General features: G+C 64.0%; 56 protein-coding genes and 1 riboswitch (1 of these 57 cut by a window edge). Of the genes, 37 read left to right on the forward strand and 19 right to left on the reverse strand.

What is annotated here, in order from left to right:
• Nucleotides 1-45 precede the first annotated feature (45 nt).
• Together H146_RS18835 and H146_RS0107640 are read right to left on the reverse strand one after the other, a co-directional pair.
• A complete protein-coding gene (locus H146_RS18835; protein ID WP_019951288.1) occupies nt 46-567 on the reverse strand; it encodes a hypothetical protein in 522 nt (173 codons plus the stop codon).
• 158 nt (nt 568-725) lie between these two features.
• On the reverse strand, nt 726-1,784 hold the full coding sequence (locus H146_RS0107640; protein ID WP_019951289.1) for a YihY/virulence factor BrkB family protein: 1,059 nt from the start codon (nt 1,782-1,784) through the stop codon (nt 726-728).
• A 353-nt stretch (nt 1,785-2,137) separates the two neighbouring features.
• Between H146_RS0107640 and H146_RS0107645 the strand changes: the two genes are divergently transcribed.
• The 3 genes from H146_RS0107645 (at nt 2,138) to H146_RS0107655 (ending at nt 3,870) form a co-directional block, all read left to right on the forward strand.
• Entirely contained in the window at nt 2,138-2,455 is a 318-nt protein-coding gene (locus tag H146_RS0107645) for a glutaredoxin family protein (RefSeq protein ID WP_019951290.1), read from the forward strand.
• A gap of 143 nt (nt 2,456-2,598) precedes the next feature.
• Nucleotides 2,599-2,781 (forward strand): CsbD family protein, encoded by a 183-nt coding sequence (locus H146_RS0107650; protein ID WP_026351831.1) that lies wholly within the window; start codon nt 2,599-2,601, stop codon nt 2,779-2,781.
• Nucleotides 2,782-2,877: 96 nt separating this feature from the next.
• Nucleotides 2,878-3,870, forward strand: coding sequence for an adenosine deaminase (locus tag H146_RS0107655; protein ID WP_019951292.1), 993 nt, complete (start codon nt 2,878-2,880; stop codon nt 3,868-3,870).
• On the opposite strand, the gene H146_RS0107660 is transcribed toward H146_RS0107655, so the two are convergent.
• On the reverse strand, nt 3,871-4,806 hold the full coding sequence (locus tag H146_RS0107660; RefSeq protein WP_033195555.1) for an AEC family transporter: 936 nt from the start codon (nt 4,804-4,806) through the stop codon (nt 3,871-3,873).
• A 137-nt stretch (nt 4,807-4,943) separates the two neighbouring features.
• Between H146_RS0107660 and H146_RS0107665 the strand changes: the two genes are divergently transcribed.
• Nucleotides 4,944-5,987, forward strand: a complete 1,044-nt coding sequence (locus H146_RS0107665) for a hypothetical protein (RefSeq protein WP_019951294.1) — start codon at nt 4,944-4,946, stop codon at nt 5,985-5,987.
• Nucleotides 5,988-6,029: 42 nt separating this feature from the next.
• On the forward strand, nt 6,030-6,431 hold the full coding sequence (locus tag H146_RS0107670; RefSeq protein WP_019951295.1) for a glutaredoxin family protein: 402 nt from the start codon (nt 6,030-6,032) through the stop codon (nt 6,429-6,431).
• Between the two features lie 31 nt (nt 6,432-6,462).
• On the opposite strand, the gene H146_RS0107675 is transcribed toward H146_RS0107670, so the two are convergent.
• The 5 genes from H146_RS0107675 to H146_RS0107695 all read right to left on the reverse strand — a co-directional run bounded on the left by H146_RS0107675 (nt 6,463) and on the right by H146_RS0107695 (nt 11,347).
• The gene (locus tag H146_RS0107675; RefSeq protein ID WP_019951296.1) at nt 6,463-6,717 is read right to left on the reverse strand and encodes a Txe/YoeB family addiction module toxin; all 255 of its coding nucleotides are present in this window, start codon (nt 6,715-6,717) and stop codon (nt 6,463-6,465) included.
• On the reverse strand, nt 6,714-6,965 hold the full coding sequence (locus H146_RS0107680) for a type II toxin-antitoxin system Phd/YefM family antitoxin (RefSeq protein WP_019951297.1): 252 nt from the start codon (nt 6,963-6,965) through the stop codon (nt 6,714-6,716). The genes H146_RS0107675 and H146_RS0107680 overlap by 4 nt, the downstream gene beginning before the upstream one ends.
• A gap of 188 nt (nt 6,966-7,153) precedes the next feature.
• On the reverse strand, nt 7,154-9,061 hold the full coding sequence (thiC, locus tag H146_RS0107685) for a phosphomethylpyrimidine synthase ThiC (RefSeq protein ID WP_019951298.1): 1,908 nt from the start codon (nt 9,059-9,061) through the stop codon (nt 7,154-7,156).
• Nucleotides 9,062-9,161: 100 nt separating this feature from the next.
• Nucleotides 9,162-9,287: riboswitch (TPP riboswitch) on the reverse strand.
• Between the two features lie 51 nt (nt 9,288-9,338).
• On the reverse strand, nt 9,339-9,863 hold the full coding sequence (locus H146_RS0107690) for a methylated-DNA--[protein]-cysteine S-methyltransferase (RefSeq protein WP_019951299.1): 525 nt from the start codon (nt 9,861-9,863) through the stop codon (nt 9,339-9,341).
• Entirely contained in the window at nt 9,860-11,347 is a 1,488-nt protein-coding gene (locus tag H146_RS0107695) for a DNA-3-methyladenine glycosylase 2 family protein (protein WP_019951300.1), read from the reverse strand. The genes H146_RS0107690 and H146_RS0107695 overlap by 4 nt, the downstream gene beginning before the upstream one ends.
• 205 nt (nt 11,348-11,552) lie before the next feature.
• On the opposite strand from H146_RS0107695, the gene H146_RS0107700 reads away from it, so the two are divergent.
• Nucleotides 11,553-12,797 carry an MFS transporter gene (locus H146_RS0107700; protein ID WP_019951301.1) on the forward strand — a complete coding sequence of 415 codons (1,245 nt, stop codon included), beginning with the start codon at nt 11,553-11,555 and terminating at the stop codon, nt 12,795-12,797.
• Nucleotides 12,798-12,896: 99 nt separating this feature from the next.
• On the opposite strand, the gene H146_RS0107705 is transcribed toward H146_RS0107700, so the two are convergent.
• Nucleotides 12,897-13,283, reverse strand: coding sequence for a DUF4870 family protein (locus H146_RS0107705; protein WP_019951302.1), 387 nt, complete (start codon nt 13,281-13,283; stop codon nt 12,897-12,899).
• Between the two features lie 349 nt (nt 13,284-13,632).
• Here H146_RS0107705 and H146_RS0107710 point away from each other — a divergent pair, with 349 nt between their 5' ends.
• Nucleotides 13,633-14,118, forward strand: coding sequence for a YajQ family cyclic di-GMP-binding protein (locus tag H146_RS0107710; protein ID WP_019951303.1), 486 nt, complete (start codon nt 13,633-13,635; stop codon nt 14,116-14,118).
• A gap of 39 nt (nt 14,119-14,157) precedes the next feature.
• Here the strand turns inward: H146_RS0107710 and H146_RS0107715 are convergent, their stop codons facing one another.
• Nucleotides 14,158-15,099, reverse strand: coding sequence for a lysophospholipid acyltransferase family protein (locus tag H146_RS0107715; RefSeq protein WP_019951304.1), 942 nt, complete (start codon nt 15,097-15,099; stop codon nt 14,158-14,160).
• Between the two features lie 177 nt (nt 15,100-15,276).
• Here H146_RS0107715 and H146_RS18840 point away from each other — a divergent pair, with 177 nt between their 5' ends.
• A complete protein-coding gene (locus H146_RS18840) occupies nt 15,277-16,629 on the forward strand; it encodes an MFS transporter (protein WP_033195557.1) in 1,353 nt (450 codons plus the stop codon).
• 5 nt (nt 16,630-16,634) lie between these two features.
• On the opposite strand, the gene H146_RS0107725 is transcribed toward H146_RS18840, so the two are convergent.
• Complete coding sequence (locus tag H146_RS0107725) at nt 16,635-17,360, reverse strand: 2OG-Fe(II) oxygenase (RefSeq protein ID WP_019951306.1); 726 nt, start codon at nt 17,358-17,360, stop codon at nt 16,635-16,637.
• Nucleotides 17,361-17,365: 5 nt separating this feature from the next.
• On the reverse strand, nt 17,366-17,998 hold the full coding sequence (locus tag H146_RS0107730; protein ID WP_019951307.1) for a CoA pyrophosphatase: 633 nt from the start codon (nt 17,996-17,998) through the stop codon (nt 17,366-17,368).
• 154 nt (nt 17,999-18,152) lie between these two features.
• Here H146_RS0107730 and H146_RS0107735 point away from each other — a divergent pair, with 154 nt between their 5' ends.
• The 15 genes from H146_RS0107735 to H146_RS0107800 all read left to right on the forward strand — a co-directional run bounded on the left by H146_RS0107735 (nt 18,153) and on the right by H146_RS0107800 (nt 31,456).
• On the forward strand, nt 18,153-18,722 hold the full coding sequence (locus H146_RS0107735) for an NUDIX hydrolase (protein WP_019951308.1): 570 nt from the start codon (nt 18,153-18,155) through the stop codon (nt 18,720-18,722).
• A gap of 154 nt (nt 18,723-18,876) precedes the next feature.
• The gene (gene ftsB, locus H146_RS18845) at nt 18,877-19,257 is read left to right on the forward strand and encodes a cell division protein FtsB (RefSeq protein WP_019951309.1); all 381 of its coding nucleotides are present in this window, start codon (nt 18,877-18,879) and stop codon (nt 19,255-19,257) included.
• Nucleotides 19,254-19,979 (forward strand): 2-C-methyl-D-erythritol 4-phosphate cytidylyltransferase, encoded by a 726-nt coding sequence (ispD, locus tag H146_RS0107745; protein WP_019951310.1) that lies wholly within the window; start codon nt 19,254-19,256, stop codon nt 19,977-19,979. Before ftsB ends, ispD begins: the two co-directional genes overlap by 4 nt.
• A gap of 20 nt (nt 19,980-19,999) precedes the next feature.
• Nucleotides 20,000-20,476: a 2-C-methyl-D-erythritol 2,4-cyclodiphosphate synthase gene (gene ispF / locus H146_RS0107750; protein ID WP_026351835.1), complete on the forward strand. Its 477-nt coding sequence runs from the start codon at nt 20,000-20,002 to the stop codon at nt 20,474-20,476.
• Between the two features lie 2 nt (nt 20,477-20,478).
• On the forward strand, nt 20,479-21,015 hold the full coding sequence (gene truD / locus H146_RS22110; RefSeq protein ID WP_245558700.1) for a tRNA pseudouridine(13) synthase TruD: 537 nt from the start codon (nt 20,479-20,481) through the stop codon (nt 21,013-21,015).
• Nucleotides 20,913-21,521 carry a tRNA pseudouridine(13) synthase TruD gene (gene truD, locus H146_RS22115; protein WP_245558701.1) on the forward strand — a complete coding sequence of 203 codons (609 nt, stop codon included), beginning with the start codon at nt 20,913-20,915 and terminating at the stop codon, nt 21,519-21,521. Before truD (H146_RS22110) ends, truD (H146_RS22115) begins: the two co-directional genes overlap by 103 nt.
• 81 nt (nt 21,522-21,602) lie before the next feature.
• A complete protein-coding gene (surE, locus tag H146_RS0107760; RefSeq protein ID WP_019951312.1) occupies nt 21,603-22,367 on the forward strand; it encodes a 5'/3'-nucleotidase SurE in 765 nt (254 codons plus the stop codon).
• Between the two features lie 63 nt (nt 22,368-22,430).
• Complete coding sequence (locus tag H146_RS0107765; protein WP_019951313.1) at nt 22,431-23,069, forward strand: protein-L-isoaspartate(D-aspartate) O-methyltransferase; 639 nt, start codon at nt 22,431-22,433, stop codon at nt 23,067-23,069.
• The gene (locus H146_RS0107770; RefSeq protein WP_019951314.1) at nt 23,070-24,029 is read left to right on the forward strand and encodes a DUF368 domain-containing protein; all 960 of its coding nucleotides are present in this window, start codon (nt 23,070-23,072) and stop codon (nt 24,027-24,029) included.
• Nucleotides 24,030-24,072: 43 nt separating this feature from the next.
• On the forward strand, nt 24,073-25,293 hold the full coding sequence (locus H146_RS0107775; RefSeq protein WP_245558702.1) for a peptidoglycan DD-metalloendopeptidase family protein: 1,221 nt from the start codon (nt 24,073-24,075) through the stop codon (nt 25,291-25,293).
• A gap of 103 nt (nt 25,294-25,396) precedes the next feature.
• Nucleotides 25,397-26,371 (forward strand): RNA polymerase sigma factor RpoS, encoded by a 975-nt coding sequence (rpoS, locus tag H146_RS0107780; RefSeq protein ID WP_019951316.1) that lies wholly within the window; start codon nt 25,397-25,399, stop codon nt 26,369-26,371.
• A 315-nt stretch (nt 26,372-26,686) separates the two neighbouring features.
• A complete protein-coding gene (locus H146_RS18855) occupies nt 26,687-28,294 on the forward strand; it encodes a TolC family outer membrane protein (RefSeq protein WP_019951317.1) in 1,608 nt (535 codons plus the stop codon).
• A gap of 18 nt (nt 28,295-28,312) precedes the next feature.
• A complete protein-coding gene (gene alr / locus H146_RS0107790) occupies nt 28,313-29,470 on the forward strand; it encodes an alanine racemase (protein ID WP_019951318.1) in 1,158 nt (385 codons plus the stop codon).
• 3 nt (nt 29,471-29,473) lie between these two features.
• Nucleotides 29,474-30,415, forward strand: coding sequence for an LpxL/LpxP family Kdo(2)-lipid IV(A) lauroyl/palmitoleoyl acyltransferase (gene lpxL, locus H146_RS0107795; protein ID WP_019951319.1), 942 nt, complete (start codon nt 29,474-29,476; stop codon nt 30,413-30,415).
• A 114-nt stretch (nt 30,416-30,529) separates the two neighbouring features.
• Entirely contained in the window at nt 30,530-31,456 is a 927-nt protein-coding gene (locus H146_RS0107800) for a CysB family HTH-type transcriptional regulator (RefSeq protein WP_019951320.1), read from the forward strand.
• A gap of 106 nt (nt 31,457-31,562) precedes the next feature.
• Here the strand turns inward: H146_RS0107800 and ettA are convergent, their stop codons facing one another.
• From ettA to H146_RS0107815, 3 genes are all read right to left on the reverse strand, one after another.
• On the reverse strand, nt 31,563-33,224 hold the full coding sequence (gene ettA / locus H146_RS0107805; RefSeq protein WP_026351837.1) for an energy-dependent translational throttle protein EttA: 1,662 nt from the start codon (nt 33,222-33,224) through the stop codon (nt 31,563-31,565).
• A gap of 184 nt (nt 33,225-33,408) precedes the next feature.
• Nucleotides 33,409-33,597 (reverse strand): PA3496 family putative envelope integrity protein, encoded by a 189-nt coding sequence (locus tag H146_RS0107810; protein WP_019951322.1) that lies wholly within the window; start codon nt 33,595-33,597, stop codon nt 33,409-33,411.
• A 62-nt stretch (nt 33,598-33,659) separates the two neighbouring features.
• Nucleotides 33,660-34,097, reverse strand: coding sequence for a PAS sensor domain-containing protein (locus H146_RS0107815; RefSeq protein WP_033195558.1), 438 nt, complete (start codon nt 34,095-34,097; stop codon nt 33,660-33,662).
• 434 nt (nt 34,098-34,531) lie between these two features.
• Between H146_RS0107815 and H146_RS0107820 the strand changes: the two genes are divergently transcribed.
• Complete coding sequence (locus H146_RS0107820) at nt 34,532-34,819, forward strand: Rdx family protein (RefSeq protein WP_019951324.1); 288 nt, start codon at nt 34,532-34,534, stop codon at nt 34,817-34,819.
• Nucleotides 34,820-34,837: 18 nt separating this feature from the next.
• On the opposite strand, the gene H146_RS0107825 is transcribed toward H146_RS0107820, so the two are convergent.
• Together H146_RS0107825 and H146_RS0107830 are read right to left on the reverse strand one after the other, a co-directional pair.
• Nucleotides 34,838-35,821 (reverse strand): CorA family divalent cation transporter, encoded by a 984-nt coding sequence (locus tag H146_RS0107825; RefSeq protein ID WP_019951325.1) that lies wholly within the window; start codon nt 35,819-35,821, stop codon nt 34,838-34,840.
• Nucleotides 35,822-36,028: 207 nt separating this feature from the next.
• On the reverse strand, nt 36,029-36,724 hold the full coding sequence (locus H146_RS0107830) for an arylesterase (protein WP_019951326.1): 696 nt from the start codon (nt 36,722-36,724) through the stop codon (nt 36,029-36,031).
• Nucleotide 36,725: 1 nt separating this feature from the next.
• Between H146_RS0107830 and H146_RS18860 the strand changes: the two genes are divergently transcribed.
• The 5 genes from H146_RS18860 to H146_RS0107860 all read left to right on the forward strand — a co-directional run bounded on the left by H146_RS18860 (nt 36,726) and on the right by H146_RS0107860 (nt 42,634).
• A complete protein-coding gene (locus H146_RS18860) occupies nt 36,726-37,496 on the forward strand; it encodes an ABC transporter ATP-binding protein (RefSeq protein ID WP_019951327.1) in 771 nt (256 codons plus the stop codon).
• Entirely contained in the window at nt 37,493-40,027 is a 2,535-nt protein-coding gene (locus tag H146_RS0107840) for an ABC transporter permease (protein WP_019951328.1), read from the forward strand. Before H146_RS18860 ends, H146_RS0107840 begins: the two co-directional genes overlap by 4 nt.
• 104 nt (nt 40,028-40,131) lie before the next feature.
• Entirely contained in the window at nt 40,132-41,484 is a 1,353-nt protein-coding gene (locus H146_RS0107845) for a magnesium transporter (protein WP_019951329.1), read from the forward strand.
• A gap of 206 nt (nt 41,485-41,690) precedes the next feature.
• Entirely contained in the window at nt 41,691-42,119 is a 429-nt protein-coding gene (locus H146_RS0107855; protein WP_019951331.1) for a hypothetical protein, read from the forward strand.
• Nucleotides 42,120-42,124: 5 nt separating this feature from the next.
• A complete protein-coding gene (locus H146_RS0107860; protein WP_245558704.1) occupies nt 42,125-42,634 on the forward strand; it encodes an RES family NAD+ phosphorylase in 510 nt (169 codons plus the stop codon).
• Nucleotides 42,635-42,688: 54 nt separating this feature from the next.
• Here H146_RS0107860 and H146_RS0107865 read toward each other — a convergent pair whose 3' ends face one another.
• Nucleotides 42,689-44,086, reverse strand: coding sequence for an O-antigen ligase family protein (locus H146_RS0107865; RefSeq protein WP_019951333.1), 1,398 nt, complete (start codon nt 44,084-44,086; stop codon nt 42,689-42,691).
• A gap of 227 nt (nt 44,087-44,313) precedes the next feature.
• Here H146_RS0107865 and glyA point away from each other — a divergent pair, with 227 nt between their 5' ends.
• The 5 genes from glyA to H146_RS0107890 all read left to right on the forward strand — a co-directional run bounded on the left by glyA (nt 44,314) and on the right by H146_RS0107890 (nt 52,244).
• Complete coding sequence (gene glyA / locus H146_RS0107870) at nt 44,314-45,582, forward strand: serine hydroxymethyltransferase (protein ID WP_019951334.1); 1,269 nt, start codon at nt 44,314-44,316, stop codon at nt 45,580-45,582.
• A 217-nt stretch (nt 45,583-45,799) separates the two neighbouring features.
• Nucleotides 45,800-47,182: an undecaprenyl-phosphate glucose phosphotransferase gene (locus H146_RS0107875; protein ID WP_019951335.1), complete on the forward strand. Its 1,383-nt coding sequence runs from the start codon at nt 45,800-45,802 to the stop codon at nt 47,180-47,182.
• Between the two features lie 212 nt (nt 47,183-47,394).
• Nucleotides 47,395-49,065, forward strand: coding sequence for a type I secretion system permease/ATPase (locus H146_RS18865; RefSeq protein ID WP_019951336.1), 1,671 nt, complete (start codon nt 47,395-47,397; stop codon nt 49,063-49,065).
• Nucleotides 49,066-49,136: 71 nt separating this feature from the next.
• Nucleotides 49,137-50,522, forward strand: coding sequence for an HlyD family type I secretion periplasmic adaptor subunit (locus H146_RS0107885; RefSeq protein WP_019951337.1), 1,386 nt, complete (start codon nt 49,137-49,139; stop codon nt 50,520-50,522).
• 9 nt (nt 50,523-50,531) lie between these two features.
• Complete coding sequence (locus H146_RS0107890; RefSeq protein ID WP_019951338.1) at nt 50,532-52,244, forward strand: TolC family protein; 1,713 nt, start codon at nt 50,532-50,534, stop codon at nt 52,242-52,244.
• Between the two features lie 15 nt (nt 52,245-52,259).
• Here H146_RS0107890 and H146_RS0107895 read toward each other — a convergent pair whose 3' ends face one another.
• On the reverse strand, nt 52,260-53,234 hold the full coding sequence (locus H146_RS0107895; protein ID WP_425411318.1) for a glycosyltransferase family 2 protein: 975 nt from the start codon (nt 53,232-53,234) through the stop codon (nt 52,260-52,262).
• A gap of 60 nt (nt 53,235-53,294) precedes the next feature.
• On the opposite strand from H146_RS0107895, the gene H146_RS18870 reads away from it, so the two are divergent.
• From H146_RS18870 to H146_RS0107910, 3 genes are all read left to right on the forward strand, one after another.
• Nucleotides 53,295-54,245 carry a glycosyltransferase family 2 protein gene (locus tag H146_RS18870; RefSeq protein WP_019951340.1) on the forward strand — a complete coding sequence of 317 codons (951 nt, stop codon included), beginning with the start codon at nt 53,295-53,297 and terminating at the stop codon, nt 54,243-54,245.
• A gap of 82 nt (nt 54,246-54,327) precedes the next feature.
• On the forward strand, nt 54,328-55,155 hold the full coding sequence (locus H146_RS0107905; RefSeq protein ID WP_019951341.1) for an ABC transporter permease: 828 nt from the start codon (nt 54,328-54,330) through the stop codon (nt 55,153-55,155).
• Nucleotides 55,145-56,016 carry the 5' portion of an ABC transporter ATP-binding protein gene (locus H146_RS0107910; protein WP_019951342.1) on the forward strand. 529 nt of this gene lie beyond the right edge of the window, so the window shows 872 of its 1,401 coding nt (coding positions 1-872); the start codon lies at nt 55,145-55,147; the stop codon falls past the right edge of the window. The genes H146_RS0107905 and H146_RS0107910 overlap by 11 nt, the downstream gene beginning before the upstream one ends.

Raw genomic sequence — 56,016 nt, forward strand, 5'->3', positions numbered from 1 at the left:
CAAAAAAGCCCGCGACGTATCGCGGGCTTGTGTCGATGGTGAGGCTTATTGCCCGATCGCCTCGCCGGCCTGCTGCAGCAGGTTTGAAGTTGCCTGACGGGTATCCTGCCAGGCGCTGCTGGCGGCATCGGTCGTCTCCTGCCAGGCCTGCGATGCCTGCTGACGGGCGTTCTGCCACCAGTCGTTGTCCCATTCGGGCTGCGCGGCCAGCTCGTCGCGGTCGAGATTGATGATGACGTTGTATTCGAGATCGCCGAGATCGGTATCGTTGCTGGTCTCGACGGTGAAATCGCCGCGCTGGATAACGTAGCCACGACCGTCGAGATCGAAGCCGTCATCATCGATTTCGATCACCATCGCCTGCAGCGTCATGTCGTCGCCAAAAAGCAGATCCTCGACCTCGCCGATGGTGCGACTCTCGTGGAGCAGATGGACGTCGGCGTCGAGCAGGCGGTTGGCCGAGTAGAGGCCTTCGGTGGCCTGCGGCGTCTGCTCGGCGTGAGCGCTGGCCAGCCCCGTCATTGCAGTGGCGGCAGCCGTGGCGAGTGCGATAGCGCGAAATGTCATGGTCGTTTTTCCTGTGCCGAATTGACGCCTTACAGCATGGCATGGAGTCGATTGTATCGCCTGCTGCGCAGCGCTGAATTCAGCTCTGTTCAAGAGGGTCGTGGCCCCGGTTCGGCTGTACACAGAACCGTCCCGGCCGGCCCGGGCCTCGCCCATGCTCAATCGTGTCGTTGCTTCTGTGAAGCGCTGTCCTGTCCGCTCGGTGCCGGTGTGTCGTTGAAGCCGCTGGTGCTGATGTCGTGTGCGTTTTTCGCTACCGTATCGGCCGCCCAGGCGCCGCGGCTGCCCATCGGCCTGGGGCGTCCGGTGGTAGTATCACGGCTGGTCTGACGTTCCAGCTCGCAGTTGAGCGCTGCTCCCAGCAGCACAATGAAGGCCGAGATCCAGAACCACAGCAGCAGTACCATCACGGCGCCGATAGTGCCGTAGGTCTGGTTGTAGTTGGCGAAATTGCGCACATAGATCGAAAAGCCGATCGATGCCAGCGCCCACAGCAGGGTGGCCATCACGGCACCGACGCTCAGCCAGTTGGCGCGTGGCGGCGCACGGTCGGGTCCAAAACGATAGAGGATGGTGATGGCAGCAATTACCAGCAGCAGCAGTACCGGCCAGCGGATATAGATCAAAAGCGCCGACAGGGCGTCACCGAAGGGCAGGCGAGCGAGCAGCGGCGGCAGTACCGCGATGGTGGCGAGTGTCAGGATGGTCATCACGATCAGACCGCCGGTCAGCACCCAGATGGTCAGGGTACGCTTGATCAGGCCACGCTTTTCGCGCTCGCCGTACATGATATTGAGCCCTGCCATGAAGCCGCGCATACCCTTGGAGGCGCTATAGACGGTGAACATCAGGCCGGCGATGGCGGTAATGCTCATACTGGTGGAGGCGCTGCTGCTGACCGCCAGTGCCTGGTCGCGGATGATGCTGGCGGACTCCGCAGGCAGCACGCTGCTGAGCATGGCGATCTGCGCCTGCACCTGCTGCGGATCGAAGGCCAGCCCCCAGATGGAGATGAAAGCGGCGATGGCAGGAAAGATACCCAGAAAGCCGTAAAAGGCGATGCTGGCGGCGATCAGGTTGGCGTGATTGGCTTCCAGCTGATGCCTGACGCGCAGGCAGGTCTCCCACCAGCCACGACCGGGGATGGCCAGCGGAGTATCGGCGTCGCGGCCGCGACGATACGGGTCGGAAGAGGGAGGCTGTCTACTCTGCTGCATGGTGATTATCCTGAAAAAAAGCGGTATCCAAAAACCGGCGCATCCTGCTGGTTCAGTGTAGGTCCTGCCGCGCCATTCGGCACCCGCGCCACAGGCAACCCGGTGCGCTGCTGTAGCGTTCGAGATTAAAAATTAAATGAATGCACAAATCGGTCGATATATATCTTGTGGGCTTCCTTCGTCGGCGTTTTGCATGTCTGAAGAACGAAGATGGCAGCATGGAGACCCGGCCCGCTGCGCAGGCTCGGGCGCAGATCGGTTGGGGGCCGTTCGAAATACCACCGTTCCCCTGAGTTTGTTCTGATGGCGAAAAGGAAATCTACAGGCGATGCTGGCGTTCATGGAGGTTCTTCATGAGTAACGAAATCCTGTTGGTGGAGCGCACCCTCGAACGCCAGGCAGAGGTTGATCTGGCTTGTCGAGCCCTGAGGCTTTATGAGTCGGATACCTGCACCTTCTGCCACTTCGTGGAGATGGAGGTCGAGCGTCTCAATCTCAGTATCGAGCTGTTCAATATCGATGCCGAACCCGCTGCGCGGCAGGAGCTTGTCGAAGGTGGCGGACGGGCGCGGGTGCCCTGTTTGCGCATCGAGCACAGTGGTGGCGACATCCAGTGGCTGTATCAGGCCGCCGAGATCATCAAGTGGCTGGACCATCACTTCGGATCCTGAGCTTTCATCCTGCTGGCGGCATTTTGTGCCCTGGAAATTCTTGTATCGACTTGAAAATGCCGTAAAACAGCTAAAATGAGAGAGCGACGTCGAGATGGAATGCGCCAATAATGACGCTATCTCGACGAACGGAGGATATGACCATGACGAAAGATGCCAAAACCGACAAGGCCGAAGGTTTTATCGACAAGGTGGCCGGCAAGGCAAAGGAGATGATGGGCAAGGCGACCGACAGCTCGTCTACCGAAGCCGAAGGACGTGCCCAGCAATCCAAAGGCCATGTCGAATCCGCCAGGGGTGAAGCAAAGGAGTCACTCAAGAAGTAATATTGCGACACCCTGTGTCATATCGGGAGCCGCCTGCGGGTGGCTCCTTCTGTTTCAGGGTTATGCGCCGGTCGTCCCCCATTCCCAGGAGCGCCCATGAAAGAGTGGCTGAGAACGCTGCCCAAGGCCGAACTGCATCTGCACATCGAGGGCACCCTCGAACCCGAGCTGATGTTCGAACTGGCGGCGCGCAACGGTATACGTCTCGCCTGGCAGAGCGTCGAGGCCCTGCGTGCGGCCTATGATTTCGACAGCCTGCAGTCCTTTCTCGACCTTTACTACCGGGGCATGAGCGTGCTCTGCACCCAACAGGACTTCTTCGAGCTGGCGATGGCCTACTTCGAGCGCGCCCATGACGATGGCGTGGTTCATGTCGAACTCTCCTTCGACCCGCAGCCGCACCTCGAGCGTGGCGTGACGCTGCAGACGATCCTTGCCGGACTGGAAAGTGCATGCGATGAGGCGCGCCGGCGTTTCGACATCTCCAGCGCGCTGATCATGAGCTTTCTGCGTGATCGTCCGGCACAGGAGGCGATGGCGGTGCTGGAGCAGGCCGCGCCCTGGTACGATCGGCTGGCAGCGGTGGGGCTGGACAGTGCCGAAGTGGGCAACCCGCCGGAGAAGTTCACGGCCGTTTTCGAACGCGCCCGAGCGCTGGGGCTGGCGCGTATCGCCCATGCCGGCGAAGAGGGGCCGGCGGACTACATCAGTGGCGCGCTGGATGCCCTCGATGTCTGCCGCATCGACCACGGCGTGCGCTGTCTGGAAGACGAGGCGCTGGTGGCACGGCTGCACAGCGAGCAGATTCCCCTGACCGTTTGCCCGCTCTCCAACGTCTATCTGAAGGTGTTCGAGCGGCTGGAGTCGCACTGCCTGCCGGCACTGCTCGACAACGGCCTGTGCGTCACCCTCAACTCCGATGACCCGGCCTACTTCGGCGGCGGCATGCTGGCCAATTTCATGGCCTGCCACGAGGCGTTCGGCTGGGACGAGGACGCCTTCCGCGAACTCTCGCGCAACGCCCTGGAGGCCGCCTTTATCGACGATCAGCGTCGCGAGCGGCTGCTTGCCGCGATTGCGGCGCACTGATCAGGACGCCGCACCGAGCAGCCACAGCGCCACGCTGAGGGTGAAAAACGACGCCACCGTGGCGGTCAGCAGAGCGGCGGCACACAGGCCATCCATCGCAAAGCGCGCGCCGAAGATAGGGTAGATGCTCAACATGGGCGCACCGGCGATCAGCAGTGCGCCGGTCATCAGCGCGGTGTCCTCGAGCGGGAAGAGCTGGAAAAAGAGCAGCACCATGAGCGGATGCAGGATCAGTTTGGCCAGTGCGATCTGCCCCACCCGGCGGTACATGCCGCGCACCTTCAGGCCGTAGAGGGTACCGCCGATGACGAAAAGGGCGACCGGTGCTGAAGCGCTGGCCAGCATATCGACCGCCTGTGACAGCCAGCCGGGCAGGCGGATACCGGAAAGCGACAGCAGGGCTCCGCCGATAATGGCGATGAATACCGGGGTACGCCCCAGCCGCGAGAAGGTGGCCGTCAGGGTACGTATCAGCGAGCCCTGCTGCTGACGGCCGGACTCGGCCAGGGTCAGGCAGATGGGCAGCATCAGCATATTTTCGACCAGCATGCACAGCGCCAGAGCGATACCGGCGCTCTGCCCGATCACCATGGCGGCGACCGGATAGCCGATAAAGCCGCTGTTGGCGGTTGCCATGCCCAGCGCTTCGATAGCGGCGTGATCGAGCCGGCGACGCTGGAGTCCGAACGTCAGCGCCAGCCCCAGTGCCAGCGTCGCCAGCGAACCCAGCCCGTAGGCGAGCAGATAATGGCCGTTAAACATCTCGTCCAGTGGCTGCTCGCTCAGGGCGTGAATGATCAGTGCCGGCAGGGCGAAGTTGATCACGAAACGCCCCATGCCGCGGATGTGTTCGGCCTGCACGATCGCGCCTCTGGCGGCCAGCCAGCCCAGCGCCATCAGCAGAAAGATGGGAGCGGTAATAGCAAGTACGGCCAGGGCGAATCACTCCGTAGGTAGACAGGAAATAGAAGAGTTTGTACGCACGAGCGGTGCCACGGCAAAAACTGCCGGGGTTGTATTACAGCGCTGGCGCCGTCATACAGTTCCCATATTCTCGATCAGAGGTGATGGCTATGCGCGCACGTCCGATATCACACGGCACCCTCGAGTGTTTCCCGGCGGGCCTTGTCGACGACAGCGGCGAGCCGGTCCATGCCGAGGTGTCGGCGGTGGTGTATGACGGCAAGCGGCTGATTCTGGGCAGCGACAAGCCGATACCGGGCGAAGGACGCTCCTCGGTATTCTCCGTCGATATCGACGACGAAGGCCGGCCGCACCCGGAGACGCTGGGTTATTATACCCAACCGCTGATCCGCAGTGCGATCAAGTACGAGGATTTCGCTCTCACCGCCGATGGCCGCCACGTGCTGGCGACCACCGGCTTCGATCGTATCAGCGATCGGGACCATTCGCTCAACGCCTACAACCACCTGCTGATCTGGCCGCTGGGCGATCCCGACCGGGTGCAGGTGGTCGACCCTGACCCGCGCGACAACGTCGAGGGATCGCTGGAGCTGCGCCAGCGGCTGACGGCCGCCATTGGCGTGCCCTACTACAAGATCGAGGGGCTGGCGGCGATCCCGGGCGAGCGCGACGACGGCATGCTGCTGTTCGGCGTGCGCGAACAGGGCCAGCATTTCGATGACTTCGAATACGTCTGCCGCGTGGTAGGCGCGCATTACCGCGTCAACGACAGCGGCGCACTGATATTTACCGACGATCTGCGCGAGGTCTATCGTTTCGACCCGGGCGAATTCGACGCGGTCGAGCACGTCTGCGGGCTCTCCAGCCTCGAATATGACCCCTATAATCATCGTCTCTATCTGATGACCAGTTTCGAAAACGAGAGCGAAGGGCTCGACAGCATTGGCGGCTATCTATGGCTTTTAAGCCTCGAGGCGTTCGCTCGCGGCGAGGCGCCGGCGCTGGTCGAGGATGACGAGGGCAATACCCTGGTGTTCGAGCACAAGTCGGAGGGACTGGCGGTGCTCGATCGTGATCGGCTGTTCGTCGCCTACGACAACGACCGCGAGCTGGCGCTGGGGTCGGTCGACGGCGATCGCGACGAGAAGCACGCCTGCGAAGCCCCCTGGACGCTGTTGAAAATGGTCGAGTAGGGCGTCGCCCCTCGGCAGTTTCGAGAATTGTGGAGTTTGATTATGGGTACAGTCACACGAACCTTTTTCCGCGGCGTGCGCAGCGCGTTGACGCCCGCCATGCTGGCTTTTGACCGCTTCGGCAAGCCGACACCAGTGGAGCGCTCCGCCGAGGCGCAGGCGGAAGTCGACCGCGCCTGTCAGGATCTGACGCTCTATCAGTTTCGTACCTGCCCCTTCTGCGTGAAGGTGCGCCACGAAATCCATCGCCTGGCGCTGCCGATCGCGCTGCGCGATACCCGCGAGGATCCGGCTGCCAAAGAGGCGTTGCAGGCCGGTGGCGGGCGCACCATGGTGCCCTGTTTGGCGATCGCCGGTGAGGGCAGCGAAACCCGCTGGCTCTACGAGTCGGAGGAGATCAAGCGCTACCTGCGCCATCGCTTCGAGCCGGCGTCGACGGGATAAGGCAGGTCCGGTCAGAGGGTTTCTCGGGGCCTCAGTAGTGGTATCGCAGCTGCGCGATAAGCAGAGCATCATCCGTGACCTTGTAGACCATGCGATGCTCTTCGTTGATGCGACGCGACCAGTAGCCGGCAAGGCTGTGTTTGAGAGGCTCGGGCTTGCCGACACCTTCGAAGGGTTCCCGACGGATCTCCTTGAGCAGTTTGTTGATCCGCTCGAGGAGTTTTCTGTCGTTTTTTTGCCAGTATAAGTAGTCTTCCCACGCGTTTTCGGAGAAGACCAGCTTCATTCGGGAAATTCCCTTTCCTGCCCACCACCGGCCTCCAGTTCGGCTACGGATTGCATTAGACGACGGGCGTTCTCCGGGGCGCGCAAGAGATAGCTGGTCTCCTGAAGCGCTTCATAATCTTCCAGAGAGATCATGACCACGGATTGCGCCCTGCTACGAGTGATGATTACGGGCGCGTGATCTTCACACACCTGCGCCATGGTTTTGGACAGGTGGGTTCTGGCGGCGGTATAGCTGATAGCGTCCATGTTCTTTCCTGTACATAAAATTGTTCATGTACAGGATATGGTACGTTGGTGGTTTTGACAACGCTATACCGGGCCCGGGGTTAAAAATGGGCCGGATACAAGCGTGCCGGTCAGCCTTGACTGACCGGCACGCCTTTCGCTTCGGGATTGGCTTTATTAGCGGCGAGTGCTGCTATCGCATCACCGGGTTACAGCTCCCGGTACAGCTCGCCGCCTTCCTCCCTGAAGCGTTCCGCCTGCTCGCTCATACCGCGTTTGAGCGTCTCCTCGTCGGTGGTGCCCAGCAGCCCGCGCTGGCGGGCGTGGTCGCGCACCTCATGGCTGATCTTCATCGAGCAGAACTTCGGCCCGCACATCGAGCAGAAGTGCGCCACCTTGGCGGAATCCTTCGGCAGCGTTTCGTCGTGGTACTCGCGGGCGGTGTCCGGATCAAGGCCGAGGTTGAACTGATCCTCCCAGCGGAACTCGAAGCGCGCCTTGGAAAGGGCATTGTCGCGGCGCTGTGAGGCGGGGTGGCCCTTGGCCAGATCCGCGGCGTGGGCCGCAATCTTGTAGGTGATGATGCCGGTCTTGACGTCGTCGCGATCGGGCAGCCCGAGGTGCTCCTTGGGCGTGACGTAGCAGAGCATGGCGCAGCCGTACCAGCCGATCATCGCCGCGCCAATGCCGGAGGTGATGTGATCGTAGCCCGGGGCGATGTCGGTGGTCAGCGGCCCGAGGGTATAGAAGGGCGCCTCGTCGCAGCATTCGAGCTGCTTGTCCATGTTCTCCTTGATGAGATGCATCGGCACATGCCCCGGCCCCTCGATCATCACCTGCACATCGTGGCGCCAGGCGATCTGCGTCAGCTCGCCCAGCGTCTCCAGCTCGGCAAACTGGGCGGCGTCGTTGGCGTCACTGATCGAGCCGGGGCGCAGACCGTCGCCCAGCGAGAAGGCCACGTCATAGGCCTTCATGATCGCGCAGATCTCCTCGAAGCGGGTGTAGAGAAAGCTCTCCTCGTGATGCGCCAGGCACCACTTGGCCATGATCGAGCCGCCGCGCGAGACGATACCGGTGGTGCGGTTGGCGGTCATCGGCACGTGATGCAGCCTGACGCCGGCGTGGATGGTGAAGTAGTCCACGCCCTGTTCGGCCTGCTCGATCAGGGTGTCGCGAAAGATCTCCCAGGTGAGGTTCTCGGCCACCCCCTTGACCTTCTCCAGCGCCTGATAGAGCGGTACCGTGCCGATCGGCACCGGCGAATTGCGAATGATCCACTCGCGGGTTTCGTGAATGTTCTCACCCGTCGACAGATCCATGATGGTGTCGGCGCCCCAGCGGATGCCCCAGGTCATCTTGTCGACCTCCTCCTCGATGGAGGAGGTGACCGCCGAATTGCCCAGATTGCCGTTGATCTTCACCAGGAAGTTGCGCCCGATGATCATCGGCTCGCTCTCCGGGTGGTTGATGTTGTTGGGGATGATGGCGCGCCCCGCGGCGACTTCGCGGCGCACGAACTCGGCGGTGATCTCCTCCGGCAGGCGGGCGCCGAAGCTCTCGCCACTGTGCTGATGTCCCAGAATGCGCTCGACCTCGGCAGTGCCCGAGTACTTTGTAGAGAGTGTCTGGCGGCGCTGGTTTTCGCGCAGGGCGATAAACTCCATCTCGGGGGTGACGATGCCCTGGCGGGCGTAGTGCATCTGGGTGACGTTGCGTCCGGCCTTTGCCCGGCGCGGCGTGCGTTTGAGATCGAAGCGCAGGGTCGCCAGGCGCGGGTCCTCGGCGCGGCGCTGGCCATACTCACTGGTCGGGCCGTCCAGCCACTCGGTGTCATCGCGCCCATCGATCCAGGCGCGGCGCAGATCAAAAAGACCGCGACGGATGTCGATGTTCGCCTCGGGGTCGGTGTAGGGGCCGGAGGTGTCGTAGACCAGCAGCGGCGGATTCTCTTCGCTCTCGCCGCTGGTGGTGGTGGGCGACTGGCTGATTTCGCGCATCGGCACGCGAATATCGGCGCGCGGCCCCTCGATATAGACCTTGCGTGAAGCGGGCAGTGGCGCAATGGCGGCGCTGTCGACGCGCGCGGTATCGGCGAGAAAGGATACAGAGGACATGTGTGCTCCTGGGCGTGACACGAGTCAGGCCGGCGCACAGCGTAGGTGGGGCAGGGGGATGAACGGCAACAAGGCGGTGCTGCGAAGTGCCCTTCGGGTAATACACCCTGCGCTTGAGTCCCTACGCCGGTACTAGCCGGATCAGGTTCTGCGGGATCCAGCCTGGCGCCTCGGAAAAAGCGCATGCTGATCTCAGCCGGTTCCACCGGCACCCCGTCAAGCGTTGACGCGCCTGCTCGGCGCGCGATGGTCAGTCTGCGGTAGCTGTCGTGAGGGGTCAAGCAGAGGCAGGGGCAGCAGGAGTGGTCGGGTCCAGAGAGAGGAGGGCGCCCCGTTCAAAATCGAGCAGCGCCCGCTTGCGCTCGATGCCGCCGGCATAGCCGGTCAGCTGGCCCTTGCCGCCCACCACGCGGTGGCAGGGGACCATCAGGGTCAGCGGGTTGCGCCCTACCGCGCCACCCACCGCGCGTGCTGCACCCGGTGCCAGCTGCAGCCGCTGTGCCAGCTCGCCGTAGCTCAGCCTTTGGCCATAGCCGATCTCGCTCAGCGCCTGCCACACACGCTGCTGAAAGTCGCTGCCGACAGGCGCCAGCGGCAGATCGAAATCTCGTCGACGGCCGGCGAACCAGTCCTCGAGCTGACGCTGCGCCTCACGCAGCAGAGCGTCGTCTTGGCTGGCGATCGGCTTCTCCATGCGCGGCAGGAAGCGCTGATCGTGGAAGTAGAGGCCTCTCAGGGCGTCGCCCTCGGCGCACAGCAGCATGGCGCCGAGGGGAGAGTCGATACGGGCGTGGCGAATCATGAGCGGGTCTCCGCAGCACAATGGGTTGAAACGGGTGTCGGTTCGGTGGCCCGATGCCAGAGCCGCATGGCGGCGTAGGCGCGCCACGGCGACCAGTCGGCAGGGTCCGTCGCCGGGCCGAGGGCGTCGACGCAGCGGCGCAGTACCAGATCGCCCGCCGGCCAGGCGTCGGGCCAGTCCAGGGCGCGCATGGCAACCATCTGTGCGCTCCAGTCGCCAATGCCGGGGATCGCCTGCAGGGCGCTCAGTGTGGCGTCGAGCGGCGCTTCGGGCGTCAGTCTCAGAGCACCGTCGCTGACGGCGCGGGCAAGGTGGCAGATCGCCCGCGCCTTCATCCGCGTCAGCCCCAGTTCGGTCAGCGCGTCCGCAGCCACGCCGGCAAGGCGGGTGGCGGTGGGGAAGGCGTGGCTCAGCCCGGCCGGCGCCGCGGGATCCTCGAGGGCGTCGCCATGCGCCTGCACCAGCCGCGCCAGCAGAGTACGGGCGTGTTCCAGCGAGATCACCTGACCGACAACGGTGCGCACCGCGACTTCGAAACCGTCGGCGCCGCCCGGGACGCGAATGCCGGCCGTGCTGGTCAGCGTGCTCAGATGGGCGTCGATCAAATCGATGCGGGCGTCGAGGTCGAAAAGCCGGTGCGCCAGGCGCAGATAGTCGAGGCTGCGCGCCGCCTGGTGGGCGGGAAGCGTCAGATGCAGGGCGTAGCCCTGGGCGGCGGGGGCGGTATTCAGCCAGCCGAGCGAGCCGTCGGGATGGCGAATCACCCGAGCGTAGCCCTGATCATCGGTCAGCCGTTCGACGCCGGTGATGGCGCGCCGGCCGAGAAAGTCGCGCAGCGCCGACCAGGCCAGCGGCGGGCGATAGCTCGCCTGCAGCGTCATCGTGGTGGCGCCGCGCGATGCCGGCGACTCACGCCGCAGTCGGCTCGGCGGTATGCCGTAACGCTTGAGAAACAGCGCGTTGAAGCGGCGCAGGCTGCCAAAGCCGGCGAGTGCCGCCACCTCGGTGATCGGCAGGGGCGTATCGGCCAGCAGCCTTCTGGCGGTCAGTAGCCGTTGGGTCAGCGCCCAGGCCTGTGGCGATACACCGTAGACCCGTTGAAACAGCCGCCGTAGATGGCGCGGCGAGACACCGATGTGCCGGGCCAGCTCGACCAGACTGCCGCGCTCCAGCGCCCCCTGGTCGATGGCCTGCGCCGCCGCCTCGGCCAACTGGCCGTTGAGATCGCCACTGGGTAGCCTGCCGATGACCGCGGCGGCCCGTTCCGGACGGCAGCGCAGGCAGGGACGAAAGCCGGCCTGTTCCGCCTGGGCGGGGTGATCGAAAAAGCGGCAGTTCTCCGCCCTGGGCTTGCGCGCCGGACACACCGGCCGGCAGTAGATGCCGGTGGTTGCGACACCCACCACGAAGCGTCCGTCGAAGCGGGCGTCGCGGGCGAGACAGGCGCGATAGCGCAGGGATGAGTCGGTATCGGGAGTGGTCATGACACCACCATACCCTATCCATGTCTCGCCGACCGGACGCTATCGGCCAGCGAATCAGCGCCCGGCGTCGAGGCCCATCTGCCAGAAGTCGATCTCCAGCCTGGTGGCGTCGCGAATCGCGACCGTAACGATGGCGAGCAGGAGGAGGGCGCCAGGCCCTATAATGACGCCATCGCAGTATTGGATTGTGGCGCGAGGAGGAGAGATGTCGGGCGGCAGGGATGGAGTGGCAACGCCCTCGCAGAAGCGAAGCGACAGCGGCGGGCAGCAGGGTGACTACATCGAGCGCGGTATGCCGGGCTATCGTCCCACCATGATGGCGCTTTTTCTGGGCGCCTTTTCCACCTTTGCGCTGCTCTACTGCGTGCAGCCCATGCTGCCGATTCTCTCCGCGGCGTTCGGCATTGATCCGGCCCGCACCAGTTTGGCGCTGTCGATGTCGACCGCGCTGCTGGCGGTGGGGCTGCTCGTCACCGGTCCGGTTTCCGATGCGCTGGGACGCAAGCCGATGATGACGCTGTCGCTGCTGCTGGCATCCGGCTTTACGCTGGCCGCCGCCGCCATGCCGCAGTGGGGTGGCGTACTGGTGATGCGTGCACTGGCCGGGCTCTCCATGGCGGGGCTGTGCGGCGTGGCGATGGCCTATCTCAACGAGGAGATCGATCCGCGTTTCGTGGGCGTGTCGATGGGGCTCTACATCGCCGGCAATGCCATCGGCGGGATGAGCGGGCGCCTGATCAGCGGCGTGCTGGTCGACTTCGTCAGCTGGCGCGTTACCCTCACCGTGATGGGCGTGATTGCCCTGCTGTCAGCGATCGCCTTCATGAAGATGCTGCCGCCGTCGCGCCATTTCGAACCGCGCGCGCTGAGCCCGGCCAACCTGCTCGAGGCCTGGCGGCTGCACTTTCGCGATCCCGGCCTGCCGCTGCTGTTTCTGGAAGCCTTCCTGCTGATGGGCGGTTTCGTGACCCTTTTCAATTACATCGTCTACCGGCTGCTGGAGGCGCCCTATCATTTTAGCCAGACGGTGATCGGGCTTTTATCGGTGGTTTATCTTGCTGGCGTCTACAGCTCCGGCTGGGCCGGCTCGCTGGCCGATCGGTTGGGACGGCCGCGCGTGTTCTGGATCTTCGTGCTGGTGATGCTGGCGGGGCTTTTGCTGACCCTGGCCTCGCCGACGGCGCTGATCCTGATCGGCATGCTGGTGTTCACCTTCGGCTTCTTTGCCGCCCACTCTCTCGCCAGCGCCTGGGTGGGGCAGCGCGCTCGCTACGCCCGCGGCCAGGCGTCGTCGCTCTATCTGTTCAGCTACTACCTGGGCTCGAGCCTCGCCGGCACGCTGGGCGGGCTTTTCTGGTACCGCTGGGCGTGGCCCGGCGTGGTCGCTTTCATCGCTGCGCTGTTGGTGCTTGCCCTTGTGATCGGCCTGCGCCTGCGGCGACTGGCGTAAGCGGGCTGATGTGACCGTCCGTGCGGTTGAGGCGATGATAAAAAGCGTCATCCGCTACCACGAATGACGCATATCGGCGGCCTGCTTATGGCAGTCTGCTCACCAGAGCCAGGAGCCCGGGTTGCGCGGTGCGGTTTTCTCCTGCAGCGCCTTGAAGCCGATAACACAGCGCACAATGATCCACACCGCCAGCAGCACAACCAGCGGAAAACCGATCAGTACAAAGATCAGAATCAACGCGATGACGCTGTATAAAAAACCGATCCAGAAAGTGCGCACCTGATAGCGGTAGTGCTCATCGAGCCATGCAGGGCCCTTGCCCTGATAGACATAGGCGATGATGACGCCGACGATAGTGGTCACCCCACCGGTAAAAAAACCGGCAATGTAGAGGCCGTAGACGACCAGCGGCATGGTCGTGTCGACCTGCTGTGGTGGCTGGCCGGATGGCTGCGGCTGGGGTGAAACGTCCGAATCTGAACTCATTTTCCCTCCGAATTGATCCTGATGGTTTCTATTTGATCGCTTATGGCCCTGCCAACGGGCCCTGTCAGGCCGGCGCTGTGGCAGGGTTGCCGCCGCAGGCGGCCCGTCGGGTACCCGCCAGGGATGGCCGGGTACAAAAAATCGCCGGGAGCGATTTTTGACGCCGTAGGCGGCCCGTCGGGTACCCGCCAGGGATGGCCGGGTACAAAAAATCGCCGGGTCGGCTATTCGGCAGTTGGATTTTGCCGTATTTTCTCCCCGATCGCACCCCGGGATCGATCAGTGCCGGGACCTTCGTTGCGGCGCTGATCGCGCCCCGTAGTCTTTCAATACCAGGGGGGGAAGGGCCATGCCCTCTTTCGACATCGTTTCCGAATTCGACAAACACGAGGCGACCAACGCCGTCGATCAGGCCAACCGCGAGGTCGAGACGCGCTTCGATTTTCGCGGTGTGACCGCCAGTTTCACGCTGGAGGGGGAGGCCGTGATGCTGGAGGCGGAGGCCGATTTTCAGCTGCGCCAGATGCTCGATATTCTGCGCACTCGGCTGATCGCTCGCGGTATCGACGCCCGCTGCATGGCGGAGCAGGAGCCGGTCACCAGCGGCGTACGGGCGCGCCAGCAGGTCGACCTGAAGCAGGGGCTGTCGCAGGAGGACTGCAAGGCGATCGTCAAACAGCTCAAGGCCTCGAAGCTCAAGGTGCAGCCGGCGATCCAGGGCGACAAGGTGCGGGTCACCGGCAAGAAGCGCGACGACCTGCAGCAGGCCATCGCGCTGTTGAAGGGCGAGGAGGGACCGGATCTGCCGCTGCAGTACAACAACTTCCGCGACTGAACGACGCTTTGCGCTGCCTGCTATGGCCCATGATCGGTGTCAGGGCTTGCGCCGCCCCTGGTGATAAAACCGCCTTTCGCGCCAGCCATCGGCGTTCTCGCGTTCGCCGGGCGTCTTGCGATAGCGTTTGTACTCCCACTGGTACTGCATCGCATCGAGCGCTACTGCGCGCTCGACGCTGGCATTGACACCGCGCGCCGAGAGCGCCTCGTCGCGTTCGGCGTAGACCCGCTCGTCGGCTTCCAGAAAGTGAATCTCGAAGCCGTTGCGCTGCTCGCGGCGGCGTGCCACTCCGACCACCACGCGAGCGCTGGTGCGCGATACCAGTTTCGGTAGCAGGGTGGCGGTATAGGCCGGGTGACCAAAGAAGTCGGCGAACTCGCCGCTGCCCCACTCCGGCTCCTGATCGGGCAGGATACCGATCGCTTCGCTACGCTGCAGCGCCTTCAAAAGCGACGCCACGCCACGCGCCGAGGTGGGTACCAGCTGTGCGCCCATGCGCTCGCGGCCGCGACGAATAAGCGGGTCCAGTGCGCCGATGCGCGGCGGCGCGTACATGGCGGTAAAGGGGAAGTGACTGGAGAGCCAGAAGTTGAGCACCTCCCAGTTGCCGAAGTGAGGCGCCAGCACGATCACGCCACGTCCCTCCTCGCGCGCCCGGTCGAGCAGTTCGCGACCCTTCACCTCCTTGATCGACGCCTCCACCCGTGCCGGCTCTCCTTTCCATGCCAGCCCCAGCTCCAGCATGGTGGCGATGGAGTGGCGCAGGCTGGCGTGAATCTGTGCGCGGCGCGCTTTTTTCTCCATGCCGGGAAAGGCCTGGCGCAGGTTCATGCGCGTTACCCGCCGCTCGCGAACGGCGAGCAGGGCATAAAGTGGTTCGATAGCGGTTGCCAGGCGCCACAGTGTGGTTGGGCTGCGACGCGACAGCAGTCGCCAGAGGCGCGCGATCAGCTTCGCCTGCAGGTTGTGCCGGTTCATTGCTATCCACATGCAAATCAAGGAAATAACGGAAGGAGTATACCTGTTTTGACAGTGCGCCTGGCTGAATGTTTCGAGTCGAACGGTGGCCTCATGGGGGGTAATGATTTTGTTCCGGGGCAGGCGTATAGTGCGCCACGATTTAATGCGCCATTCTCACAGAGGTAGCTGAACGTCATGTCTCGACAACTGTTGGCGCTGATCTTTCCGCCGCTGCTGGGACTTTTCATTCTGGCGCTGGGCAACGGCTTTCTCTCCACCCTGGTAACGCTGCGCCTGGACCAGGCGGGTGCTTCGGTGACGACCATCGGCTGGGTGTCGGCGGCCTACTATGTGGGGCTGGCGCTGGGGGCACTGCTCAACGACCGGTTGCTGCTGCGTATCGGCCATATTCGCGCCTACGCCTGCTTTGCCTCGCTGGTGGCAGCGGCGGCGCTGGCGCAGGCGCTGTGGCTCAACGCCGGCTGGTGGTTTGTCATGCGCCTGATCGGCGGCTGGGCCACGGTGGGCGTCTACCTGGTGATCGAGAGCTGGCTGCTGACCGGCGGCGATCCGGCACGGCGCGGACGCATTCTGGCCTTCTACATGATCTCGCTGTACGCCGCTCTGGCACTGGGGCAGCTGCTGCTGGGGCTGTTCGCCCAGCCCTTCGATGCCGCCCCCTATGTGTTGATCGGCATGCTGGCGGCCCTTTCGGTGCTACCGCTGGGGATTATTCCGCGGGTGTCGCCGCTGATCGAGCAGGCAGTGCCGCTGCCGCCGCTGAAGCTCATTCGGGTAACGCCTACCGGCGTGATGGGTGCCCTGGGTTCCGGTGTGATGGTGGCGGCGCTGTTCTCGCTGCTGCCGCTCTATCTGCAGCAGATCGGTCTCGGCGTCGAGCGCCTCGGGCAGTTGATGGCGGTGACGATCCTGGGCGGCATGGCGCTACAGTATCCCATCGGCCGCTGGTCCGACCGTCACGACCGTCAGATCGTGCTGATTGCGCTGGGGGTCGCGCTGCTGCTGCTCTCCCTGCTGCTGCCGCTGGCCGCGCTGCTGGGCGATATCGCCCTCGGCGCCGGTCTCTTTCTGTTCGGTGGCGGGGCCTTCGCCTTCTACCCGGTGGCGATGAGTCATGCCGCCGACCGTGCGCCACCCGGCGCGCTGGTGGGCATCAGTCAGGGGCTTTTACTGATCAATGCGGTGGGCTGCACCCTCAGCGCGCCGCTGCTCAGCGCCGTGATCGGCAGGCTGGGCGCCGACGGCCTGTTCTATGCCCTGGCGGCGGCGGCCGCCGCGCTGGCGCTGTTTTTCGTCTGGCGGCGTAGCGTGCGTCCGGCACCGCAGCCGCTGGCGCCCTTCGCGGCGCACCCGGTGCAGTCGGTGGTGGGCGCCGAGCTGGAGGTGACCGAGGAGATGGTGGTGGGCGCCGAAGCGCGCGTCGAGGCCGAGAAGGAGCAGGCCGAGGAAGAAGCCTGGATCGACAACGCCGAATTCGACGCCCGGCAGGCGTCGGCGCCGGATGAGCCGCCGCAGCATCAGCCCTGAGGGCTTCAGCGCGATGGATCGATAACGCCGCCCATGGAGGCATTGCGGCGAAACCAGCCGGCGATGCTGGCGCGTGGCAGGCGGGTCGGCAGTACCTCATGGGGCACGCTGTCGGAGAGAAAGCAGACGAAGGTGCCTGCTTCGGGGCGCACCCGGCCGACCTCGCGCGCCGGCGCCTCGGGATCGAAACCGTCCGGCCCGGCGGCGACAGGCTCGAACAGCACCATTTCGCCGCCGCCGTCGACGGGCCAGTGGCGATTGAGATAGGTGACGGTGGAGATGACCCGGTTGGCGCGGCCCTGGAAGCTGTCGAGGTGGCGCTTGTAGAAGGCGCCGGGTGGATAGCGGGCGAAGTGCGCTTCGAATTCGAACAGGCCGATGAACAGCGCCCGGTTGATTGCTTCGCGCAGCCCGTCAAGCAGGTCGAGATAGGCCCGCTGCGCCGGGCTGATGCGATCGAGCCAGCGGATGGCGTCACCGCGCACCCGGGTGGCAAGCTGGTGTTCGCCGAGGCGGCCGATGCCGGCAGCGCTGAGCGCGTCCTCTTCGTAAAGGGCGTCGAGCTCGGCGATCAGCGCATCGATCAGCGACGCATCGAAAAAGCGGGTCTGATAGCTGAAGCCCCGGTGAGCCAGGTCGTCGATCAGCGCTTCGATGCGCGCGGCCTGCGGTCGTTCGTTGGCCTGCAGTTCGCCGCTCGGTGGCGATGAAGGGGGGTAACGGTCGGTCATGGCGGTCAACCTCGTGACAGGGGCGGCGGTGTTTTACGCCCCGGGTGGCGCAGCGGCGAGCCGGCCGGATAGCGGTCGAGACCAATATCGACGTGGAAGGCGACATCGAGCAGTTCTACCACCATCATCGCCGACAGCCCCCACAGGCAGTGCTCGCCGATACGGTAGCTGGGCACGTAGAGCGGCGTGTCGCCGCGCTGGATAACATCGGTATGCTGGCGCGGGTCGTTCATCAGGGTGGCAAGTGCGACCTCGAAGATCGCCTCGATCTCGTTCGGACTGGCAAGCGTCGTCGAGTGCGGTGCGATCAGGCCGACGAAGGGCGTGACCGCCATGCCATTGGCGGAGAGGCGCTCGGAGAGCCGGCCGATGATCTGCACCCGGTTGGCGGCGAGCCCTACCTCTTCGCCGCTTTCGCGCAGCGCACAGGCCTCGAGGGTGACGTCGCCGGGGTCGCGCTTGCCGCCCGGGAAAGCCACCTGGCCGGCGTGCGAGCGCATCCGGGCGTGGCGCCGGGTCAGCAGCAGAGTGGGGGCGTCATGGGTGACGATCGGCATCAGTACCGCGGCGCGCGGGTAGTGGTCGGCCAGCCGCTGCGGCCGGTAGCGATGCAGTCGGGCGATGGCTTGTTCAAGCATGACGTTTCTCTTGCGCGCCATCGATTGGCCCGTTGGCGTCATACAGGCAGCCCTCTCCGGAGCATTCACCAATCGACAGCGCTGCGGGCGGCAGGGTAGCGTAGTGCATTCGGCAACCCGCCCCGACAACAGAGAGCCGGTGATCGAGGGAATCATGAACTTTTGCAGCCACTGCGGCGCTCCGGTGCGTTTTGCCATTCCGATGGACGATGACCGCCCCCGTTATCTATGCGACAACTGCGGCACGATCCACTACCAGAATCCACGCATCGTGGCCGGCAGTCTACCGATCATGGCAGACCGGGTACTGCTCTGTCGCCGCGCGATCACGCCCCGTGAGGGCTACTGGACGCTGCCCGCCGGTTTCATGGAAAACGGCGAAACCACCCGCGAGGCGGCGATTCGCGAAACCCGCGAGGAGGCCTGTGCCGAGATCGAGGTGGGTGGGCTCTACACCCTGGTCGACCTGCCGCATATCAATCAGGTTTACATGATCTATCTGGCCCGCCTGGCACCGCAGCGCGAGCCCGCTTTTGCCGCCGGGCCGGAGAGCCTCGAAGTGCGGCTTTTCAGCGAGGCGGAGATTCCCTGGGCGTCGCTGGCCTTCTCGACGGTTACCCTGACGCTCGAGCACTTTTTCGCCGATCGCCGTCATGACGGCCTCGCCGGCGACCGGGCGCTGGCGGACTATCCGCTGCACGATGGCGTGATTCGCCGCTGGTAGTCTCATCACCGAGTACGACACAAGAGGGCATGTCAGAACATCGACGGTCAGCCCTGAAAAGCCCTCTCGAGGAGGCGGCATAACGGTTCGGATTAAAGTCGTTCGGCAAGGATGGCATAATCTCCGCCCATAACGATCACCCTACGGACTCCGGATGCTCAAATGGCTCTCCCTGGCGCTGCTGTTGATAGTGGCAGCGCTGCAGTATCACCTCTGGATCGGCGAAGGCGGCCTGCTGGAGCACGGCCGCGTCGAGGCGCGTGCCGATCAGCTGGCAGCCGGCAACGAGGTGCTCGCCGAACGCAATGATCGTCTGGCGGCCGAGGTGGTGGATCTCAAAAGCGGTCTCGATGCCATCGAAGAGCGTGCCCGTAACGATCTTGGTATGGTGCGCAACGAAGAGCAGTTTTACTGGGTGCCCAGCCAGCGCGCCAGCAACAACCCGCCGCAGGTGGCGCCCCCGGGCGCCGACCAGGGCGGCGAAAGCGTCATCGATCAGATTGCCGCCGAAGGTGGCAGCGGGGAGGCGCCTTGAGCCTCGCCCCCTGGCTGATCGTACCCGCCGCCGGTCGCGGTACCCGTATGCGCGCCGACTGCCCCAAACAGTATCTCGAACTCGACGGCCGGCCGGTGCTGACGCATACGCTGGCGCGCCTTCACGACGCCTTTCCGCACGGGCGCCTGCTGCTCTGTCTCGACCCCCACGACCGCTGGTTCGACGACGCCATGGTGCCGTTCGCCGACTGGCGCCGTATCGATGGCGGCGCCGAGCGCGCCGACTCGGTGGCCGCGGCGGTCGGCTGGCTGGGCGAGCGCGTTGGCGACGACGAGCCGGTGCTGGTCCACGATCTGGCCCGCCCCTGCGTCACGGTGGAGGATCTGCGCCGCCTTTATGCCGCGGTGGCATCGAACGAGGCGGGGGCGCTGCTGGCAACCCCGGTAACCGATACGTTGAAGCACGCCGACGGCGCCGGCCGGGTCGCGGCCACGGTGCCGCGCGACGGGCTGTGGCGCGCCCTGACGCCGCAGGGGTTTCGCCTCGGGGTGCTGCGCGCCGCCTTTGAGCGCGCCCGTGAACAGGGTGTGGCGATGACCGACGAGGCCGCCGGCGTCGAGCGGCTGGGGCTTGCGCCAACCCTGGTCGAGGGGCGTAGCGATAACCTGAAGATTACCCATCCGGAAGATCTGGCGCTCGCCGCGCTGATCCTGCGGGCCCAGCGGGAGGCGAAGACGCCGCTGCAAGGAGTTTCCCCATGAGTTCCGCCGACTTCTCCCGGCTGCGTATCGGCCACGGCTTTGATGTTCACCGCTTCGGCGACGGCGATCATCTGATGCTGGGCGGTGTGCGCGTGCCCTTCGAGCACGGCTTCGTCGCCCACTCCGACGGCGATGTGGTGCTGCATGCCCTCAGCGACGCCCTGCTGGGGGCGGCAGCGCTGGGCGATATCGGCCGCCACTTCCCGGACAGCGACGAGCGCTGGCGCGGTGCCAACAGTCGCGACCTGCTGCGCCAGGTGGTGGCGCTGCTCGATGAACGTGGTCTGGCGCCGCTCAACGTCGATGTCACCATTCTGGCCCAGGCACCGAAGATGGCACCGCACGTTGACGCCATGCGTGAGGCGATCGCCGCCGATCTGGGTGTCGATGCCGGCTGCGTCAACGTCAAGGCCACCACTACCGAGAAACTCGGTTTTACCGGCCGCGGCGAAGGCATTGCGACCGAGGCGGTCGCCCTGCTGATCGCCGGCTCATGACCTTGAGCGAACAACCGGCACTGCCCGACTGGCCGCGCGCGCTGGGGACGCCGCCCCATGGTGGCCGCTTTCGCGAATCGGCGGAGGATTTTCGGGTCGAAGAGGTGCTGCCTTTCGAGCCCGAAGGCGAGGGCCAACATCTATGGCTCGAGTGCGAGAAACGCGCACTCTCCACGCCCCAACTGGTGCGCCACCTGAGCCACTGTTTCGAGGTGGCGCCGCGGGATATCGGCGTCAGCGGTCTCAAGGATCACACTGCCATTACCCGACAGTGGCTGTCGGTGGCGCTCGACGGGCACGCCCTGCCGGCCGATCCCGCCGCCCTGATCGAGAACGACAGCGTGCGGCTTTTGCAGTGGCGGCGTCATCCGCGCAAATTGAAGCGCGGCGTGCATCGCGCCAACCGTTTCAGTCTGGTGGTCAGGGGGGCGAGGCCGTGGCGGCCGGTTCGCTGGCGGCGCGCTTTGCCCAGCTGTGCGAGGGCGGCGTGCCCAACTACTTCGGTCCGCAGCGCTTCGGCCATGGCGGCAGCAATATAGCGCGGGCGCGAGCGCTGCTGGCGCAGGGGTGGCGCAAAAAGCGTGACCGCGATGGCCTGCTGCTCTCCAGCGCCCGCAGCCTGGTGTTCAATAATCTGCTGGCCGAGCGCATTGCCGATGCCAGCTGGTGCCGGGGGCTCGACGGCGACATCTTCAACCTTGCCGGTAGCGCCAGCCAATTTGCCGCCGGCGTGCTGGATGATGACCTGCGGCGCCGACTGGCGGCGCTGGATATTCACCCCACCGGGCCGCTGTGGGGCATTGGATCGCCGGAAAGCGACGGCGAAGCGGCAGCGCTCGAGCGCCGCATAGCGCAGCAGGAGGCTGGCCTGGTGAGCGGCATCGAGGCCGCCGGTGCCCGGCCGGCACGGCGTGCGCTGCGTGTGGCGCTGGCGAATACCGCCATCGCGTCGCAGGGCGAGTGCGCGCGGCTGCGCTTCGAGTTGCCGCGCGGCAGCTTCGCCACCGCAGTGCTGAGAGAACTTGTCGTGGCGCCCGGTCTGTAACATCCGGTCGCTTTCGATGTCTTCATGCATACTGCTTTTACGCCGAGTTTTTACGAACTGTCTTCACCAAAAGGATTGTCCATGCGCAAGCTGCTGCTCTCCAACGATGACGGCGTCCACGCGCCGGGTCTTCGCGCGCTCTACGACGCCCTCGAAGGTCAGGCGCGGCTGCGCGTCATCGCCCCCGATCGTGACCGCAGCGGCGCCAGCAATTCGCTGACGCTGGCATGGCCGCTGTCGCTGACACCGATGGACAACGGCTTCTACAGCGTCGACGGCACGCCGGCGGACTGCGTCTATCTGGGCGTCAGCGACGTGTTCGACGAAAGCGTCGATATGGTCATCTCGGGGATCAATCACGGTGGTAACCTGGGCGACGACGTGCTCTATTCGGGTACGGTGGCGGCGGCCATGGAGGGGCGTTCGCTGGGACTGTCGGCGATCGCCATGTCGCTGGTGGGGCAGCACCACTTCGAGACCGCCGGCCGGGTGGCGGCGACCCTGCTGGGGGCGGTGGAGCAGCTGGCGCTGCCGCCACGCAGCCTGCTCAACGTCAACGTGCCCGATCTGCCCTGGGAAGAGATCCAGGGATTCCGCGTTACCCGCCAGGGCCAGCGCGGCACGGGTAGTCAGCCGCACCGGATGACCGACCCGCGCGGGCGGACGCGCTACTGGATTGCCGCTTCCGGGGAGAGCGCCGATACCGGCAGTGATACCGACTTTGCCGCCATCGAGGCGGGCTTCGTGTCGATCACGCCGCTCCAGACCGACCTCACGCGTTTTGGCGCCATCGACGCGGTGCAGGGCTGGCTGGACACCCTGACCGCTTCGCACCGGCATGGCTGACAGCGGCCCAGTGGATATCGACGGGGCCGTCTGCGGCGTCAAAAGTCGTGGCGAGCGGCGCTCATGATCTCGTCGCGACGGCGTCGCCGTGAGGAGCTGGTCGAGAGACTGAGGCAGCGCGGTATCGTCAATGAGCGCGTGCTCGAGGCCATGGCGCGGGTGCCTCGTCATCTTTTTATCGACGAAGCGCTGGGCTATAGCGCCTATGAAGATACGGCGCTGCCGCTGGGCGGTGGGCAGACCATTTCGCAGCCCTTCATGGTCGCGCGCATGACCGAGCTGGCGATTGCCGATAATCCCGCCAGCGTGCTGGAGGTCGGTACCGGCTCGGGGTATCAGGCAAGGGTGCTGGCCGAGCTGGTGGCACGGGTCTACTCCATCGAGCGTAGTGCCAGCCTGGCGCGGCGAGCGCGCGCCTGTCTCGAGTTGCTGGGTCCGCCATGGGTACATCTCGAACACGGCGACGGCTGCCAGGGCTGGCCGACGGCGGCGCCCTTCGACGCCATCATGCTGACCGCCGTGGCACCGCAGGTGCCACCGGCGCTGATCGATCAGACCAGAATCGGCGGTGTGATTATCGCCCCGCTGGGCGACCCGGACGGCGAGCAGTGGCTGACGCGCATCGTGCGTACCCGCCATGCGCCCTCGATCAAAAGGCTCGAGCCGGTATGCTTCGTGCCGCTACAGACGGGAGTAGAATAAGTGAAAAGGCCGTTCTCGCTCTTTTTCAAGGGCATGGGCATGGGTGCGGCGGATGCCGTGCCGGGCGTTTCCGGCGGCACTATCGCCTTCGTGACCGGTATTTATCGGGAGCTGATCGAGACCGTGCGCCGCTTCGGCCCCTCGGCGCTCAAGGCGCTACGGGAAGGCGGCCTGCGCGGTCTTGCTGTGCATCTCAATCTTGCCTTTCTGCTGCCGCTGCTGGGCGGTATTGCGGTCAGTATCGCCAGCCTTGCGCATCTGATCGGCTATCTGCTGGAACATCAGGCCCTGCTGCTCAACGCCTTCTTTTTCGGCCTGGTGGCGGCTTCGGCGGTGGTGGTGTCGCGGCGGGTGGAGCGCCTGCGCATCGGCTTTGTGCTGCCGCTTCTGCTGGGCGCACTGCTGGCCCACTATCTGCCGGTTATACTGCCTTCGGGCGGCGGCTCGCTGATGCTGTTCGTCGCCGGCGCGATTGCCATCAGCGCCATGCTGCTGCCGGGGGTGTCGGGTAGCTTTCTGCTGCTGACGATGGGCATGTACGACACCATTATCGAGGCGATTCGCGGTCTCGATATCGCCATTCTCGTGCAGTTCGCGTTAGGCTGCCTGGTCGGGCTTTTCACCTTCTCGCGGCTGTTGTCATGGCTATTCAGGCATCACTACGCCACGACGTTGTATCTTCTGATTGGTTTTATCGTCGGCTCGCTGCCGGTGCTGTGGCCGTGGCGGACGCTTTCAAGCTATGAAATGACCGGCGACGGTAAGGTGGTGCCGCTGGGTTACAATCTGCTGAGCCCTGGGTCCTTCACTGCCATCACCGGCCAGCCGGCCCAGCTGTGGTGGGCGCTGGCGCTGATGCTGGTGGGCTTTGCGCTGGTGGTACTGGTCGGTGAGCGCAGCGGCAGCGACCGGCCGCAGGCGCCCAACGGGAGCGACAGCGCGCGCCGGGTGTCGAAGTAGCGGATTGCTGGAAACGGAATGTCAAAGGAGCAGGGACAGGGATATGTGGAGCACATCTTTTTTGCCATCGCGATCTCTCTATCGACTCGGCATGGTCGGTTCGCTGGTGCTGCTGGGAGCACTGGGAGGGTGTGCACAAGGCGGCGGCCCGCCGCCGGTGCAGGAGGCCTCGCTCAACCAGAACGCGATGGCCGAGGGCATTTATCACGTTCAGCGCGGTGACACTATTTATTCGATCGGCTGGAAAACCGGCATCGACTATCGGCGTATCGCCGAGCTCAATAACCTTCAGCCGCCCTATGATATCGACCCCGGGCAGGCGCTGCGGATCAGCCAGAATGCCTCGCTTGCCGACAGTGGCGCTGGCGCCTCGGGCGCAACGACCGGCGGCAGCGGCACTCGGGCGATCGCCATGAACGGCAGTGACAGCGGGGCGAGCAGTGGCGGTGACGATAGCTGGCTGGCGCCGGACAATAGCGCCATCGAGCGCAACCGCAGCAGTGCCGATGGCGGCGCCGCTCAGGGAGCCGGCGGCGCATCAGGAGCGGCGGGTGTCGCAGCCGGCGCAGCGACCGCTGGAGGCGGCAGTGGCAGCACTTCCGGTAGTGGCGGGAGCGCCTCGGGCAGCAGCGCTCAAAGCGCCGATCAGAGCCGCAGCAACGCCGGCCAGAGCGGTAACGCCGGCCAGAGTTCAGGTAACCAGAGTTCAGGTAACCAGAGTGCCGCTGGCCGCAACGACAGCGCTACTCGCAGCAGCAGTGCCACGAGCCAGGGCGGCGGCGCGCCCGGCTCGAGTTCGAGCCGGCAGAGCAGCGGCCAGGACACCGGCGGCACCGCGGTGGCCGGTGGTGGCGCCAATGACCGCTCCGATCGCACCTACACGCCGGCTGAAAACATCAACTGGCAGTGGCCTACCGAGGGCAGGGTCGTCGGCAATTTCAGCGACCAGACAAATATCACCGCCGGGATTGATATCGCCGGGCAAAAAGGTCAACCTGTCAAAGCAGCCGGTCCGGGCATCGTCGTTTACGCAGGCGACGGCGTTCGCGGCTACGGCAACCTCGTCATCCTCAAGCACAACGATCAATTTCTCAGCGCCTATGCGCACAATGATACGTTGAACGTCAAGGAAAACGATGTTGTCAGACAGGGTGAGACCATCGCCACGATGGGCTCGACCGACGCTGATAGCGTCAAGCTGCACTTCGAAATACGCCAGGATGGCCAGCCTCGGGATCCGCTGCAGTATCTGCCGGATCGCTGAGTACCAGGGAGATGCTCGACCGTGACGGGCGAGCGTATAGTGTGATGAGCCCCCGCGCCGTACAGCGGTCTGCGGGAGCCTCAGACGAAAAGGGGAAGTCGACATGAGCGTTGTTGAACAGGGATTGCACGAAGACGTTGAGTTCGATGAAAGCGAAAACGAACTCTCGCTCGAGGATAGCGACAAGGAAAGTGGTGACGACGCCTTCGAAAAAGCCCTCAATCGTGAAGAACGTCAGTATCACCAGAGTCTTGACGCCACCCAGATCTATCTCAACGAAATTGGCTTTTCGCCACTGCTGACACCGGAAGAAGAGGTCCACTTCGGACGTCTCGCCCGCAAGGGTGATCCCGCCGGTCGTCAGCGCATGATCGAATCCAACCTGCGACTGGTGGTCAAAATCGCCCGTCGTTATCTCAACCGCGGCCTGACGCTGCTCGATCTGATCGAAGAGGGCAATCTCGGCCTGATCCGTGCCGTCGAGAAGTTCGACCCCGAGCGCGGCTTCCGCTTTTCGACCTATGCCACCTGGTGGATTCGTCAGACCATCGAGCGGGCGTTGATGAACCAGACCCGCACCATTCGTCTACCGATTCACGTGGTCAAGGAGCTCAACGTTTATCTGCGCGCCTCGCGCGAGCTGACTCAGAAGCTCGATCACGAACCTACCGCCGACGACATCGCCAACTATCTCGACAAGCCGGTGGAAACCGTCAAGAAGATGATGGGGCTCAACGAGCGCATCTCCTCCGTTGACTATCCGGTTGGCGCCGAGAGCGACAAGCCGCTGCTGGATACCCTGGCCGACGAAAACGAAGCCGGCCCGGAATCCGACCTGGTTGACTTCGACGTCAAGGCCCACGTCAACGACTGGCTGGGCGAGCTGAGCGAGAAGCAGATGGAAGTGGTCGTGCGCCGCTTCGGCCTGCGCGGTCACGAGGCCGCCACCCTCGAACAGGTGGGCGAGGAGATCGGCCTGACCCGCGAGCGTGTGCGCCAGATTCAGGTCGAGGCGCTCAAGAAGCTGCGCCGCATGCTCGAAAAGCAGGGGCTATCGCTCGACTCCATTTTCGAGTGATCCGGAACATTCAGTCCGGGGCGCTGATCGTGCCGTCCAATGACAAAAGCAGCGCCTGCGGGCGCTGTTTTTGTGTCGCGATAAGCGGCAAGACCTGGTCGCGCTAAACATTCAGGGATGTATGTAAAGAAGCAATCTGTGATAAGCTCACGCCCACCACATCGACGCCGAGCGGTTGCCGCAAGGGCAGGTTAAAAAACACCCGTGCGCCATACTGTTCGGCTGTCTGAACCGGCGGCGCGGCGCAGCCGGTGGCAACATATCAAAGGTTCGAACCCGGGACAGATGCCGTGGTCCCCCATAGGGAATTCCCCGATGCGTAAATTCAGAGTACTGCCACTGCTGGTTGCTGTTTCACTGGCCGGTCAGGCCCAGGGCGCGGATCTGATGTCGATTGCCCGTGATGCACTGATTTACAACGCCGATCTTTCCGCCTCACGCGCGGGTTTCGAGAGCACCCGGGCCGGCGAGGATATCGAGCGTGGTGACCTGCTGCCGCAGATCAGTGCCACCGGCTCGGTGACCCGCTACGACACCATGTCGTCGCAGAGCAGCAGTGCCGGTGCCGCCGGGGGCGGTGGTGCATCGGGCGGCGCTGCCGCGAGCGGCGGTGATGACAACTACGTTGGCGAATCGGTACAGCTGCAGGCCACTCAGTCGCTTTTCAATGCCACCAACTGGTATCAGCTCGAAACCGCCGAGCGCCAGACGGCCCAGCAGGCACTCACCCTGCGCGCTGATCGCCAGCAGTTGCTCTACAACGTTGCCGAGGCCTACTTCGAGGTGCTGCGCGCCAGGGAGCTACTGGATACCCTTCGCGCCGAAGAGCTTGCGGTTGAGCGTCAGCTCGAACAGGTACGCCAGCAGTTCGATGTCGGCATCGTGGCGGCCACCGATGTTTACGAGGCGCAGGCCACCTTTGATCTGACCCGCGCCCAGCGCATCGCTCAGGAGAGTACCCTGCGGGTCAATTTCGAAGCTCTCGAGCAGCTCACCGGCAAGCAGTACGCAAGCATCGACGGTCTGACCGAAGCAATGCCCGTCGAGCGACCCGAGCCGAGCGCGCCACAGGCCTGGGTCGATATGGCCTCGACGCAAAACCTTGATGTACTGGCCGCTCGTGCCGGTGTCGAGATAGCGCGGTCGCGCCTTGATGTCTCGCGCGCCGGTCACCTGCCCACCGTATCGGCCTTTGCCAACTACAGCTACAGCGACAACAATCGTGACGCGCTGCGCGGTCACAACGAGGAGAATCAGATCGGCGTCGAGGCCAGCATTCCGATCTATACCGGCGGCTCGACCAGCGCTCAGGTGCGCCAGAGCACCTGGTCGCTTGAGCAGACCCAGTACCAGCAGACCTCGGCGCTGCGCAGCGCTATTCAGCAGGTGCGCTCCTTCTACGCCCAGTCGGTCAATAACGTACTGACTGTGCAGGCCCAGCAGCGTGCTATCGAATCAAGCCGCAGTGCACTGATTGCCACCCGCAACGGCTATCAGGCCGGCACTCGTACCATCGTCGACGTGTTGCAGGCGCAGCAGAGTCTGTTCTCCGCCATCGCCAACTACGCCGAGGCACGCTACAACTACGTTCTCAACATGCTCAGCCTGCGCCAGCAGGCGGGGGTGCTGGATGTCGATACCCTCGAGGTGCTCAACAACTATCTGAGCGCCGATCAGGCGGTTTCGCTGGATATCAGCGCTCAGGACAACGTCAATCCCCGGGTGGACGATACCCTCTCCGAGCTGGGCATGGACGGGCCGAGCCCGCTGGAGCAAAGCGGCGATGTGCCGAGTCGTGATCTGCCACCGCCCGAGCAGCTCGACTCCCCCCGTGGTGGACTGGGGGTCGATAATCTCGACGAGCTGGATACCGGTCTCGACGAGAGTGGCGGCGGTGCGCTCTACGACGACAGCGGCTACTGACAGCCGGGGCGTTTTCGCATGAGGCCGCTGCAGGCGCGTATCGATCTTGATGCGCTACGCGACAACTATCGACTGGCCTGCGAGCGTGCGCCGGGTGCCAGCGCCATGGCGGTGCTCAAGGCCAATGCCTATGGCCATGGGGCTGTTTCCTGTGCTCGCGCATTGGCACCGCTGGCGCCGGCCATGGCGCTGGCCTCGCTGGAAGAGGGGCGCGAACTGCGCGCGGCGGGTATCGACTGCCCGCTGGTGCTGCTGGAGGGTTTTTTCGAGGCCGACGAGATCGACGAGGCGGTCGATAACGGCTACTGGTGCGTGCTGCACAGCCACTGGCAGGTCGAGGCGCTGCTGGTGGCGCTACGGGCGCGCCCCGGGCGACGCCCGCCGGTGCTCATCAAGTGCGACAGCGGCATGCACCGGCTGGGCTTCTTCCCGGACGAGGCGCGCAGCGTCTGCCGGCGGTTGATGGCCCATCCGGATGTCGGCCGCTGCACTCTGATGACCCATTTCGCTACCGCCGATACCGCCGACGACGCGCAGTTGCGTCACCAAATGGCGGTGGTCGAGGCGCTGCGCGTAGACCTCGATATGCCCGCCTGTTTTGCCAATTCTCCCGCTACTCTGAGTGCGCCGCGTTCGCACGCTGAGTGGGTGCGCCCCGGTATCATGCTCTACGGTGCCAACCCGCTGGAGCGTGACCATCCCGACCATGACCGCTTTGCCTCCCGGCTTCGGCCCGTCATGACCCTCGAAAGCCGCGTTATCGCGGTGCGCGAGCTGGGCGTCGGCGAGCCGGTGGGTTATGGTGCTCGTTTCGTCACCGAGCGTCCCACTCGGGTCGGCGTGGTCGCCTGCGGCTATGGCGACGGCTATGATCGCCATGCGCCAGACGGCACCCCGGTGCTGGTCAACGGCCAGCGTACTGGTTTGATTGGACGCATTTCGATGGATATGCTGACGGTCGATCTGAGCGACATCCCGGGGGCGGATGTTGGCGCGCGAGTGACGCTGTGGGGGCGTGACGAGAACGGCGGTCATCTGGCGGTCGATGAAGTGGCCCGCTGGTGCGATACCATTCCCTATACGTTGCTGACCGGCGTGCTGCCGCGCGTGCCGCGCCGCTACTATCACCATCACGATGATGAGCATGGCGGCGACGATTCGAGCCGGACACCCTGACCGATGCGTCAACGCAAACGACATCACTATCCCGACAGCTTCGCCCATCCGCGCTACTGGCCCACCTGGCTGGCGATAGCGCTGATGCGTGCCGGGGCCTGGCTGCCCTGGCGTCTCAAGCTGTGGATCGGCACCGCCATCGGCGAAATGGCCTTTCGGCTGGGGCGGCGGCGACGGCATATCACTCGCACCAACCTGCAGCTCTGTTTTCCCGAGCTTGGCGAACGTGAACTGGCCCGGCTGGTGCGTCGTACCTTTCACGCCAACGGCATCGGCATTCTCGAAACCGCCACCGGCTGGTGCCGCGACCCGCGCCACCTGCGCCATCGCGTCACGCTCAAGGGCGGCGAACATATGGACGCCGCCAGGGCGCAGGGCAAGGGGGTGCTGGTGATCGGTATCCACTTCTCCACCCTCGACCTGGGGGGGGCGCTGCACTCGCTCTATTACGATGCGGATGTGGTCTATCGGCCGCACAATAATCCGCTTTTCGAGCGTTTCATGACCCGTGCCCGGCGCCATATTTTCGGCGCCGCCATCGACCGCCACGACCTGCGTGGCGTGGTCAGGCGTATCCGCGAGGGGCATACGGTGTGGTACTCACCGGATCAGGACTTCGGCCGCGACGCGAGTGTCTTCGCCCCCTTTTTCGGCGTGCAGGCGGCGAGTCTCAAAATGACCTCGCGTATCGCCCGCATGACCGGCGCGCCGGTCATGCCCTTCATGTTTCACCGCAACCCCGACAACCGCACCTATACGCTTGAGTACCTGCCGGCTTTCGAGAACTTCCCCGGCGGCAATGACGTCGAGGACGCTACCCGCATCAATGCCTTTATCGAGCAGGCGATCCGCCGCCACCCCGAGCAGTATCTGTGGCTGCACCGACGCTTCAAGACCCGCCCGGAAGGGGAGGCGTCGCTCTATCGGCGGGAAAACAGTGCATGAACGCGGCGTCGGTTGTCGTTCAAGGACAGCCGGCCATATGGATATGAAAAATGTCCATTTAGAATAAAGAGGCCGATTCTTTATATTCCCCGTTAATAAGGAAACGGGGCCATCATGAATTTTCAGCAGTTACGCATCGTTCGCGAGACGGTTCGCCAGCACTTCAATCTGACCGAAGCCGCCAACGCGCTGTTTACCTCGCAGTCCGGGGCGAGCAAGCATATCCGCGATCTGGAGGACGAGCTGGGGATTGCGCTGTTCGAGCGTCGCGGCAAGCGTATTCTGGGCCTGACGCCGGCGGGCGGCGTGCTGATCGAAACGGTGGAGCGCATTCTGCTGGATGCCGAGAATCTCAAGCGCTCGGCCCATCAGCTGGCCAATCAGGACCAGGGGCGGCTGGCCATCGCCACCACCCATACCCAGGCGCGCTACGCGCTGCCCGGCATTATTACCCGCTTCAAACAGCGCTTTCCCAACGTGCATCTGGAGCTGCACCAGTGCAGCCCCGCCGAGATCGTCTCGCTTCTCAAGGTGGGCAGCGTCGATATCGGTATCGCCACCGAAAGCGTCAACGCCGAGGACTCGCCCTTCGTCTGCTTTCCCTTTCACCACTGGCACCACGCCGTAGTGGTGCCCGAGGGCCATCCGCTGACGCAGGTGTCGCCACTGACGCTGGCCGACATCGCCGACTACCCCATCGTCACCTACCACCACGGCTTTACCGGCCGAACCCGGGTCGATCAGGCCTTCAGCGCCGCCGGCCTGACGCCCGACGTGGTGCTCACAGCGCTTGATGCCGACGTGATCAAGACCTACGTCGAGCTGGGGCTGGGGATCGGCGTGATCGCGTCGCTGGCCTATACGCCGGGCCGCGACAGCGGCCTCGAACTGCTCGCCAGCGATACGCTCTTCCCGCGCAACACGACCTATCTGGCGCTGCGCCGGGGCCACTTCCTGCGCTCCTTCGCCTATGAATTTCTGCAGCTGTGCAGTTCACAACTCAGCGCTGAAACGGTGCAGCAGGCGCTGAACGCACGCTGACGTCGCTTTTCACGACATCGCGGGCGGTCCACGACGCCCGAAACGACGCTGCCCCCGGCCGCAAGGGCGACAGGGGGCAGCGTAGCGCCTTCGGATCGGAACCCGATCAGGCGTCGATGCGCTTGTACTTCATGCGTTTGGGCGCGTCGTTGCCGACGCGCTTGTGGTAGTCCGCCTCGTAATCGCTGTAGTTGCCCTGGAAGAACTCGACGTGGGACTCCCCCTCATAGGCGAGGATGTGGGTCGCCACGCGGTCGAGGAACCAGCGGTCGTGGCTGATCACCAGCGCGCAGCCGGGGAAGGCCAGCAGGGCCTCTTCAAGGGCGCGCAGGGTCTCGATATCCAGGTCGTTGGAGGGCTCGTCGAGCAGCAGCACGTTGGCGCCCTGCTGGAGTGTCTGCGCCAGCTGTAGGCGGCCGCGCTCACCGCCGGAGAGATCCTTGAGATACTTCTGCTGGTCGGTGCCCTTGAAGTTGAAGCGCCCCACATAGGCCCGCGAGGAGACCTCGTAGCCGTTGATGTTGAGCATGTCCTGGCCGCCGGAAACCGCCTCCCAGACGGTCTGGCGATCCTCCATGGCGTCGCGCAGCTGCTCGACGTAGGCGATATCGACCGTCTCGCCGACCACCACCTCGCCGCTATCGGGCTGCTCCTGACCGGTAATCATGCGAAACAGGGTTGATTTGCCGGCGCCGTTGCCGCCGACGATACCGACGATGGCGCCGGGCGGCACCTGGAACGACAGGTCGTCGATCAGCACGCGATCGCCGAAGCGTTTGGTGACGTTGTGCATTTCGATCACCTTGTCGCCCAGCCGCGGACCGGGCGGAATGTAGATCTCGTTGGTCTCGTTGCGCTTCTGGAACTCGCCGGACTGCAGCTCATCGAAGCGCTCAAGGCGGGCCTTGTTCTTCGACTGGCGGCCTTTCGGGTTCTGGCGCACCCACTCCAGCTCCTTCTTGATCGCCTTCTGGCGTGAGGCCTCCTGTTTGGCCTCCTGCTCCAGGCGCTTTTCCTTGGCTTCCAGCCAGGTGGAGTAGTTGCCCTCCCAGGGAATGCCCTGGCCGCGGTCGAGCTCCAGAATCCAGCCGGCGGCGTTGTCGAGGAAATAGCGGTCGTGGGTCACCGCCACCACGGTGCCGCTGAACTCGGTCAGAAAGCGTTCCAGCCAGGCGACCGACTCGGCGTCGAGGTGGTTGGTGGGCTCGTCCAGCAGCAGCATGTCGGGGCTCGACAGCAGCAGCCGGCAGAGCGCCACGCGACGCCGCTCGCCGCCGGAAAGGTGTTCGACCTTCGCCTCCCAGGGCGGCAGGCGCAGCGCCTCGGCGGCCACCTCGAGCTTGCGCTCGAGGTTGTGGGCATCGCTCGCCTCGATCATGTTTTCAAGGCGCGCCTGCTCGGCGGCCAGCGCTTCGAAGTCGGCGTCCGGCTCGGCATAGGCGGCGTAGACCGCATCCAGCTTCGCCTGGGCATCGGTAATTTCGGAGACCGCTTCCTCGACGGTTTCACGCACCGTTTTACTGTCGTCGAGCTCCGGCTCCTGGGGCAGATAACCGACGTTGAGATTCGGCATCGGCCGGGCTTCGCCGTGATAGTCCTGGTCGACACCGGCCATGATGCGCAGCAGTGACGACTTGCCCGCGCCGTTGAGGCCCAGCACGCCGATCTTGGCACCCGGGAAGAACGACAGAGAGATATCCTTGAGGATATCCCGCTTGGGTGGAACGGTCTTGCCCACCCGGTTCATGGTGTATACGTATTGCGCCATAGGTCAGTAGAGTCGATAGCGTTGGGGAAATGAAAGGAGGCTGTCCGCCACGATGATGAATGACTGTGATGATAGAGATCAGCGGCGGCGGCGACCAGCCCGTCGGCGTTCGACGCGCGCATGGCGCTGACGAAAAGAGCGCCGAACGGCGCACCGTCGCCGCGCTGGACGCAGGGGAGGCGTGCTACTCCTCTTCGTCGTCGTACGGCCAGTCGTCCTTCAATAGCCTGGCCAGACAGCGCTCCTCGAGCAGTGCCTCGACCCGGCGGCGAGCACAAGGTTCGCCTTTTCGTGGGCGCGTGGAAGGCGACCAGCTGTCGTCGTTGACGGCCTCGAAGTCACCGTCTTCCTGCTGATACAGCTCGCTACTCATGGCGCGCGCCCTCGGCTGTCCAAAAGCGCTATATACGCCTCGGGCCGGCGTTTGGCAAGCGCTCAGGAGAGCTCGTCGACGCGCGCGCGCAGGCGCTCCATCTCCTGTTGCGCCTCGACCAGCGCGGTGACGTTTTTCTGCACGCCGATGAAGTAGAGCAGCTGATCCTCTTCATCGTGTACCGGGGTGATCGACAGCTCGTTCCAGAACAGCGTGCCGTCCTTGCGATAATTGCGAATCACTTCCCGGCAGGGCAGTCCGTCCTTCAACGCATCGCGAATGCGATCCAGCCCGGGCTGCTGATTGTCGCCGTTTTGCAGGAAACGGCAGTCGCGATAGAGAATCTCGTCGGCGCTGTAGCCGGTCAGTCCCTCGAAGCCGCGGTTGACATAGATCAGAATATTTTCGTTGCCTTCCTGCTCTGCGACAACAATGCCATCCCCGGAGGCGTTGACCACCCGTTCCAGCAGTTCCGGGCTGATCATTCGCGGTGTTTGCATGAGCGATACTTCCTTGATAAAGACTGTCCTGATACTGCAGGGACTTCCCCGGCCGGTCCCCGTTATCCTGGTTCTGATGCACCAGCGTCATAAAAGCCCATCATATTGATGATCGCTTTCATCGCGCCAGTGTTGATAGTAGCAAAGCGGCTATGTTCGGTTTTTTCAATCAAAAAATCCAAGGAACCACTGCATAAATGCCTGCACGAGCGAATCGCTGCGTTGCGTGGTACTCGAAGACTCGCCTAACCCCATGTTATGTCTCGCCTTCTGCGTTCCATGCGCCTTACCCTTCATCTCGTTCGGCGATTTATTCAGCGCTTCCCTAATGCTCGCTGTACAATTTTTCCTTTTCTGCTGACGGTGGCTTTTTGCAGTATGCATATTGGCTGCAATGTTTACGGCCTCGGCGGCGATCGCCTCGGGAGTCCCCGATGAAAGTAACGATTCACTACTGTACCGGCTGCAACTGGCTGCTGCGCGCCGGCTGGTACGCTCAGGAGCTGCTCTCTACCTTTGGCGAGTCACTCGAACAGGTAGCGCTGGCGCCGAGTCACGGCGGCCACTTCGAGGTGGTCATCGAGGCCGACGGCGAGAGCGAAGCCCTCTGGGAGCGCAAGCGCGACGGCGGCTTCCCGGAGATCAAGGAGCTCAAGCGACGCGTGCGCGATCGGCTCGATCCGCAGCGCGACCTGGGCCACCTCGACCGCCAGACCCCATAGGCGGCGACCGGCGCGGCGCTACCACCAGCGCCACTTCTTGAGCACCGCCATCACCAGCGCGCCCACCAGCATCGACAGGCCCACGACGACTGCGAAGCCCAGCGGGCTGTCGGCGCCGGGAATGCCGCCCACGTTGATGCCCAGCAGACCGGTCAGAAAGGTCAGCGGCAGAAATACCGCAGTAATGATCGCCAGTAGATACATGCGCTCGTTGAGACGCTCGTTATGATCGCTGGTGAGCTGCTCCTGCAGAATCATGGCGCGCTCCTGCAGGGCGCGAAAATCGTCGGCGTAGCGAAACAGCTGGTTGGCCGCTTCGCGCAGCCACAGACGCGCTGCTTCATCGATCAGGTCGTCCTCGGCGAGCTTCGCCAGGCAGTGACTCTGTGGGTCCATGAAGCGGCGCAGGGTGATCAGCGGATGGCGGATTTCGGTCAGCTCGTCGCTGTCGATATCGTCGCGATTGTCATCCATCTGACGGTCTTCAAGTTCGCCCAGCGCGTCATCGAGCTGATGGGCGCGCTCGCCCACCCGGTCGACCATGGCATCGGCAATGGCAGCGAAGACCTGGCTGACGCTTTCGGGGCCCTCTGCGTCACCTTCCAGCAGCTCGCTGACCCGCATTACCGACTGCAGCCGGCGTCGGCGCAGCGTGACCAGCCGGTTGGCGCCGAGCCACACGCGCAGCGACACCAGATCGTCCGGGTCGGCCCCCGGATTGAGGTTGATACCGCGCAGGGTGGTGATACGGCCGCCGCTGAAGTTGGCGACCCTGGGACGGGTATCCTCCTCGGTGAGCGCCTCGATCAGATCCTCGTCGAGGCCGGCGATATCCGCCAGGAAGTAATCGAAATCGGTCTGACTGAAGTCGAGATGCAGCCAGATCGGCGCCTCGCTTCCACGCCAGGCGTGCCCGAGCGCCGAGACGTCGAGCTTTTCACCGCCGCCCTTGCCGTCGAGGCGCCAGGCAAATACCAGTGAGCTTGAAGGTTGAGATGACATGGCAGGCTTTTCCACCCCGGATGTTGCAGGTCATGTCATGTTGTCATGACGTGACCACTGGCTGATTGTCTTGCCGCTCAGCGGCAATGTCAGCGCCAAGTGTAAACGAGGGTGGTGCAACGTGCCGCCGCGGCGTGAGCCGGCGGCGGTTGGTGCGCTCATATCCGGTCCGGGGAGGGTGGAGGACCGCCTGCGATGAGCCATGTCTTAAGAGTCGCTGGCACCCGAGCGCGACTCGGACGATGCTTGCAGTAGCTGCTCGACCAGCGGCCAGACGTTGTCGAGGATCAGCGGCTGGCCCTGCGCATTGGGGTGAATGCCGTCGTTCTGCATCAGGTCGTCGTTGAGGGCCACGCCCTCGAGGATAAAGGTCACCAGCGGGATGTCGAAGCGCTCGGCCAGCGCGGGGTATACCGCTTCAAAGGCCTGGCTGTAGGCGGGGCCATAGTTGGGCGGGATGCGAATGCCGAGCAGCCCCACCCGAGCACCGGCATCACGGCCGAGTTCGATCATTTGTGCCAGGTTGGATTCCAGCTGCGTCGGCGGCAAACCGCGCAGGCCGTCATTGCCGCCCAGCTCGAGCAGCAGGATGTCCGGCGAGTGCTGCTCGAGCGCCTGTGGCAGGCGTGCCAGGCCGCCGGCCGAGGTATCGCCGCTGATGCTCGCGTTGACCACCTCGTATTCACCCGGGTATTGCGTCTCGAGGCGCTCGCGCAGCAGGTTGACCCAGCCCTGGCGCTGCTCGATGCCGTAGGCGGCGCTGAGGCTGTCGCCCAGCACCATGATGGTATCCGCCCGCGCCGGGGCGCTCAGAGTAAAGGCCAGCAGTGGCGTCAACAGCAGGGCGCCACGGGCGAGCCGGCGCAGACAGAATTTCTCTTTCAGGCCATTCAGGTAGCGCAAGATGTCGACTCCAGAAACTCAGGGTTCAGCCACGACGACACAGCACGGCGAAGCGGATCACAGCCAGCCCCCGCCGGTGCTGCGTGCGCAGCGTCTCAACAAGACGGTCACCAGTGGCGCTCGCGATCTCACCATACTCGATGATCTTGAACTGAGTATAAGCGCCGGCGAGTGCGTTGCCATTGTCGGCAGCTCCGGAGCGGGCAAATCCACCCTGCTGTCGCTGTTGGCGGGTCTGGATACCATCACCGCGGGAGAGCTCGAGCTGTTTGGCCATCCGCTGGCGCCGCTCGACGAGGACGGCCGTGCCGGACTGCGGGCCGGTCGGGTCGGCTTTGTGTTTCAGAATTTCCAGCTGCTGCCCACCCTGACGGCGCTGGAGAACGTCATGCTGCCGCTGGAGCTTGCCGAGGGCGGCGGGCGCGGCGACGCCGGGGACTGGCTTGAACGGGTTGGTCTCGGCGAGCGCACCCATCACCTGCCGCGTCATCTCTCCGGCGGCGAACAGCAGCGAGTCGCCATTGCCCGCGCCTTCGTTACCGAGCCCGAGCTGGTGTTCGCCGACGAGCCCACCGGCAACCTGGATCGCGACACCGGCGAGCACATCGCCGAGCTGCTGTTTGCTCTCAACCGCGAGGCTGGTACCACCCTGGTACTGGTCACCCACGATCTAACCCTGGCGGAGCGCTGCGATCGTGTCCTCAGCCTGGATGACGGCCGGCTGAACGAGCGACCGGGGCAGGGTGCCCGGCAGCGTACGGAGGCCTCATGAGTCGCGCGCGTTGCAGCGCCGGCGCCATCCTGCGACTGGCCTTTTCCGGGCTGCGCCGTGACCTGCGCGCCGCCGACGTGCGCGCGCTCTTTCTCGCCCTGGTGCTGGCAGTCGCCGCCACCACCATGATCGGCTTTTTTCTCGACCGCCTTGACAGCGCCCTGACGCGCCAGTCCGGTCAACTGCTGGGCGGCGATCTGGTGCTGCGCGACAGCAACCCCTTCGATCCGCGCATCATCGAGGCGGTCGAGGGGGCCGGGCTGACGACCGCACGGGAGCTGACGCTGGTCACCATGGCCGCTGCCGGCGGCCGCTTTCAGCTCTCCACGCTCAAGGGGGTGGAGCCCGACTACCCGCTCTACGGCGAACTGCGGGTCGATCTCGGCGAAGGCCCGGTGAACACGACCCGACTGCCCGAACGCGGTACGGTGTGGATTCAGCCACGCCTGGGCAGCGCCCTGCAGCTCGAACTCGGCGATGCCATTACGCTGGGCAATCGCGACTACCGCGTGGCCGGCTGGCTGCTGCGGGAGCCCGACCAGAGCATCGGTTTTTCCAGCTTCAATCCGCGCGTCATGATGGACCTTGAAGACCTGCGCCAGTCCGGGCTGGTGCAGCCGGGCTCGCGGGTCGGCTGGAAGCTGCTGGCCGCGGGGCCGATCGACGCCGTCGCCTCTCTCGATAACCGGTTGGAGTCGTGGCGCAATCAGGGCATTCGGGTGATCGACGTGCGCGAGGACAGCCCGCGCATCGGCCGCGCGCTGGAGCGCTCGCAGCAGTATCTGAGCCTCTCCGGGCTGGCCGCGGTGCTGCTCGCCGGGGTTGCGGTGGCAATGGCGACGCGGCGCTACGTCGAGCGCCACCTGGATACCGCCGCCCTGATGCGCTGTTTCGGTGCCACCCAGCAGGTGCTGACGCGCGTTTTTGCCCTGCAGCTGGGTCTGCTGGCGCTGGCCGCGGCGCTGCTCGGCGCGGTGCTGGGACTGATCGGCCAGTGGGCGCTGCTGCGGCTGCTGGTGCAGTTCCTGCCGCTGGAGCTGCCGCCGCCCGGGCCGCTGCCGCTGCTGCTCGGCATGCTGACCGCCGTCGCGGTGCTGATCGGCTTTGCCGGGCCGACGCTCTTGCGCCTCAAACGGGTCAGCGCCCTCAAGGTGCTGCGCCGCGAGCTGGAGCCGATGCCGGCCGCCGGCTGGCTGGTGGTGGCGATCGCCAGCCTGATGTTCGGCGCCCTGCTGTGGCTCTACAGCGGTAATCTGCTGCTGTCGATGGGTATTCTGGTCGGCGGCCTGGTGGCGCTGGCGCTGCTGTGGCTGGTCACCCGCCTGCTGCTGACGCTGCTGTTGAAACTGGCCGCACTGCTGCCCGCCAGCGCGCGGCTGGGCGGGCGCCAGCTGGCACGGCGGCGCGATTCGAGTATCGGCCAGATCATCGCCTTTGCCGTCACCTTCGCGCTGATGGCGCTGATCTCGCTGGTACGCACCGACCTCATCAGCGACTGGCAGACGCGGCTGCCGGCGGATGCCCCCAACCAGTTCGCTATCAACATTCAGCCCGCCCAGCGCGACGGCTTCGTCGACACGCTGGATGGCATTACCGACAGCCGCTCGGCGCTCTACCCCATCGTGCGTGGTCGGCTGGTCGCCATCAACGGCGTCAACGCTCGCGACGCCGTCCCTCCCGAGGAGCGCGACGACGACGAGCTGACCCGCGAGATCAACCTCACCTGGTCCAGCGAGATGCCCGACAACAACCGCCTCAACACCGGTGAGTGGTTCAGCGGCCGCTGGCAGCCGAGCGCCGACGGCGAAGAGCTGCCGCCGCTGTCGGTAGAGCAGGGCATCGCCGATGAGTTCGCACTGTCGCTCGGTGACCGCCTCACCTTCGATATCGGTGGTGAACCGGTCACCGCCGAGATCACCAGTCTGCGCCAGGTCGACTGGGAGTCGTTTCAGCCCAACTTCTTCATGATCTTCCCGCCGGGCGTGCTGGAGAACTTCAGCCATACCTTCATTACCGCCTTCCACGTCGAGGGTAACCCGCAGCAGCGGCTGACACCGCTGATCGAGCAGTATCCGTCGGTATCGCTGCTGGATATCGACGCCGTGCTCAATCAGGTGCGCGACCTGCTCGGCCAGGTGTCGCGCGCGGTGGAGATCGTGCTGCTGTTTATCCTGCTGGCGGGGGTGGCGGTGCTCTACGCGGCGTTGACCGCTTCGCGCCCGGCACGCGAGCGCGAAGGCGCGCTGTTGCGGGTATTCGGTGCCGGGGACCGTCGCCTGGTGCGCACCCAGCTGGCCGAATTTGCCCTGCTGGGAGCGGCCAGCGGCCTGCTTGGCGCGCTGTTGGCAGAGAGCGCGGCGGCGCTTTTGTATGGCGTGTGGCTCGAACTGCCGCCGCGCCCGCATCTGCTGATGTGGCTGATCATGCCGCTGGGCGGCGCACTGCTGATCGGCGCCATTGGCTACCTGCTGTCACGTCCGCTGCGCCGCCAGGCGCCGATGGAGAGCCTGCGCCTGCTGGGCGACGGCTGACGCTCGAATGGCCGCCGGTCGACTATGCTGAAGGGCGACGCTGAAGGGCGAAAGGCGGTGCTCATCGTAATCGCTGGAAATGAACGACTTAACGGGACAACGCCATGCAGGAAAATGACAACAACGAAAGCGGTATCCCGCTGCTGTACATTCAGGAGCTTGTCGACGAGGGCGACAGCGCTACCCTGAAGACGCTCTTTGCCGAGCTCGATGCCTCGCTCATTGCGCGCACCCTGGAGTCCTTCCCGGAGAAATCCGTCGACGAGCTGTGGAGCTGCGTTGCCGAGGGCGTTGTCGGTGAAGTGCTGGCGGAAGTTGATGAGGACATCCGTCAGCGCTACGTCGAAGCGCTCTCCGCGCAGGAAGTGGAGACGATCGTTCAGGGGCTCGACGCTCAGGAAGTGGCGGAGGTTCTCGAGGTCGCCGACGACGACACCCGAGCCAGGGTGTATGCCAGCCTTGAAGGCGGTATACGCGCTCAGGTCGAAATCCTTCACGCCTACGAAGACGACGTGGTGGGTCGCTACATGGACCCGGACACGGTCAACGTCAAACAGGGGGTGTCGCTGGGCGAGGTGCAGCGCTACATCCGTATCTATCATCTGCTCGACGACGACTCCGAGCAGATCATGGTCACCGACCGGGACAAGCGCCTGCTCGGCACGCTGACGCTGATCGATCTGATCAAGCAGCCGCAGAAGGGGCTGGTCGAGGATTACATGGAGGCGCCCTTCACCCTCAACGACCAGATGAAGATCAGCGACGCCGCCACGCTGTTGCGCTCCCGGGAGCTGCGCTTCGCCCCGGTATGCGACAGCAACGGCCTGCTGGTCGGCCAGTTGGACGCCGCCGACGTGCTGGAGATCACCCGCGACGACGCCGACATGACCCTCAAGCACCTTTCCGGCGTCAGCGACGAGGAGGAGGTGTTTACACCGATCATGCGCAGCGCCAGAAGCCGCGGCCTGTGGCTGGGTATCAACCTGCTGACGGCCTTTCTGGCCGCCTTCGTTATCGGCCGCTTCGAAGCGGTGCTCGATCAGATCGTGGCGCTGGCTATCCTGATGCCGGTGGTGGCCAGCATGGGCGGTATCGCCGGTAGCCAGACCCTGACGGTGGTCATTCGCGGTCTGGCGCTGGGGCAGATCGCCGGCAACAACAAGCGCTGGTTGTACAACAAGGAGCTGTGGGTCGGTACCAGCAATGGCGTGGTGTGGGCGCTGGTGGTCGGCCTGATCTCCTTTTTGTGGTTTGGCAGCGCGCTGATCACCCTGGTGATCACGCTGGCCATTTTTATCAACATGAGCGTTGCCAACCTGGCGGGGGTGCTGATCCCGCTGGTGCTGAAACGGCTGAGGATCGACCCGGCGCTATCCGGCTCCGTCATCCTTACCACCGTGACCGACGTGGTGGGCTTTCTCTCCTTTCTGGGGCTGGCGACGGTGATTATTTTGTGAGCAGCGTGGCCGGGCGTCATTCTCAATGACAGTACCCGGCGTGGCCGGCCTGCTCGGTCAGCCGCCGGCGCATGCTGAAGGTGTAGGCCATGGCGCCTGTCGCCTTGAAGATGAAGGCGATAAAAAGCATGACGGTGCGATCAAGAGTTGTAGTATGATGTATTGATGCTGCATTTTTGACGTATAAGCGTTGCGAGGTGATTCTCATGTCCTCCGAAGCCATCCGCGCCCCCCTGGAGCCGAGTAGCTACCGCGCTCCCGAAAGCTTCGACCGTTTCGTCCAGGACCTGCGGGTCGCGGCACGTCCCGGTGGCCAGCCGATCATCAATCCACGGCTCTTCGCCAGTGCACTGAGCATGGACATACAGGTACTGGCCAATCGGGCGCATGTGCACCGTACGACCATCGCGCGTGCCGAGAGCGCGGAAAAACTGCAGGCGTTTCTGCGCGAGGCGATCCGCATTCTTGCTGCCGCCACGGATATCAATGGCAACTTTCAGGATGCGCTGTTCTGGTTTCGTAACGAGCCCATCAGCACTTTCGACTATCAGACTGCCGAGCAGCTGGTCAGTGAAGGCCGTAGCGAAGACCTGCTGCGTTACATTCGAGCGCTTCGGGCCGGAGTTGTCGGTTGATCGAGGTGCCCGCCTACAGGGGACCGGCCTATCGTGTTCATGATCCTCGCTGGGCGTTTATGCCGACAAGTGGTGCAGGCGCCATGGAGCATGGTGGACGCCTCAACAGGATAGGGGTGTCAGCGCTCTATCTGGCTCTGGATGAAGCGACAGCCCTGGCTGAATACAAGCAGTTATCCGCGCTTGTGCCGCCGGGTTTGATGGTGAGCTACGAGCTGGATATATCCAGAATCGTTGATTTCAGTCAGGGCTATTCCTCTGGCCGGGATTCGCTGTGGCAGGAGCTTTTCTGTGATTGGCGAAAACTCTGGTTCAATCAGAGAGTTGAACCTCCTTCCTGGCTTATCGGCGATATGGTGCTGGCATCAGGCGCCAGGGGAATAATGTTTCCCTCCATGGTACGACCAGAGGGTATTAACCTTGTCCTCTTTACCGATCAGCTTATCGACGAGGACAGGCTCTCTGTTTTCGATCCTGATCACCAGCTTCCTCACGACTCAAGCTCATGGAGATGACAAAGCGCCTTTCATGCTTTTTGCCGGCACTCATGGCGTATTGCTCGGCATTGCTCAATGACAGTACCCGGCGTGGCCGGCCTGCTCGGTCAGCCGCCGGCGCATGCTGAAGGTGTAGGCCATGCCGCCGATGGCGCCGATCACGTAAACCCCGGTGCGATAGTCGATATAGCTCTCGAAGCCGTTGACCACCGCCCAGAAGACGAAGAAAAGTGCCAGAAAGATCATCATGTCGCCGGGCATGTCGCCACGCCGCCAGCTCTGCCAGGCGGCGCGGCCGATGACGGCAATCACACCCAGATAGATCATCACCCCGGCCAGGCCGTTGGCGACGAGCAGCGTTACATAGCTGCTGTGGAAGTGGCGCAGGCCGTACTGTTGCGCAATAGCGCCCAGGGTGGTGTTCTCTATCGGGCTGGTGCTCTGCAAAAGCAGCGGGATATGGCTTTTCGGCCCCCAGCCGAACCAGGGGTGCTCGGCAAAAAGCTGCAGGGCGTAGTGCCAGGCGTGGATGCGAAAGCCGATACTGGAGAAGGGCACGTTCGCCAGGTTGCCGGAGAGTACCTCGGCCATCACATGCTGCTCGGCAAACAGCCGGTCGGCGATCTGACTACCGTAGACCAGCGCTACTAGAATGACGGCCACAAGACTCGGCAGCAGCGCCCACAAAAGGCGTCGCCGCAGGGCCGGGTCGCGCAGCCGGCCGCTCGCCAGCGCCACCAGCAGTCCTGCCAGCGCCAGCGCCACCACGACCGCCATACCCAGCCAGGCGGCGCGCGTCATGGTAATCATCCAGGCCGTCAGCGCCCACAGCGCTACCAGCGCGAAAACGCCGCGCAGCAGCCACTTCTGCCAGCCCTTGTGCTGTCCGCTGGCGCGCAGAAAGCGGTGCGCGAAACAGGCCTGAGCAAGCAGCATAACCCCGGCGCACACGCCGGCGTGCTGCCAGTTCTGAAAGCCCAGGGTGGGGCGTCGGCCGTCGACAATGTAATGCGCCAGCGTCGTCGGCGTCTCGCCGGTCAAAAGCGACCCCATCACCATGCCCAGCAGCAGCGCGCTCAGCGTCCACAGTGCGATGCGCACGCTGCCCGCCATGACCCAGGCGATAGGCAGAATCATGAACACCTTGGTCAAGCCACGCATGCTGTTGACCTGGCCCTCCGCCCAGTCGGGAAACATCGCTATCGCCGCCGGCAGGGTAATCAGCTGCGCGGCCAGCCATAGCCCCAGCAGTATCCACAGCGGGTCGGCGAAGGCGTAGCGGCGCCCCGGCTGGCTGCCCAGCGCAATCAGGTAGACCAGCATCAGCAGCGGCTCGAAGGAGCGCGATACATCCAGACTCAACACCCAGGCGAACATATAAAGCAGCAGTGAAAAGACACCGATGCGGTGGCACCAGCGTGTGGTGTTGCTGTAGTTCCAGGCGGGAAGGGGGGAGAGCGGGGGTGTCATGAATCGGTCTGCCGAAAGATGGGCCGAAGGGCTGTGCAGTGCCGCCGCTGCCAGGGGCAGAAGCGCCACGCAAGCGAGTCTAGCAGGACATGGTATGTGTCGTATTCGCGATAGTCATGGCCGCCTTTCAAGTGAAAGCGATTTCGGCGTTGTGTATCATGGCGAGCAGTTTTACACACCCTTTGGGCTGCGTTTTTCCACCGTGGCCCCGGCAGCGAGGTAGGCTCATGTTCACGCGCGATATGACGATTGCAGGCTATGACGACCAGCTCTGGCAGGCGATGCAGGATGAAAACACCCGCCAGGAAGACCATATCGAGCTGATCGCCTCGGAGAACTACACCAGCCCGCGCGTGCTGATCGCCCAGGGCTCGCAGCTGACCAACAAGTATGCTGAAGGTTACCCCGGCAAGCGTTATTACGGTGGCTGTGAATTTGTTGACGTGGTGGAAGAACTGGCGATCTCCCGCGCCTGTGAGCTGTTTGGCTGCGACTACGCCAACGTTCAGCCGCACTCCGGCTCGCAGGCCAACAGTGCCGTCTTTCAGGCACTGGTCAAGCCGGGCGATACCGTGCTGGGCATGAGCCTCAACGCCGGCGGCCACCTGACCCACGGCGCCAGACCCAACTTCTCCGGCAAGCACTACAACGCCGTGCAGTATGGCCTCGATGAGCAGGGCATGATCGACTACGACGAAGTCGAAAAGCTCGCTCGCGAGCACCAGCCGAAGATGATCATCGCCGGCTTCTCGGCCTACTCGCAGATCATCGACTGGGCGCATTTCCGTCGCATTGCCGATGAGGTGGGCGCCTGGCTGCTGGTCGACATGGCCCACATCGCCGGGCTGGTCGCGGCCGGTGTCTACCCCAGCCCGCTGCCCCATGCCCATGTGGTGACCACCACCACCCACAAGACCCTGCGCGGCCCACGCAGCGGCCTGATCCTCTCCGCCCATGGCGACGCCGATCTGTACAAAAAGCTCAACGCGGCGGTATTCCCCGGCGGCCAGGGCGGCCCGCTGATGCATGCCATCGCCGGCAAGGCGGTGTGCTTCAAGGAGGCCATGGAGCCGGAGTTCAAGAGCTACCAGCAGCAGGTCGTCAAAAACGCTCAGGCGATGGCCGGCGTCTTCATCGAGCGCGGCTACCACGTCGTCTCCGGCGGCACCGAGGACCACCTCTTTCTGCTCTCGCTGGTCAGCCAGGGCCTGACCGGCAAGGACGCCGACGCGGCACTGGGGCGCGCTCACATTACGGTCAACAAGAACGCCGTACCCGGCGACCCGCAGAGCCCCTTCGTCACCTCCGGGCTGCGGATCGGCACCCCGGCGGTGACCACCCGCGGCTTCGGCGAGAGCGAATGCCGCGAGTTGGCCGGCTGGATCAGCGATATTCTCGATGCCATGCAGCAGGGCGACAGCAGCGCCGCCGAAGCGCAGGTGAAAGAGCAGGTCGCGGCGGTGTGCGAGCGCCTGCCGGTCTATCGCGCAGGTTAAGCGCTTTCAAAAGCGGTATGATCAACGGTGGGCACGCCAGCGGGCGGCCCACCGTTTTGTTTTTGGCGCCCGTGCTACAACGCCCGAAAGGCCCCGGCACCCCGGGATGCTATTGTTGAACCCCTTGCCGCAGGCGTATACAGGGGGAGGGCGATGCTTTAATTCGGCTATTGGCAACTGGAGCGCAAACTCACTACCCCATGTTTACCGGCGCATCATGAAAGGCAGAACCCTGCTGGTTACCGAGCGGTTTCCGCTGCACTACTTCGGCCCCCTGTTCGATGCCGTCATGATCTGGCTGTCCGGGATGCTGGCCTCCCGGGTACGCTTTGGCAGCTTCGTCCCCCACGACCGCTATCAGCTGGTGCTGATCATCATTGTGCTGCTGATACTGCTGGTCAACATTGCCAGCCGCGGCTACGTGCGCTGGCGCACCACCTCGCTGGCGACCCTCATCTTCAGGACTACCTGCGTCTGGCTGGTAGTGGGCATCGCCGCCGCCTCGCTGATCTATTTCTTCCAGGCCGCGCCGCGCTACTCGCGGCTGTGGTTCGGCATGACGCTGGCGTTCTCCTTCGTTCTCTGCGTCAGTGCTCGCATTCTGGCCAAGACGCTGCTCTCCTGGCTGCGCCTGCGCGGCATCAACCGGCGCCGGGTGTTTCTGATCGGCCCGGGCATTACCCTGCGCGGCATTACCCGCCACATGCGCGCCGAACAGAGCGCTGGCTTCTCGATCAGCGGCATGCACCGCCTGCACGGTGACCCTACCGCCGAGGAGATGGCCGCCATCAACCGCCGCGTGGCCGAACGCCATGTGCACGAGGTATGGATCTGCATGCCGCTGGCGCTGGGCGGCACGGTCAAGTCGCTGATGCAGTCGCTGCGCCACCAGACCGTCGAGATTCGCTTTTTCCCCGAGTTTTCCGATCTGCCGCTGCTCAACCACCGGGTCAGCCGCATAGTGGGGCTCTATGCCATCGACTTGAGCGTCAGCCCCATGAGTGGTAGTGCGCGGCTGGTCAAGCGCGCCGAGGACCTGATTCTGGGCTCGCTGATCATGCTGCTGTGCCTGCCGCTCTATGCCGCTATCGCTCTGGCAGTCAGGCTCTCATCGCCCGGGCCGGTGCTGTTCAAGCAGTATCGCACCGGTCTCAACGGCAAGCGCTTCAAGGTCTACAAGTTCCGCTCCATGGTGATGCACGACGAACCGCCCGGGCAGGTCACTCAGGCCAGCCGACAGGACGCGCGCTTTACCCGGGTGGGCGCTTTCCTGCGACGCACCTCGCTGGACGAGCTGCCGCAGTTTTTCAACGTCCTGCAGGGGCGCATGTCGATCGTCGGCCCCCGGCCTCATGCGCTGGTGCACAACGACCACTACAAGGAGCTGGTGGAGTCCTACATGCAGCGCCACATGGTCAAGCCCGGCATTACCGGCTGGGCGCAAGTGAAAGGCTATCGGGGGCAGACCGATACGCTGGAGAAGATGCAGGGGCGCGTCGAGCGCGATCTGTGGTACATCGAAAACTGGACGCTGGGGCTCGATCTGTGGGTGATTTTTCGCACCGTCGTGATCGGTTTTTGTAACAAGGACGTTTTTTAGCTGTCCATGTCATGCCCTTGAGAGGGGGCCTGACACACTGTGAATAGCAGTGAAAATCGCCCCCTGGTTCTGGTAGAATTATTGGCCCTGTAATTCGCTCTTACCAACCAATGAGCATCTCCATGGCTTCGAAACAGCAACAGCCCCTCACTGACCTTGGTCAGGCGCTGAAGGCGTGCAGGCGCTCTTTCGCCTCTGTCGGGGCATTCAGCATGTTCATCAATCTTTTGATGCTGGTGCCGCCGCTCTACATGCTGCAGGTCTACGACCGCGTGATCACCTCGCGTAGCGGGGACACGCTTTTTATGTTGACCATGATCGTGGTGTTTCTCTTTCTGGTCATGGGCGGGCTGGAGATCGTCCGCTCACGGATGCTGGTGCGCGTGGGTAACCGACTCGACACCCTGGTCAGCGATCGCCTCTACGGCGCCATGTTCCGCAAGAGCCTGCTCACGCCCGGCAGGCAGACCGCGCAGCCGCTCAACGACCTGACCAGCCTGCGTCAGTTCATGACCGGCAACGGCCTGTTTGCCTTCTTCGATGCCCCCTGGATTCCCATCTATATCGGGGTGCTGTTTCTGTTCAACGTCTGGTTTGGCGTTTTCGCCATCTGCGCCGCCCTGATCCTGCTGTCGCTGGCGATCGCCAACGAATACGCTACCCGCGGCCTGCTGGCGGACGCCAATAACGAGCATATCAAGGCCCAGGAGCTGGCCAACTCCAACCTGCGCAACGCCGAGGTACTGCACGCCATGGGCATCCTGCCCGGCATTCGCAGTCGCTGGCAGGCGCGCCATCGTGAGTTCCTGCTCAAGCAGTCGTGGGCCAGCGATCGCGCCGGTACGCTCTCCAACGTCTCCAAGGTGCTGCGGCTGATGTTCCAGTCGCTGATTCTGGGTCTCGGTGCGCTGCTGGTGCTGCGGGGCGAGGTCTCGCCGGGCATGATGATCGCCGGCTCCATCCTGATGGGCCGTGCGCTGGCGCCCATCGACCAGATGATCGGCGCCTGGAAGGGCTTTGTCAGCGCGCGCAGCGCCCACGGTCGGCTGGAAGCGCTGCTGACGGAGATTCCCGCCGAAAGCGAGCGCATGTCGCTGCCCGCGCCGGAAGGTCGGGTCAGCATCGAAAGCATTGCCGCCGGCCCGCCGGGGGCGCGCATGTCGACCATTCGCGGCATCAACTTCGAGGCCGAAAAGGGCGAGCATATCGGCATCATCGGCCCCAGCGCCTCGGGTAAATCGACCTTCGCCCGCGTACTGCTGGGCATCTGGCCCTCTCAGGTAGGCAAGGTGCGCCTTGACGGCGCCGACATTTCGCAGTGGAACCGCCACGAGCTGGGTCCCTATATCGGCTACCTGCCGCAGGATATCGAGCTCTTCGACGGCACCATCAGCGAGAATATCGCCCGCTTCGGCGAAGTCGATCCGGACAAGGTGGTCGAGGCCGCCAAGCGCGCCGGCGTGCATGAAATGGTCCTGCAGCAGCCCGAGGGCTACGATACCTTTATCTCCGCTTCCAGCGGCGCGCTCTCCGGCGGCCAGCGTCAGCGCGTCGGGCTGGCCCGTGCGCTCTACGGCAATCCGCGGCTGGTAGTGCTCGACGAGCCCAACTCGAATCTCGACGACAGCGGTGAAAAGGCACTGGCACGGGCGATCGAGGCCCTCAAGGCGCAGGGCGTCACCCTCTTCGTGATCTCTCACCGCAACAGTGTGCTCTCCGGCATGGACAAGCTGCTGGTGCTCAAGGATGGCGAGGTCAGCATGTTCGGCCCGCGTGATGAAGTGCTCAGCCGCTTCGCTCGTCAGCGCCAGCCCGACAAGCGCCCCGCCTCGCTCGCCGAGCACAGCCGCAAGGCGGCGTTGGGCAGCAACGGCAACGGTTAATCCAGCACACCTCCCGCAGGATCGATCGGGCTTCATCGCCAGGCGGCGTCGAAGCCCCGGAGTACAAGGTTATGTCAAGTAGTCAGATAGCCCACGGCGGCCAGCAACCGCTGCCAGGCAAAGCGGTGCAGCGCGGCAAGGGCGAGCAGCAAGGCAACCCCGAACTGCCCACCAGCGACCGCAGGGTCAAATGGGCGGGCATTATCATTTTGCTGGTCGCCTTCGGCGGCTTCGGTACCTGGGCGGCGCTGGCTCATCTGTCAGTGGCGGTGGTTGCCAGCGGCACCGTCTCGGTGGAGAGCTTCAAGCGCACCGTGCAGCATCTCGAAGGGGGTATCGTCTCGCAGATCAACGTCGCGGATGGCGACCACGTCGAGGCCGGCGATGTGCTGCTGGTGCTCGACGGCACCCAGTCCCAGTCACAGCTCGATATCTCCCGCTCCAACTGGTTCATCGCCAGTGCCCAGGAGGCGCGGCTGCTGGCCGAGCAGCAGGGTGCCGACAGCGTCACCTTTCCCGACGAGCTGCAGAACATGGCGCAGGATAACCAGCGCCTGAGCCAGATTCTCGATGTCCAGCGCAGCCTGTTTCTTTCCCGGCGCAGCTCACTGCAGGGTGAGATCAGCGCCCTCAATGACCAGATTCAGCAGTTCAATGAACAGATCGACGGCCTGCAACAGACCACCGGCATCAATCAGCAGCGCATCGCTTCGCTCAACGGCGAGATCGACGACTATCAGTCGCTGTTCCGCGAGGGGCTGGGCAACAACCAGCGCATCCGCGAGCTGCAGCGCCAGGTGCTGTCGTTCAAATCCGATAACGCCGACGCGCGCGCGCAGATCGCTCAGCTCAAATCGCGCATCAGCGAAAACCACTCGCGCATCGAAACCCAGCGCCAGAACTACCAGCAGGAGATCGGCGAGCAACTGCGCCAGGCCCAGTCGCAGATATCCGACTCCCGTGAACGCATCGTCGCTCTGCAGGACCAGGTGGGTCGCACCGAAATCACCGCGCCGGTTACCGGTACCGTGGTGGGCTTCGATATCCATACCGTGGGCGCCGTGATCAAGGGGGGGGACCCCATCATGAGCATTGTGCCCGACAACGAGGGTTTCATCGTCGAGGCGCGTATTCCGGCCCAGGATATCGACAATATCTACCCCGGCCAGACCGCCGAGATTCGCTTCAGCGCCTTCAACCAGCGCCGTGCCCCGGTGGTCGAGGGCGTGGTCGACCACGTCAGCGCCGACAGCTTCCAGGATGAGAATACCGGCGCCCGCTACTACCGTGCGCTGCTGCAGGTCTCCGAACAGGGGCGGCAGGAGATGACCGACAATATGCAGCTGCTCTCCGGTATGCCCGCCGAGATAATGATCCGCACCGGTGAAAAGACCCTGTTCGAGTATCTTGCCCAGCCGGTGACCGACATGCTCAATCGCGCCATGCGTCAGGACTGAGGAGGTAGCGTGGCAGAATCGACGAAAATCGCCCGCGGGACCGGCCGGCTGATGCTCAGCGGACTGCTGCTGGCCGCCATGCCCGCCTGGAGTGCCAGCTTTGTTGACAGCGTGGCCGTACAGCGCAGCGACGTGGCGCGCCCGGCCTCGGCGCAGCAGAGTGACGGCCTGCCGGGTTCCGGAGTAGTGCCTGCCGGCAGCACCCGCCGTGGCGACGACCTCCCGGCGATCACCCGCGGCAGCCGGATCAGCCTTGATCTGGACGAGAGTGCTCGGGATATCAGCTTGAGTGCCGATAATAGTGCAGGCCATAGCGGCGAAGCCCGTGTGCCCTCGTTGCCGGCACTGTTTGCGCTGGCGCTGGAGCACGACGCCTCGCTGACCAGCCAGCGCCTGCAGGCCGAGGCGCGCGGCCTTGAAGTGCCGCTGGCCTGGTCGCAGCTCAAGCCGAAGGTCGATGTCAGCGTGCAGCGTAGCTATACTCAGACCGACAACATCTACACTGCCGGCGAGGTGAGCAGCTGTCTCGAAAACCCTGAAACCGGCGAGCCGGTCGGCGGCGAGGACTTCGAGCGTCGCTGTGCCGGTGAATCCACCGACACCGTCAGCCAGATCTCGCTCTCCCAGCCGCTCTTCTCCATGGAGCGTTTTCGCCAGGTGCAGAAGGCCAACCAGCAGCGCGACGCTGCGCAGCTGCAGGTCGCGGTCGGCGAACGCGATCTTGCCCTGCAGACCGCCAAGGCCTGGCTCAGTGCCTTCTATCTCTCCCGCCGGGTCGATCTGCTGGAGAGCAAGCGCGAGTCCCTCGATCTGCAGGTGACTCAGGCGCAGCGCGCCTACGATCTCGGCATCGGCGATCGTATCGATCTGTTGGCTGCCCGGTCCAAGTTCGATACTACCCTGGCCGACATTGCCGCCGCCCGCAACGAGTACGACAACGCCCTCTCCACCCTGGAGCGGCTGACCGGCACCTCGCCGGATTTCAGCAACTTCGCCCTGCGCGACCTGCCCGGCGAGGGCTTCGCAACACCGCCGCCGCTGGAGACGCTGGAGGACTCCATCGTCAACAACGCCGACGTACTGCTCGCCGAGGCGCAGCAGGACGTCGCCCGCGCCGACGTCTCGCTGCGTCAGGCCGGCTACTGGCCGGAAGTAAACCTCAACCTGTCGTACTCCGACCGCAACAGCAACGACCCCTACCGCGCAAGCGAGGATGCCCGCGCCGCTGTTCAGGCCAGCATGAACCTCTATGCCGGCGGCCGCACCAGCACCAGCGTGGAGCAGGGCACCCTGCTGCAGAGCGCTGCCATGGCGGATGTCAGCAACGCCCGCCGCACCGCGCTTGAACAGCTGCGCCAGTACCACCGCAGCATCGGTGGCGACATCACCCGCTTGCAGGCGCTGGCGCAGTCGATCCGTTCCGGCGAGCTCTACCTGGAAGCCGCCGACAGGGGCGCGGCGCTCGGTCTACGCGACCTGGTGGACGTGCTCAACGCCCGCGCCGATCTCTACTCCCAGCGCATTCAGTACGTCGAGTCTTTTCGTCAGCTGCTGCTTGATCGCCTCAACATGCGCGCTGCCACTGGCGAACTGGGCACCGACGATATGCTCGCCGTGATGCAGCAGGTGGGTGCCATCGTCGGCCCGCCAGATGGAGGCGATGCAGGCCTGCCTATGCGCGATGCACAAGCAAGTGGGGAGGATAGAGACACGCGAGGATAACTCGTGCGCTGCAGTTTAACGGCCCGCCTGCCAATAACCCGGCTGCATGGAAAGATGCCGCTTGAGTTTTGTCGGTAGCCACCGCTCGGCGCGCCCTAGCCGATAGCCGAGATACTTGAGCGCGTTGCGCAGCAGGGCGGCGGGAATGCCGCCCGGCTGACGGCGGCGCAAATAGCGTAGTTCCGATACCACAAAGCGCTGGCCTTCTTCCTCGGCGCGGCCGGTCATGTCCAGAATCCAGTGCTCGCGGGTGTGCAGCACACCGATATCGAAATAGCGTCGAAACTCCTCGACCTGTGAATAGTTGTGTGAATGATAGACGCGAGCCTCGGCGCAGTAGGCAAGCTGCCAGCCGGCACGCAGCAGCCTTGCCCCGGCCACCATGTCCTCGCCGAGAATAGCGTTATCGGGAAAACCGCCGGCCTCGACAAGCGCCCGGCGTCGATAGGCCGTAAAGGAGTTGGACAGAAAGGCGGCCTTGATACCCAGCCCGCGCATCTGCTCCGGGCTGACTCGATGGGAGCGCTGCGGATAGTTGAAACAGCGCGCATGGGCGGCCACCGGGGTGGCATCGGTGTGCGGCAACTGACGGCCGTAGGCGGCAGCCAGATCGGGGTCGTCGAACGCCTCGATCAGTCGGGCGAGCGCCTGTGGCTCGGCGGGCAGGGCGTCCTGCGTCATGAAGATCACCACCTCGCAGTCGCTCAGCACCTCCAGCGCCCGGTTGCGCGTTGCGCCGTGATTGAATTCGTGGCGGGCAATGACGATTACCTCGCAGCCCGCTTCGCGGGCAGTGCGGGCGGTATCGTCATCGGAGTCGGAGTCGATCACCAGCAGGCGAAAGCCTGCGGCAGCGCTCACTACTTCGGTCAGTCGTTGCCGCCATAGGGTGCCCGCGTTACAGCTGGGAATACATACCCCGGTGCGTCCGGCGAATTTGGCTGCGAAAGAGCTTTTCATATCGGTGTGTGGTTTACTTTTTACTTCCATTACAGTAGTTGCCAGCGTTAGTGTTTTTTCATGAAGGATGAGCCACTCCCCAGCGGCAGCATGACCACACCGCACCGGTCCGAAGGCGACAGCAGCCATGTTGCCATTCTGATGGCCACCTATCAGGGGGCCGATTATCTCGCCGCCCAGCTCGATTCCATCGAGGCGCAATCCCTTGAACGCTGGACCCTGTGGGTCTCCGACGACGGCTCGCAGGATGGTACCAGAGAGATATTGGCGCACTACCGTCAGCGCTGGGGGGAGCAGCGGCTCAAATGCTTTGATGGCCCCCGCGAGGGGTTCGCCCGCAACTTCATGTCCCTGCTCTGCAACGGCGGCATCCGGGCGGACTACTACGCCTTCGCCGACCAGGACGACATCTGGCTTCCCGGTAAGCTCGAAGATGCTATTGAATGCCTTGCCCGACGGGATGCCGAAACCCCGGCGCTCTACTGTTCCCGAACCCGGCTGGTGAACCAGCAGGGTATCGAAACCGGAATTTCCGCCAGCCTGCGTCGCCCACCGGGCTTCGCTAACGCCCTGGTGCAGAACATCGCCAGCGGCAATACCATGGTTTTCAATCACTGCGCGCGCCAGTTCGCCGCCCGTCATGGTGCCCGGCAGGATATACCGCTACACGATTGGTGGATCTATCTTGTGGTTACCGGCTGTGGTGGCTTTGTGTATTTCAGTGATCAGCCCGGCCTGTTCTATCGTCAGCACGCCGGCAATGCCATCGGCATGCGGCTGGGGCCCGGCACGCTCCCACGCCGTCTGTGTCGTCTCTGGCGCGGCGGGCACTACCTGCAGATCGAGCGCAATCTAAAGGCACTCTCCCTGCTACAGAGCGATCTCACGGTGGACAGCCGCCAGAGGTTCGAAGCCTATCTCTCTTCACGTCGTCGCCATGGTTTTCGAAGGCTGGCCTCCCTGCACGCCTCGGGTGTTTACCGTCAGACCCTGACCGGCCAGCTCGCCATGCTGATCGCCGCAGTTTTCAACAAAACATGAGGTACTGTAGTATCTCAGCCCGCTTTAACTCCGATGGCCCCATACTCTAAAAGACGCCATCGATATCGGCACATGAGGCAGTATGGATAACCACACTTTGCGAGCAGCGGCCCCCTCCGGTGCGATGGAGCTATGGCGCTCGCGCGACCTGATTCAGCGCATGGTGCGTCGTGATATCACCTCGCGTTATCGCGGCTCGGTGCTCGGGCTTGCCTGGTCGATGCTCAACCCGCTCATCATGCTGGGGGTCTACACCTTCGTATTTACCGTGGTGTTTCGCGCGCGCTGGGGCACCGGCGGCGATGCCCAGCACGCCGCCTTTGCCGTTAACCTGTTCGTCGGCATCATCGTTCACGGCGTACTGGCCGAAATGCTCAACCGTGCTCCCGGACTGGTGCTTGCCAACCAGAACTACGTCAAGAAAGTAATCTTTCCACTGCAGGTGCTCCCTCTGGTAACGCTGGGCAGTGCCCTGTTTCATGCTGCCACCAGTCTGGCCGTGCTGGTGGCAGCCGAGTTTCTGATTCTGGGTTACGTGCCGTTTACCGCGCTGCTGTTTCCGCTGGTGCTGGCACCGCTGCTGCTGGTGACGCTGGGTGCGGGCTGGCTGCTGGCTTCACTGGGCGTTTTCCTGCGCGACATCGGCCAGACCATGGGGCTGATTACCACCATGCTGCTGTTCCTCTCGCCGATCTTCTATCCGGCCTCGGCACTGCCGCCGGAGTTCAGGGTCATCATGACCCTGAATCCGCTCACCTTCATTATCGAACAGTCACGGCTGGTCATGATCGAAGGCGTACTGCCCAATTGGTGGGGGCTGCTGCTCTACGCCCTGGCCGCCTGGCTGTTTGCCTGGCTGGGCTTTACATGGTTCCAGAAAACCCGCAAGGGGTTTGCCGATGTCCTCTGATCACCTCACCCCGGCAGAGCAAGGGCAACCTGTCATCTCGCTGCGCCACGTTGCCAAAAGCCACTTTATCTACGCCTCACCGCGCGAACGGCTCAAGCAGTTCATCGTGCCGCGCCTACAGCGCCGGCTGGGACTCGAACCGCGTCGCTACGGCCACGAATTTCGCGCCCTTCAGGATATCTCCTTCGATATCGGTCGCGGCGAGACGGTGGGTATCATCGGCCGTAACGGCTCGGGCAAGTCGACTCTGCTGCAGATCATCTGCGGTACCTTGAGTGCCAGCGGCGGTGAAATTCACACCAGCGGGCGAGTTGCCGCACTGTTGGAATTGGGCGCCGGCTTCGACCCGGAGTTCACCGGTCGCGAGAACGTCTATCTCAATGCCTCCATCCTGGGTCTCTCCCGTGAGGAGACGACCGCTCGCATGGACGACATTCTCGCCTTCGCCGATATCGGCGACTTTATCGACCAGCCGGTCAAGACCTACTCCAGTGGCATGTACGTGCGCCTCGCCTTCGCCGTCATCGCCCACGTCGATGCCGACGTTCTGGTGATCGATGAAGCTCTGGCGGTGGGCGATGCCTTCTTCGTGCAGAAGTGCATGCGTTTTCTGCGCCGCTTCATGAAAACCGGTACCGTACTCTTCGTCAGCCACGACACCTCCGCCGTGCTCAGCCTTTGTCAGCGTGCCATCTGGCTGGAACAGGGCTGCATTGTCGCGGATGACGAGCCCAAAACCGTTACCGACCAGTATTTAAAGGCTTTTTTCGAAGCCCAGCAGGGTACTGGCAGTCGTGTCGAAAGTGGCGAAAGCCGATGCGAAGCGCCGCATGAAGACATGGCGCCGCGCGACATGCGCCA

Source organism: Kushneria aurantia DSM 21353 (assembly GCF_000382245.1).
In the GTDB taxonomy this organism is placed as follows: Bacteria; Pseudomonadota; Gammaproteobacteria; order Pseudomonadales; family Halomonadaceae; genus Kushneria; species Kushneria aurantia.

Excerpts from the sequence above, each read along its gene's own strand:
- H146_RS18835 (WP_019951288.1), bottom strand. The coding sequence starts at position 567 with ATGACATTTCGCGCTATCGCACTCGCCACGGCTGCCGCCACTGCAATG.
- H146_RS0107640 (WP_019951289.1), bottom strand. The coding sequence starts at position 1,784 with ATGCAGCAGAGTAGACAGCCTCCCTCTTCCGACCCGTATCGTCGCGGC.
- H146_RS0107645 (WP_019951290.1), top strand. The coding sequence starts at position 2,138 with ATGAGTAACGAAATCCTGTTGGTGGAGCGCACCCTCGAACGCCAGGCA.
- H146_RS0107650 (WP_026351831.1), top strand. The coding sequence starts at position 2,599 with ATGACGAAAGATGCCAAAACCGACAAGGCCGAAGGTTTTATCGACAAG.
- H146_RS0107655 (WP_019951292.1), top strand. The coding sequence starts at position 2,878 with ATGAAAGAGTGGCTGAGAACGCTGCCCAAGGCCGAACTGCATCTGCAC.
- H146_RS0107665 (WP_019951294.1), top strand. The coding sequence starts at position 4,944 with ATGCGCGCACGTCCGATATCACACGGCACCCTCGAGTGTTTCCCGGCG.
- H146_RS0107670 (WP_019951295.1), top strand. The coding sequence starts at position 6,030 with ATGGGTACAGTCACACGAACCTTTTTCCGCGGCGTGCGCAGCGCGTTG.
- H146_RS0107675 (WP_019951296.1), bottom strand. The coding sequence starts at position 6,717 with ATGAAGCTGGTCTTCTCCGAAAACGCGTGGGAAGACTACTTATACTGG.
- H146_RS0107680 (WP_019951297.1), bottom strand. The coding sequence starts at position 6,965 with ATGGACGCTATCAGCTATACCGCCGCCAGAACCCACCTGTCCAAAACC.
- thiC (WP_019951298.1), bottom strand. The coding sequence starts at position 9,061 with ATGTCCTCTGTATCCTTTCTCGCCGATACCGCGCGCGTCGACAGCGCC.
- H146_RS0107690 (WP_019951299.1), bottom strand. The coding sequence starts at position 9,863 with ATGATTCGCCACGCCCGTATCGACTCTCCCCTCGGCGCCATGCTGCTG.
- H146_RS0107695 (WP_019951300.1), bottom strand. The coding sequence starts at position 11,347 with ATGACCACTCCCGATACCGACTCATCCCTGCGCTATCGCGCCTGTCTC.
- H146_RS0107700 (WP_019951301.1), top strand. The coding sequence starts at position 11,553 with ATGTCGGGCGGCAGGGATGGAGTGGCAACGCCCTCGCAGAAGCGAAGC.
- H146_RS0107705 (WP_019951302.1), bottom strand. The coding sequence starts at position 13,283 with ATGAGTTCAGATTCGGACGTTTCACCCCAGCCGCAGCCATCCGGCCAG.
- H146_RS0107710 (WP_019951303.1), top strand. The coding sequence starts at position 13,633 with ATGCCCTCTTTCGACATCGTTTCCGAATTCGACAAACACGAGGCGACC.
- H146_RS0107715 (WP_019951304.1), bottom strand. The coding sequence starts at position 15,099 with ATGAACCGGCACAACCTGCAGGCGAAGCTGATCGCGCGCCTCTGGCGA.
- H146_RS18840 (WP_033195557.1), top strand. The coding sequence starts at position 15,277 with ATGTCTCGACAACTGTTGGCGCTGATCTTTCCGCCGCTGCTGGGACTT.
- H146_RS0107725 (WP_019951306.1), bottom strand. The coding sequence starts at position 17,360 with ATGACCGACCGTTACCCCCCTTCATCGCCACCGAGCGGCGAACTGCAG.
- H146_RS0107730 (WP_019951307.1), bottom strand. The coding sequence starts at position 17,998 with ATGCTTGAACAAGCCATCGCCCGACTGCATCGCTACCGGCCGCAGCGG.
- H146_RS0107735 (WP_019951308.1), top strand. The coding sequence starts at position 18,153 with ATGAACTTTTGCAGCCACTGCGGCGCTCCGGTGCGTTTTGCCATTCCG.
- ftsB (WP_019951309.1), top strand. The coding sequence starts at position 18,877 with ATGCTCAAATGGCTCTCCCTGGCGCTGCTGTTGATAGTGGCAGCGCTG.
- surE (WP_019951312.1), top strand. The coding sequence starts at position 21,603 with ATGCGCAAGCTGCTGCTCTCCAACGATGACGGCGTCCACGCGCCGGGT.
- H146_RS0107765 (WP_019951313.1), top strand. The coding sequence starts at position 22,431 with ATGATCTCGTCGCGACGGCGTCGCCGTGAGGAGCTGGTCGAGAGACTG.
- H146_RS0107775 (WP_245558702.1), top strand. The coding sequence starts at position 24,073 with ATGTGGAGCACATCTTTTTTGCCATCGCGATCTCTCTATCGACTCGGC.
- rpoS (WP_019951316.1), top strand. The coding sequence starts at position 25,397 with ATGAGCGTTGTTGAACAGGGATTGCACGAAGACGTTGAGTTCGATGAA.
- H146_RS18855 (WP_019951317.1), top strand. The coding sequence starts at position 26,687 with ATGCGTAAATTCAGAGTACTGCCACTGCTGGTTGCTGTTTCACTGGCC.
- alr (WP_019951318.1), top strand. The coding sequence starts at position 28,313 with ATGAGGCCGCTGCAGGCGCGTATCGATCTTGATGCGCTACGCGACAAC.
- lpxL (WP_019951319.1), top strand. The coding sequence starts at position 29,474 with ATGCGTCAACGCAAACGACATCACTATCCCGACAGCTTCGCCCATCCG.
- H146_RS0107800 (WP_019951320.1), top strand. The coding sequence starts at position 30,530 with ATGAATTTTCAGCAGTTACGCATCGTTCGCGAGACGGTTCGCCAGCAC.
- ettA (WP_026351837.1), bottom strand. The coding sequence starts at position 33,224 with ATGGCGCAATACGTATACACCATGAACCGGGTGGGCAAGACCGTTCCA.
- H146_RS0107810 (WP_019951322.1), bottom strand. The coding sequence starts at position 33,597 with ATGAGTAGCGAGCTGTATCAGCAGGAAGACGGTGACTTCGAGGCCGTC.
- H146_RS0107815 (WP_033195558.1), bottom strand. The coding sequence starts at position 34,097 with ATGCAAACACCGCGAATGATCAGCCCGGAACTGCTGGAACGGGTGGTC.
- H146_RS0107820 (WP_019951324.1), top strand. The coding sequence starts at position 34,532 with ATGAAAGTAACGATTCACTACTGTACCGGCTGCAACTGGCTGCTGCGC.
- H146_RS0107825 (WP_019951325.1), bottom strand. The coding sequence starts at position 35,821 with ATGTCATCTCAACCTTCAAGCTCACTGGTATTTGCCTGGCGCCTCGAC.
- H146_RS18860 (WP_019951327.1), top strand. The coding sequence starts at position 36,726 with ATGTCGACTCCAGAAACTCAGGGTTCAGCCACGACGACACAGCACGGC.
- H146_RS0107840 (WP_019951328.1), top strand. The coding sequence starts at position 37,493 with ATGAGTCGCGCGCGTTGCAGCGCCGGCGCCATCCTGCGACTGGCCTTT.
- H146_RS0107845 (WP_019951329.1), top strand. The coding sequence starts at position 40,132 with ATGCAGGAAAATGACAACAACGAAAGCGGTATCCCGCTGCTGTACATT.
- H146_RS0107855 (WP_019951331.1), top strand. The coding sequence starts at position 41,691 with ATGTCCTCCGAAGCCATCCGCGCCCCCCTGGAGCCGAGTAGCTACCGC.
- H146_RS0107865 (WP_019951333.1), bottom strand. The coding sequence starts at position 44,086 with ATGACACCCCCGCTCTCCCCCCTTCCCGCCTGGAACTACAGCAACACC.
- glyA (WP_019951334.1), top strand. The coding sequence starts at position 44,314 with ATGTTCACGCGCGATATGACGATTGCAGGCTATGACGACCAGCTCTGG.
- H146_RS0107875 (WP_019951335.1), top strand. The coding sequence starts at position 45,800 with ATGAAAGGCAGAACCCTGCTGGTTACCGAGCGGTTTCCGCTGCACTAC.
- H146_RS18865 (WP_019951336.1), top strand. The coding sequence starts at position 47,395 with ATGTTCATCAATCTTTTGATGCTGGTGCCGCCGCTCTACATGCTGCAG.
- H146_RS0107885 (WP_019951337.1), top strand. The coding sequence starts at position 49,137 with ATGTCAAGTAGTCAGATAGCCCACGGCGGCCAGCAACCGCTGCCAGGC.
- H146_RS0107895 (WP_425411318.1), bottom strand. The coding sequence starts at position 53,234 with ATGGAAGTAAAAAGTAAACCACACACCGATATGAAAAGCTCTTTCGCA.
- H146_RS18870 (WP_019951340.1), top strand. The coding sequence starts at position 53,295 with ATGACCACACCGCACCGGTCCGAAGGCGACAGCAGCCATGTTGCCATT.
- H146_RS0107905 (WP_019951341.1), top strand. The coding sequence starts at position 54,328 with ATGGATAACCACACTTTGCGAGCAGCGGCCCCCTCCGGTGCGATGGAG.